45 protein-coding genes and 1 pseudogene are annotated in these 57,671 nt (G+C 69.3%); 18 read left to right on the forward strand and 28 right to left on the reverse strand.

Features of this window, described 5'->3' with window-relative positions; all coding sequences use genetic code 11:
* Window positions 1-53 precede the first annotated feature (53 nt).
* The 3 genes and pseudogenes from ABE487_RS05245 to ABE487_RS05255 all read right to left on the reverse strand — a co-directional run bounded on the left by ABE487_RS05245 (window position 54) and on the right by ABE487_RS05255 (window position 3,999).
* On the reverse strand, window positions 54-395 hold the full coding sequence (locus ABE487_RS05245) for a DUF1153 domain-containing protein (RefSeq protein WP_346452868.1): 342 nt from the start codon (window positions 393-395) through the stop codon (window positions 54-56).
* A 39-nt stretch (window positions 396-434) separates the two neighbouring features.
* Window positions 435-1,055 (reverse strand): annotated as a pseudogene (locus ABE487_RS05250) (glutathione binding-like protein); the annotation flags it as partial.
* A gap of 343 nt (window positions 1,056-1,398) precedes the next feature.
* On the reverse strand, window positions 1,399-3,999 hold the full coding sequence (locus tag ABE487_RS05255) for an exo 1,3/1,4-beta-D-glucan glucohydrolase (protein WP_346452160.1): 2,601 nt from the start codon (window positions 3,997-3,999) through the stop codon (window positions 1,399-1,401).
* Window positions 4,000-4,194: 195 nt separating this feature from the next.
* Here ABE487_RS05255 and ABE487_RS05260 point away from each other — a divergent pair, with 195 nt between their 5' ends.
* Together ABE487_RS05260 and ABE487_RS05265 are read left to right on the forward strand one after the other, a co-directional pair.
* Window positions 4,195-5,202 (forward strand): LacI family DNA-binding transcriptional regulator, encoded by a 1,008-nt coding sequence (locus tag ABE487_RS05260; RefSeq protein ID WP_346444224.1) that lies wholly within the window; start codon window positions 4,195-4,197, stop codon window positions 5,200-5,202.
* A 167-nt stretch (window positions 5,203-5,369) separates the two neighbouring features.
* Window positions 5,370-6,800, forward strand: coding sequence for a sugar porter family MFS transporter (locus ABE487_RS05265; RefSeq protein ID WP_346452161.1), 1,431 nt, complete (start codon window positions 5,370-5,372; stop codon window positions 6,798-6,800).
* A 131-nt stretch (window positions 6,801-6,931) separates the two neighbouring features.
* On the opposite strand, the gene ABE487_RS05270 is transcribed toward ABE487_RS05265, so the two are convergent.
* Window positions 6,932-7,930, reverse strand: a complete 999-nt coding sequence (locus ABE487_RS05270) for a cupin-like domain-containing protein (RefSeq protein WP_346452162.1) — start codon at window positions 7,928-7,930, stop codon at window positions 6,932-6,934.
* Window positions 7,931-8,057: 127 nt separating this feature from the next.
* Complete coding sequence (locus ABE487_RS05275) at window positions 8,058-11,090, reverse strand: TonB-dependent receptor (protein ID WP_346452197.1); 3,033 nt, start codon at window positions 11,088-11,090, stop codon at window positions 8,058-8,060.
* A gap of 222 nt (window positions 11,091-11,312) precedes the next feature.
* On the opposite strand from ABE487_RS05275, the gene ABE487_RS05280 reads away from it, so the two are divergent.
* Window positions 11,313-12,245, forward strand: coding sequence for an NAD(P)/FAD-dependent oxidoreductase (locus tag ABE487_RS05280; RefSeq protein WP_346452163.1), 933 nt, complete (start codon window positions 11,313-11,315; stop codon window positions 12,243-12,245).
* A gap of 27 nt (window positions 12,246-12,272) precedes the next feature.
* Here ABE487_RS05280 and ABE487_RS05285 read toward each other — a convergent pair whose 3' ends face one another.
* The 5 genes from ABE487_RS05285 to ABE487_RS05305 all read right to left on the reverse strand — a co-directional run bounded on the left by ABE487_RS05285 (window position 12,273) and on the right by ABE487_RS05305 (window position 18,892).
* Window positions 12,273-14,918: a TonB-dependent receptor gene (locus ABE487_RS05285; RefSeq protein WP_346452164.1), complete on the reverse strand. Its 2,646-nt coding sequence runs from the start codon at window positions 14,916-14,918 to the stop codon at window positions 12,273-12,275.
* 197 nt (window positions 14,919-15,115) lie between these two features.
* Entirely contained in the window at window positions 15,116-16,405 is a 1,290-nt protein-coding gene (locus ABE487_RS05290) for an AGE family epimerase/isomerase (protein WP_346452165.1), read from the reverse strand.
* Window positions 16,402-17,385 (reverse strand): carbohydrate kinase, encoded by a 984-nt coding sequence (locus ABE487_RS05295; RefSeq protein ID WP_346452166.1) that lies wholly within the window; start codon window positions 17,383-17,385, stop codon window positions 16,402-16,404. Before ABE487_RS05295 ends, ABE487_RS05290 begins: the two co-directional genes overlap by 4 nt.
* Complete coding sequence (locus ABE487_RS05300) at window positions 17,385-18,692, reverse strand: sugar MFS transporter (RefSeq protein ID WP_346452167.1); 1,308 nt, start codon at window positions 18,690-18,692, stop codon at window positions 17,385-17,387. Before ABE487_RS05300 ends, ABE487_RS05295 begins: the two co-directional genes overlap by 1 nt.
* Window positions 18,689-18,892: a hypothetical protein gene (locus ABE487_RS05305; protein ID WP_346444235.1), complete on the reverse strand. Its 204-nt coding sequence runs from the start codon at window positions 18,890-18,892 to the stop codon at window positions 18,689-18,691. The genes ABE487_RS05300 and ABE487_RS05305 overlap by 4 nt, the downstream gene beginning before the upstream one ends.
* 60 nt (window positions 18,893-18,952) lie before the next feature.
* On the opposite strand from ABE487_RS05305, the gene ABE487_RS05310 reads away from it, so the two are divergent.
* The 4 genes from ABE487_RS05310 (at window position 18,953) to ABE487_RS05325 (ending at window position 25,199) form a co-directional block, all read left to right on the forward strand.
* A complete protein-coding gene (locus ABE487_RS05310; RefSeq protein ID WP_346452168.1) occupies window positions 18,953-21,301 on the forward strand; it encodes a GH92 family glycosyl hydrolase in 2,349 nt (782 codons plus the stop codon).
* A gap of 380 nt (window positions 21,302-21,681) precedes the next feature.
* Window positions 21,682-22,332, forward strand: a complete 651-nt coding sequence (locus ABE487_RS05315; RefSeq protein WP_346444237.1) for a TIGR00645 family protein — start codon at window positions 21,682-21,684, stop codon at window positions 22,330-22,332.
* A 136-nt stretch (window positions 22,333-22,468) separates the two neighbouring features.
* Window positions 22,469-24,649, forward strand: coding sequence for a DNA helicase II (uvrD, locus tag ABE487_RS05320; RefSeq protein WP_346452169.1), 2,181 nt, complete (start codon window positions 22,469-22,471; stop codon window positions 24,647-24,649).
* A gap of 103 nt (window positions 24,650-24,752) precedes the next feature.
* Complete coding sequence (locus tag ABE487_RS05325; protein ID WP_346444239.1) at window positions 24,753-25,199, forward strand: universal stress protein; 447 nt, start codon at window positions 24,753-24,755, stop codon at window positions 25,197-25,199.
* Between the two features lie 44 nt (window positions 25,200-25,243).
* Here the strand turns inward: ABE487_RS05325 and ABE487_RS05330 are convergent, their stop codons facing one another.
* Window positions 25,244-25,489, reverse strand: coding sequence for a hypothetical protein (locus ABE487_RS05330; RefSeq protein WP_346444240.1), 246 nt, complete (start codon window positions 25,487-25,489; stop codon window positions 25,244-25,246).
* A gap of 184 nt (window positions 25,490-25,673) precedes the next feature.
* Between ABE487_RS05330 and ABE487_RS05335 the strand changes: the two genes are divergently transcribed.
* Window positions 25,674-27,743 carry a S46 family peptidase gene (locus tag ABE487_RS05335; protein WP_346452170.1) on the forward strand — a complete coding sequence of 690 codons (2,070 nt, stop codon included), beginning with the start codon at window positions 25,674-25,676 and terminating at the stop codon, window positions 27,741-27,743.
* A gap of 121 nt (window positions 27,744-27,864) precedes the next feature.
* On the opposite strand, the gene ABE487_RS05340 is transcribed toward ABE487_RS05335, so the two are convergent.
* The 4 genes from ABE487_RS05340 to ABE487_RS05355 all read right to left on the reverse strand — a co-directional run bounded on the left by ABE487_RS05340 (window position 27,865) and on the right by ABE487_RS05355 (window position 31,759).
* Entirely contained in the window at window positions 27,865-28,905 is a 1,041-nt protein-coding gene (locus ABE487_RS05340; RefSeq protein WP_346452171.1) for an oxidoreductase, read from the reverse strand.
* A gap of 7 nt (window positions 28,906-28,912) precedes the next feature.
* Complete coding sequence (locus tag ABE487_RS05345) at window positions 28,913-29,206, reverse strand: DUF2782 domain-containing protein (protein ID WP_346444243.1); 294 nt, start codon at window positions 29,204-29,206, stop codon at window positions 28,913-28,915.
* Window positions 29,207-29,276: 70 nt separating this feature from the next.
* Window positions 29,277-30,941 carry a TPM domain-containing protein gene (locus ABE487_RS05350; RefSeq protein ID WP_346452172.1) on the reverse strand — a complete coding sequence of 555 codons (1,665 nt, stop codon included), beginning with the start codon at window positions 30,939-30,941 and terminating at the stop codon, window positions 29,277-29,279.
* 32 nt (window positions 30,942-30,973) lie between these two features.
* Window positions 30,974-31,759, reverse strand: a complete 786-nt coding sequence (locus ABE487_RS05355) for a DUF3667 domain-containing protein (RefSeq protein ID WP_346447178.1) — start codon at window positions 31,757-31,759, stop codon at window positions 30,974-30,976.
* 223 nt (window positions 31,760-31,982) lie between these two features.
* Between ABE487_RS05355 and polA the strand changes: the two genes are divergently transcribed.
* Window positions 31,983-34,709, forward strand: coding sequence for a DNA polymerase I (gene polA / locus ABE487_RS05360; protein ID WP_346444246.1), 2,727 nt, complete (start codon window positions 31,983-31,985; stop codon window positions 34,707-34,709).
* 1,027 nt (window positions 34,710-35,736) lie between these two features.
* Here the strand turns inward: polA and ABE487_RS05365 are convergent.
* From ABE487_RS05365 to ABE487_RS05385, 5 genes are all read right to left on the reverse strand, one after another.
* Window positions 35,737-36,420: an RluA family pseudouridine synthase gene (locus ABE487_RS05365; RefSeq protein ID WP_346444247.1), complete on the reverse strand. Its 684-nt coding sequence runs from the start codon at window positions 36,418-36,420 to the stop codon at window positions 35,737-35,739.
* A gap of 4 nt (window positions 36,421-36,424) precedes the next feature.
* Window positions 36,425-37,339 carry an oxygen-dependent coproporphyrinogen oxidase gene (hemF, locus tag ABE487_RS05370; RefSeq protein WP_346444248.1) on the reverse strand — a complete coding sequence of 305 codons (915 nt, stop codon included), beginning with the start codon at window positions 37,337-37,339 and terminating at the stop codon, window positions 36,425-36,427.
* A gap of 44 nt (window positions 37,340-37,383) precedes the next feature.
* Complete coding sequence (locus tag ABE487_RS05375; protein WP_346452173.1) at window positions 37,384-37,872, reverse strand: PH domain-containing protein; 489 nt, start codon at window positions 37,870-37,872, stop codon at window positions 37,384-37,386.
* On the reverse strand, window positions 37,869-40,238 hold the full coding sequence (locus ABE487_RS05380) for a S9 family peptidase (RefSeq protein WP_346452174.1): 2,370 nt from the start codon (window positions 40,236-40,238) through the stop codon (window positions 37,869-37,871). The genes ABE487_RS05375 and ABE487_RS05380 overlap by 4 nt, the downstream gene beginning before the upstream one ends.
* Window positions 40,239-40,344: 106 nt before the next feature.
* Entirely contained in the window at window positions 40,345-40,590 is a 246-nt protein-coding gene (locus ABE487_RS05385; RefSeq protein WP_346452175.1) for a hypothetical protein, read from the reverse strand.
* Between the two features lie 212 nt (window positions 40,591-40,802).
* Here ABE487_RS05385 and ABE487_RS05390 point away from each other — a divergent pair, with 212 nt between their 5' ends.
* From ABE487_RS05390 to ABE487_RS05425, 8 genes are all read left to right on the forward strand, one after another.
* Entirely contained in the window at window positions 40,803-41,033 is a 231-nt protein-coding gene (locus tag ABE487_RS05390) for a hypothetical protein (protein WP_346452176.1), read from the forward strand.
* Window positions 41,034-41,385: 352 nt separating this feature from the next.
* Window positions 41,386-42,783, forward strand: coding sequence for a cytochrome ubiquinol oxidase subunit I (locus tag ABE487_RS05395; RefSeq protein WP_346452177.1), 1,398 nt, complete (start codon window positions 41,386-41,388; stop codon window positions 42,781-42,783).
* Window positions 42,783-43,796 (forward strand): cytochrome d ubiquinol oxidase subunit II, encoded by a 1,014-nt coding sequence (gene cydB / locus ABE487_RS05400; RefSeq protein WP_346444254.1) that lies wholly within the window; start codon window positions 42,783-42,785, stop codon window positions 43,794-43,796. The genes ABE487_RS05395 and cydB overlap by 1 nt, the downstream gene beginning before the upstream one ends.
* A gap of 76 nt (window positions 43,797-43,872) precedes the next feature.
* Window positions 43,873-44,145 carry a YcgL domain-containing protein gene (locus ABE487_RS05405; RefSeq protein WP_346452178.1) on the forward strand — a complete coding sequence of 91 codons (273 nt, stop codon included), beginning with the start codon at window positions 43,873-43,875 and terminating at the stop codon, window positions 44,143-44,145.
* Window positions 44,138-47,425, forward strand: a complete 3,288-nt coding sequence (locus ABE487_RS05410; RefSeq protein ID WP_346452179.1) for an ankyrin repeat domain-containing protein — start codon at window positions 44,138-44,140, stop codon at window positions 47,423-47,425. The genes ABE487_RS05405 and ABE487_RS05410 overlap by 8 nt, the downstream gene beginning before the upstream one ends.
* Before the next feature lie 78 nt (window positions 47,426-47,503).
* Complete coding sequence (locus ABE487_RS05415) at window positions 47,504-48,376, forward strand: TonB family protein (protein ID WP_346452869.1); 873 nt, start codon at window positions 47,504-47,506, stop codon at window positions 48,374-48,376.
* Between the two features lie 113 nt (window positions 48,377-48,489).
* Entirely contained in the window at window positions 48,490-48,891 is a 402-nt protein-coding gene (locus ABE487_RS05420; protein WP_346444258.1) for an MbcA/ParS/Xre antitoxin family protein, read from the forward strand.
* Between the two features lie 49 nt (window positions 48,892-48,940).
* Window positions 48,941-49,591, forward strand: a complete 651-nt coding sequence (locus tag ABE487_RS05425; RefSeq protein WP_346444259.1) for an RES family NAD+ phosphorylase — start codon at window positions 48,941-48,943, stop codon at window positions 49,589-49,591.
* An 89-nt stretch (window positions 49,592-49,680) separates the two neighbouring features.
* Here the strand turns inward: ABE487_RS05425 and ABE487_RS05430 are convergent, their stop codons facing one another.
* A complete protein-coding gene (locus tag ABE487_RS05430; RefSeq protein ID WP_346444260.1) occupies window positions 49,681-50,094 on the reverse strand; it encodes a hypothetical protein in 414 nt (137 codons plus the stop codon).
* Between the two features lie 101 nt (window positions 50,095-50,195).
* Between ABE487_RS05430 and ABE487_RS05435 the strand changes: the two genes are divergently transcribed.
* The gene (locus ABE487_RS05435; RefSeq protein ID WP_346444261.1) at window positions 50,196-50,738 is read left to right on the forward strand and encodes a DUF924 family protein; all 543 of its coding nucleotides are present in this window, start codon (window positions 50,196-50,198) and stop codon (window positions 50,736-50,738) included.
* Window positions 50,739-50,759: 21 nt separating this feature from the next.
* Here the strand turns inward: ABE487_RS05435 and cls are convergent, their stop codons facing one another.
* The 7 genes from cls to ABE487_RS05470 all read right to left on the reverse strand — a co-directional run bounded on the left by cls (window position 50,760) and on the right by ABE487_RS05470 (window position 57,480).
* Window positions 50,760-52,181 (reverse strand): cardiolipin synthase, encoded by a 1,422-nt coding sequence (gene cls, locus ABE487_RS05440; RefSeq protein ID WP_346444262.1) that lies wholly within the window; start codon window positions 52,179-52,181, stop codon window positions 50,760-50,762.
* Between the two features lie 243 nt (window positions 52,182-52,424).
* Window positions 52,425-52,589: a 50S ribosomal protein L33 gene (rpmG, locus tag ABE487_RS05445; RefSeq protein WP_183424779.1), complete on the reverse strand. Its 165-nt coding sequence runs from the start codon at window positions 52,587-52,589 to the stop codon at window positions 52,425-52,427.
* A 13-nt stretch (window positions 52,590-52,602) separates the two neighbouring features.
* Window positions 52,603-52,839, reverse strand: coding sequence for a 50S ribosomal protein L28 (gene rpmB, locus ABE487_RS05450; RefSeq protein WP_047137660.1), 237 nt, complete (start codon window positions 52,837-52,839; stop codon window positions 52,603-52,605).
* A 314-nt stretch (window positions 52,840-53,153) separates the two neighbouring features.
* Window positions 53,154-53,768 (reverse strand): DUF2894 domain-containing protein, encoded by a 615-nt coding sequence (locus ABE487_RS05455; protein WP_346444263.1) that lies wholly within the window; start codon window positions 53,766-53,768, stop codon window positions 53,154-53,156.
* Entirely contained in the window at window positions 53,758-54,396 is a 639-nt protein-coding gene (locus ABE487_RS05460) for an OmpA family protein (RefSeq protein WP_346444264.1), read from the reverse strand. The genes ABE487_RS05455 and ABE487_RS05460 overlap by 11 nt, the downstream gene beginning before the upstream one ends.
* Complete coding sequence (locus tag ABE487_RS05465; protein WP_346452181.1) at window positions 54,393-56,744, reverse strand: DUF802 domain-containing protein; 2,352 nt, start codon at window positions 56,742-56,744, stop codon at window positions 54,393-54,395. Before ABE487_RS05465 ends, ABE487_RS05460 begins: the two co-directional genes overlap by 4 nt.
* A 13-nt stretch (window positions 56,745-56,757) precedes the next feature.
* Window positions 56,758-57,480, reverse strand: a complete 723-nt coding sequence (locus ABE487_RS05470) for a DUF3348 domain-containing protein (RefSeq protein ID WP_346452182.1) — start codon at window positions 57,478-57,480, stop codon at window positions 56,758-56,760.
* Window positions 57,481-57,671 lie beyond the last annotated feature (191 nt).

The raw sequence follows: 57,671 nt of genomic DNA on the forward strand, positions 1-57,671 counted from the left end.
CAGCCTCTTGATCGTCTTCCGGTCGAACATCCCCTCACCCTTGCGCCCTGGAATCAGGCATCAAGCGTAACGGTGGCTGGCAAAGGACTCCCCGCTAATCTGCGAAGAACCAATTTTTTTCGTGCGCGCAGCTCCAGCATCGCCTCGCCATAGGCTTCCTGCAGGTCCTTGAGCTGCCGTTCGTACTGCTCGCGCACGTCCTCGGGCTTGGCACGAAGCGCGTTCTCCATGCCGCGCTTGGCGTCCTCCACCCAGCTCTCGATCTCCGAGGGCGTCAGGTCAAACTGCCGGCTGGCCTGCGCCACCGTCGTTTTGCCCTGGATGATCTCCAGCACCAGCGCCGACTTGCGCCGCGCCGTCCAACGTTTGATCTCTTCGTCCATCACTTGGCTCATCGTGCTCTCCTCAAAAGGTAGCACCTGAGCAGGAAATCACTGGGTCATTACATAGGCGCGCTGCGTCGCCGGGCGGGCCTGGATTGCGGCGTGCCAGCGGCGGATCTCGGGATAGGGCGTCATATCGATCGGGGCCTTGTCGTAGACGCCGATCCACGGGTAGGCGGCCATGTCGGCGATCGAATAGGCATCGCCGGCGATGAACTCGCGACCTGCCAGCCGGGTGTCGAGCACCTGCAGCAGCCGGTTGGCTTCATTGGTGTAGCGCTCGATCGCGTAGGGAATCTTCTCGGGCGCGTAGACGTTGAAGTGGCCGTACTGGCCGGTCATCGGGCCCAAGCCTGCCATCTGCCAGAACAGCCATTCGATCGCTTCGATGCGCGTGCGCGGTTCGGCGGAGAGGAAGCGGCCGGTCTTCTCGGCCAGATACAGCAGGATCGCGCCCGATTCGAACACCGTCTGCGGCGCGCCGCCGTCGGCCGGCGCGTGATCGACGATCGCGGGCATCTTGTTGTTCGGCGAAAACGCGAGGAACTCGGGCTTGAACTGGTCGCCCTTGCCGATGTTGACCGGGTGGATCGTGTAATCGAGTCCGGCTTCCTCGAGAAACAGCGTGACCTTGTGGCCGTTGGGGGTGGGCCAGTAATGCAGGTCGATCATGGCGACGCTCCAAAAGACAGGTGCGTCGAGTCTAGGGGTGCTGCCGTCACGCGGCGTGGTGACGCGGCGCACGCTGCGTTGCGGTGATGTGGCCTGGGAGCGCGGGGGCGAGCACGCAACCCTGTCCGGCGGCGGGAGACTTGGGTGGGGCCAACGCTGGGGCAAGCCGGCGCTGATTCGGGCGGGCTCTGGTCCGCAGACCGATTTTCTTGGCGGACGGCCGTTGGCCCCCGTCCCACCCTTCCCCCGCGAGCGGGGGAAGGGGCAATCCACGGCCCAGCCTTCCACCCGTGACGGGCGCAATGCCGGCAGGCGGGGGAAGGGGGCAAGCGACTGCGCGCGCTTACTGGGTCTTGCAGTCCAGGCGGTGTGCGGCGTCGGTGCCGACGCGGATATCGGCCACGCCCAGCGTCAGGCCAGCGGGTGCGCGCAGCGCGAACGGCGTGCTGACGCGGGTGGCGTCGAGGCCGGCGGCCGTGAGGCACTTGAGCGGCACGCCGATCGTCGTCCATTCACCGCGCGGCAGCGAGCCCAGCCATGGGCCGACCGGCAGCCGGGCCTCGCAGCCCTCGCCACAACCGGCGAACAGCGTGACGTCACCGGTAGCGGGCACGGCGTCCACGCGCACGGTGGCGAGCAGCAGCGAATCGCCGTTGGTTTCGCGGCTGAGGTCGAACGGCGAATGCGACAGCAGTTCGGCGGTCGCGTTGCCGGTCCAGGTCAGCAGGCGTGCGCCTTCCTGGGTTTGGTAGTCGACCGCGGCCAGTGTCAGCGTGCCGTCGGGCGTGGCGACGCGCGGGTGCAGCACGTCCGCGCCGCGACCGTCGGTTCCGGTCACCACCAGGCGCAGGCCGGGACCGGGGACGCCGCGGGCGAAGTAGCCCGCGTCCTTGCCGTCCTCAGCGCTGACGCCGGCATCTTCCGGCAGTGCGGCCAGGTTGCCGTCCTCGGCGTAGCTCAGGCCATGACCGAAGGCGAACAACGGGTCGTAGCCCTCCATGCCGACGTTGTTCGCGTACTGGTCGCCGCGTCGCGGCCACGAGAAGCTCAGCTTGCCCTTGAAGTCGTGCTGCACATTGCCGTCGGCGCCGCGCAGCAGCACGTCGGCGATGCCTGCGCCCTCCGAACCCGGCAACCACGCCGCGACGAAGGCGTTGGAGGCGTTGATCTCCCGGTTCATCCACAGCGGGCGGCCGCTCAGGAACACCGAGACGACCGGGATGCCTTCGGCGCGCAGGCGCTTGATCAGTTCGAGGTCGGCGTCGTTGCCGGGCTTGTAGAGCAGGTTCGGCAGGTCGCCGAGGAACTCGGCATACGGATCTTCGCCGAACACCACGATCGCCACGTCCGGCTTCTGCCGATACGTACCATCGACGGCGAGCTGCGCGCTGCCACCGGCCGCGGTGACCTGTGCGCGGATGCCGTCCCAGATGGTGTCGCCGTTGGGGTAGTCGGCACGCTTGGTGCCGGTGCCCTGCCAGTTGAGTGTCCAGCCACCGGACTGCTTGCCCATGTCGTCGGCGCCGTCGCCGGCGACCAGCACGCGCTGCTTCGGCGCGATCGGCAGCACGCCGTCGTTCTTGAGCAGCACCAACGATTCGCGCACCGCGCGGCGTGCGACCTCGCGGTGTTCCGGCGCACCGAGCAGTTCGAACTTCCCACCCAGCGCACGCGCCGACGGCTTGGGTGCATCGAACAGGCCCATGCGGAACTTGACGCGCAGAATGCGACGCACCGCATCGTCGAGCCGCGCCATCGGCAGCTCGCCCGACTGCGCGTGCTTGACCGTGCTTTCGTACAGTCCCCGCCAGCTGTCGGGCGCCATCGCCATGTCGAGACCGGCGTTGAAGGTCGACGCGCAATCGGTGGTCGTGCAGCCCGGAAGCTGGCCGTGGCCGTTCCAGTCGCCGACGACGAAACCGCCGAAGTTCATGCGGTCCTTGAGGACGTCGGTCAGCAAGGTCTTGTGCCCGTGCATGCGCTGGCCGTGCACGCTGTTGAACGAGGCCATGACCGCCTGCGCCCCCGCCGCGATCGCCGGCGGATAGCCTGCGCCGTGGATATCGCGCAACTGCGCTTCGGTCACAGCGGTCTCGCCCTGGTCCTTGCCGCCGGCGGTGCCGCCGTCGCCGAGGTAGTGCTTGACCGAGACCATCACATGGTGATCGTCGAGGAAGTCCGGCGCGCCGGGCTTGCCCTGCATGCCCTCGACCACCGCCGGTGCGAACGCGGCGACGATGTCGGGCGACTCGGAGTAGCCCTCGTAGGTGCGGCCCCAGCGGTCGTCTTGCGGCACGGCGACGGTCGGCGCGAACGCCCATTCCATGCCGGTGGCGCGGGTCTCGATCGCGGTGACGCGGCCGATCTCGCGCATCAGCTCCGGGTTGCGCGTTGCGCCCAGGCCGATGTTGTGCGGGAACAGGGTGGCGCCGACGATGTTGCTCTGGCCGTGCACGGCATCGATGCCGAAGATCACCGGGATCGCCTTGCCGCCGCCCGAGGTGTCCATCGAGGCTTCCCAGAAGGCATCCGCCAGCGCCAGCCATTCGGCGGGCGATGCATCGTAGCGGCCACCTGGATCGGAGTTGCCGCCGGCCAGGATCGAGCCAAGCCGATACTTGCGCAGGTCGTCGGGCGTGATGTCGGCGATGTCGCCCTGGACGATCTGGCCGACTTTTTCCTCGAGCGTCATCGTGGCCATCAGGTCGGTGATCTTCTGCTCCAGCGCCGCGTCCTCGGCGAGCGGCCAGCGCGTTTCGGGCCAGTTGGCTGGATCGATCGCACCGGCATCGGCAGTGTTCCCAGGCGTCGCGCTGGCTGCCGCCGCCGGTGCCGCCTGGTGGCCGCAGCCGGCCAGCGCGAGTGCGGCGGCGAGGGCCAGCAGGCGCTGGCCGGCCGGTCGAGTGGCGCCCCGGCGGGCCGCCGGTGTGGGCTGGATGGACATCGTCGGGTTCCCCTCCGCTACGTGGTCGTCAGCTTGGCTGACAGCGTTGTCATGAACGCCGCAGAATACCGCAAGCCGTCCGCGATGTTTGCTGCAGAGCGGCATAACCGCGACCGACCCCGCGCCGCCATCATGAAGTCGATGCCGGTCTGGCAGAATCTGTCGCGAAATCGCACCGACTCTGGATTCCACTACATGCGTGTCCGCATCGAGGACGTCGCCGCAGAGGCCGGCGTGTCCATGAAGACCGTCTCGCGGGTGCTCAACCGCGAGCCCAACGTCGCCGCGGCTACGCGCGCGCGGGTCGAGGCCGCGGTCGGCAAGCTGCGCTACACGCCGCATCCCTCGGCGCGCACGCTGGCCGGGCGCCGCTCATACCTGGTCGCGATGCTCTACGACAACCCGTCGAGCAACTATCTGATGGAGGTCGAGCTTGGCCTGCTCGACGCCTGCAAGGCGCACCACTACAACCTGATGCTCGCGCCGCTGGTCTACGACGCGCGCGACATCGTCGACACCGTCGAGGCGATGGTCGAGCAGTCGCGCCTGGATGGGGTGGTGCTGACGCCGCCGATCACCGACGATCCGGCGCTGCTGGCGCGGCTCGACGAGCTCGACGTGCCCTACGCGAGCATCTCGCCGATGGAAGCGCACCGACGGGTCGGCGTGACCGTGGACGAGGGCAGCGCGGTGCGCGAGATGATCGCGCACCTGGTCTCGTTGGGGCATCGCCGCATCGCGCACATCAAGGGGCACCCCGCACACGGTGCCACCGGCTGGCGCCTGGCCGGGTATCGGGCCGGACTGCGCGAGGCCGGTCTGGCCTTCGATCCTGCCCTGGTCGTGGATGGCGAGTTCTCGCACGAATCGGGATTCCGCGCTGCAACACGACTGCTGGCACTACCCGAGCCGCCGACCGCGATCTTCGCGGCCAACGACGACATGGCGGCCGGTGTGATCTGTGCGGTGTACGAGCTCGGGCTGCAGGTGCCGCGCGATGTCTCGGTCTGCGGCTTCGACGACACTCCGATCTCGCGCCATATCCACCCCGCGCTGACCACGGTGCGCCAGCCGACGCGCGAGATGGGCCAATTGGCCGGGCTGGAACTGCTCAAGGCGCTGCGCGATCGCGACGAGGCCGGCATGGTCGAGGTGCCGTATACGTTGCAGCTGCGCCGCTCCACCGGCCCGGCGCCGCGCTGATCGGCGCGCCGAAGGTGCGGCCGCGCGTCCATCCGGGGCGGCATGGCTGCGACACAGCGTGCGCTGGGGCACGCACAATGGGCCGTCGAGCCGGTATCTTCGGCATTCGAGCCTGACCGGCGCCGGCGCATCCGCCGCGTCGCACGTGCCACTCCGGGGACATGGATATGAGCAGCCCAAGCATTGCCGGCGACGCGTCCGCGCGCGCTGCCGAGAACACCCGCTTCATCGTCCTGATCAGTTGTGTCGCCACGATCGGCGGCTTCCTGTTCGGCTTCGACAGCGGCGTCATCAACGGAACGGTCGACGGCCTGCAGCAGGCCTTCGGTTCGAGCAAGGCCGCGCTGGGCTTCGAGGTCGCCTCGATGCTGCTGGGCTGCGCGATCGGCGCGTTCTTCGCCGGCCGGCTCGCCGATCGCTGGGGGCGACGCAGCGTGTTGATCATTTCCGCGGTGCTGTTCCTGTTGTCGGCGATCGGCTCGGGTGCGGCCACCAGCTCGTTGATGTTCATCGCCGCGCGCGTGCTCGGCGGCTTCGCGGTCGGCGCGGCCAGCGTGATGTCGCCGGCCTATATCGCCGAAGTGGCGCCGGCACGCTACCGGGGCCGGCTGGCGACGGTGCAGCAGATCGCGATCATTTCCGGCCTGTTTGCGGCCTTCCTGAGCAACTACCTGCTCGCCCGCAGCGCCGGCGCATCGACCGACGCGCTGTGGCTGGGCGCGCCGGCCTGGCGCTGGATGTTCTGGATGATGGCGTTCCCGTCGCTGCTGTTCCTGGCGCTGTTGATGCTGATTCCCGAGAGCCCGCGCTACCTGATGGTCAAGCGCCGCCACGGCGAGGCGCTCGCGGTGCTGTCGCGGCTGTACGGCCCGGCGCAGGCGCAGACGACGTTGGGCGAGATCGAACGCTCGCTGGCCGGCGATCAGCATCGTCCGCGGCTGTCGGACCTGGTCGACCGGGTGAGTGGCCGCATCCGGCCGATCGTCTGGGTCGGCATCGGTCTGGCGACGTTCCAGCAGCTGGTCGGCATCAACGTGGTGTTCTACTACGGCGCGGTGTTGTGGCAGGCGGTCGGCTTCTCGGAAAGCGATGCGCTGCTGATCAACGTGCTCTCCGGTGCGCTGAGCATCGGCGCCTGCTTGGTCACCGTGGTCTTGATCGACCGCATCGGCCGCAAGCCGCTGCTGTGGATCGGCTCGCTCGGCATGGCGGTCTCGCTGGCGGTGCTGACCTGGGTGTTTGCCAGCGGCGCGCTGGTCGATGGACACCTGCAGTTGCCGGACGGCATGGGCACGGTGGCGCTGATCGCGGCCAATGCCTACGTGGTGTTCTTCAATATGTCCTGGGGCCCGGTGATGTGGGTCATGCTCGGCGAGATGTTCCCCAACCAGATCCGCGGCTCGGGCCTGGCGGTCGCCGGCGCCGCGCAATGGACCTCGAACTTCGCGATCACCATGAGCTTCCCGGTCCTGCTGGCCGGCATTGGCCTGGCCTCGACCTACGCGATCTACATGGTCGCCGCGTTCGTCTCGGTGGGCTTCGTGCTCAGGTACGTCCGTGAGACCAAGGGCCGCGCGCTGGAGCAGATGGAAGGCTGAGGCGGGGTCGAGGGGCGCGTCGCCCGTTCCGCAATGCATGCGTATCAAAGTCCGGGTGCGGTAGCTGCGCTTCCCTCAAGCGGATCGAGCGTCGCCCTGGCTCGGACGACGCCGCCAAGCTGCAGTGCGGCTCAACGAGCCAGACGCTCGGCTAGGCGCGCTCGGATCGTCGCCGCTCGGGCGTCGTCGAGCGGCGCGAGGATGCCACGCGCTGCGTCAGGGATGTGGTCGGTGGTCAGGGGGCCTGGCTCGAACACATAGTGACGGAAGATCTCCTGCCAAGTCGCGCGCTGCTCGGCCGGTAGGTCCCGGATCGACAGCAGCGCGTGCATCAGCGCGTTCATGGGGGTTTCCATCCATTCCGGTGTACGTCGCCACCAGTAGTTGATCAAGACATTGAAGCCGTCCAGGGCTTCCATGTGGTGCCACCACATACTCGGAATGAAAACAGCGTCGCCTGGCTCCAGAATTGCAGTGCGCGCGTGCCGCATCGCCTCGCCGAAGCGGGGGAAGCGCGTGATGTCGGGGGCGGCGAAGTCCACCAGGCTGATCGGCTGCCCGGCCGGGGTGACGTCCAACGGACCGACATACAGATTGGCCAGCTGGTCAGGCGGCAGCAGCGTCACTCGCCGTCGGCCGGCGCATACACAGGCGAGATTCTCCGGCAGATCCTGATGGGCAGGGACGCGGGTGCGATTGCCGATCCAGATGCTTGCCAGTGGATCGTCGATGCCGAGTTCGATCGGATGCTGCGCGCGCAGGCCCGGCAGGAATGTGTCGAGCGTCGTCGCGCCAAGATAGATCATCGGCGGCTCCGGCGCATCGAGATATTGGATGAGCGTATTGAGCGCGACCGTCAGCGATACCTGCTCGTTCCGGAAGTTGAATCCGCGAAGCTCTGGCCCGTAGCCGATACGGCCTTTCTCTGAGGCCGGCGCCGTCATCGCGGTGACGGGAACAGCGTCGTTGGCGAACCGTCGCAGGTAAGCGGCGGCGTTGCGGCTGGATTGGCGCGCCGCCTGGACCAGCGGCCAGTCGGAAAACCGACCGCGCAGCACCAGCGGCGCATCTCCACGCGCGGCCTGCGCGAGTGACAGGTCCGCAGCGGCCTCGGGGATCTCTTCGGCCATGGCAGATGTATCAGGCATCGATCGTCGTCCGGAGCCAGCATTCCCCAGGATAGTCGAGGCCATCGTACATTCGCGGGCTCTGTATCTCCCGCCTTCGCACCGAGGGCCGAAGGCGGGAGACGTTGCGTCAGAACTTATAGCGGAACCCGAACATGTAGCGCGGTCCGGTCTGAGTCGCGTAGAACACCTGACGCTCGTTTCGGCCGTGCGAACGCATGGTTTCGTCGGTCAGGTTGATCGCTTCGGCGTGGATCGTGAAGTTGTCGTTGACCTGATAGCTGATGTTGAGATCCAGCTGGCCGTAGTCCTCGACGTACACTGGGTTCGGACGCCAGCTGTCGTAGGTGCTGGACAGGAACTTGTCGCGCCAGTTGTAGGCGGCCCTGACCTGCCATGGGCCCTTGTCATAGAACGCGACGAAATTGGCCGAGTCGCTCAACCCCAACATTGCGAACTGGTCGCCGAGGTTGTAGTTGTCGTAGGTCAGGTCGGAGTCGACGATGGTGTAATTCGCCGCCAAGCCGAAGCCGCTCTCGCCGAACAGGTGCTGGACATTGAGCTCCCAGCCATCGAGCTGCGACGAATCACGATTGACTGGCACCGAGACGCGGAACACCGCTGCGGGATCGCCGGGCAGGCCTGCAATGGTGCCCGTGGGCTGGCCATTGACGTCAGTGCCTGTGATGTTGACGCCAGGATCGCCAGCATGGTTGGCGAAGATGTACTGCCGCACGCAGTTGCGGAAGTCGGTGCCACCTACCGCGCAGCCATTTGCCACCGCCTCATTGAAGTACGCGCCTCCCACGGGTGTGGTCAGGTCGAACGGCGTGGTCTCGATGACCGATGTGCCGATGTAGTTGTCGATATCCTTGCGGAACCAGCCGATCGACACGTAGCTGCCCTCCGCGTAGTACCACTCGAACGACAGATCGATGTTCTTCGATTCCAGCGGCCTGAGGTTCGGGTCGCCCTGTGAACCGGTGCCGCCCTCGTAGGCCGCAAAGGATTCGAGTGTCTGGCCGCCCTGGATGTAGTTCCACTGGGGACGACCAATGCTGTGGCCATAGCTGGCACGCAGCACCATGTCTTCAGTGATCTTCAGGCTGGTGTCGATACTGGGCAGCCAGTAATCGTACTTGCCGCGCAGCGTGGTGAAGTCAGGCTCTCCGAACTGCACCGCGAACTCGTTTGAACCCGTCCAGGTCAGTCCGGTCGCGATCGGCACCAATGCACTCGAGGTGATGTCGGTCTCCTCGTAGCGCATGCCGATCGCCACGCTCAGCGGCATCGACAGATCCCAGGTGTTGCTCCACTGCACATAAGCGCTCTTCGACTTCTCCGTGGCCCGACGATCGATGTCGAAGCTCTGCGGAGCGAGATACGCATCCACATCGCCGCCGCGCGCCGCGATCGCGGCGTCGCGCAACTTGTTGAAGTCGAACAGGTAGAACTGGCCGAAGGCGTTGGCGCTACCAGGGAACTGGTCGAAGTAGCGGCTGATGTCGTCGGCGATCCAAAGGCTGTCATCGTAGTCGGCCGCGCCGTTGCCGAATCCGCCCCAGTCGTCGCGTTGCGTGAATGCGTACGCGGTGCGATTCTTGACCTCGGTATAGGCGACGCCGAAATCGAGCTGTGAGTAATCGGCGAAGCGGAAGGTACCCCGCACCTGGCCCTGGTCGACTTCGGACTTCATGTAGCTGTTCCGGAACGACGAGCCCGTTGCCATCATCTGGCTCGGCGAGACGGCCGTTTGTCCTGGAGGCAAAAGCACGGACAGCACCGGGAAGTCGCCACTGAAGTCGACATTGGTCACGCCACGGGCGAACGCCGCGGTGCCAATCACATTGTTCGATCCGTAAGGGCTATCGGCACCGGATTCCGCACTGGAACGGTGGAAGTCGAATTCGAGATCGAGCGAATCCGTTGCAGCCCATTCGACGTTGAAGCCGACCGACTTGTTCTGGTTGCGGGTTGCGAACTGTGCGCCGGCCATTGCCAGGTCTCCCGGGCGCAACTCGAAGCCAGGCGGACAGATGTTGTTCGGGTCGCTGGCTGCCCACTCTTCGGTTGCGGGATTAAAGCAGCCCCCGAACTCGGTATAGCTGATGGGCGCAGCGACAGGACCATCCGTCCACGACGTTTGCGACGCGGCCTGGTTGAACCACGTTGACAACTCGTGGCGTCGCTGCTGGATGCGATTCTCGGCATAGGTGTAGTCGAGCGTCGCGGTGATAGTGTCGGTGGGCGCCCACTGCACCGTGGCCTGTCCATTCGTGCGCTGTCGGCTGACGCCATTGACTGCGTAGATCAGGTTCTGAGGAATCGAGTAGATATCACCAGGCCCTGGCGCATTGATCGCATTGGCGGCCGGTTCCGGATTTGCCAGCGGGCCCTCGCCGTACGGGAATGCATACCAGCCGCCGCCAACCGCAGCTTCGTTGTAGCCGAAGTCGCGTTCCTGGTAGCTGCCGCTCAGCGCGATACCGAAACGGCCATCATCGGTCTTGGTGCTGAAGATGCCCGACATCTCGCCGGTCCATTTGTCGCCCTGCATTGGCTTGGGCAGGTTGTCCACAGAGCTGTCGTGGACGGCCTTCACGCCGACGTTGGCCAGTGTCTCGTTGTCCAGCGGTCGCGCGGTCTTGATGTTGATGGTTGCGCCGATGCCGCCGGTGGCAGTGGAGGCGCGCGAGGTCTTGAACACCTCGACGCCTGAGATCGATTCGGACGCGAGGTTGGCGAAGTCGAATGCGCGTGAGTTGGAGGCATTCGTTGCCTCGATGCTGGAGGCGGGCATCTGCCGACCGTTGAGCAGCACCAAGTTGAAGTCGGGACCGACACCGCGGACGGTGACCTTGGACCCTTCCCCCATCGAACGGTCAATCGACACGCCCGAGATGCGCTGCAGCGACTCGGCCAGGTTGGTATCGGGGAACTTGCCGATGTCCTCGGCGACGATGCCGTCGACGATGCCCTGCGAGTCGCGCTTGAGGTTCATCGACGAGGTCAGGCTGCCGCGGATGCCGGTCACGACGACGGCGTCGAGTTCGGTGGCATCGGGCGACGGATCGGCGACCTGGGCAAGCGTCGGCGAGGCGATGGCGAGTAACAGGGCGGACGTCAGCAACCGCGGCTTGGGCGCGGCACGGAATGGCTTCATGGATCTTCCCCTCCCAAGGGATCTCACGAAAGTCGATCGAATTGTGGGCAGCGCACCGCGCGCGGAACACGCCGTGGGCCAGAGCGCATTAGGAAGGGAGACTGACAGCGTTGTCAACGGGGTGCTGCGCGCTCTGCAGGGGGCCGCCCGCAGGGGCGGCGGCGCTCACCGGCGGTGCACGCCGCCCTCGTCAGTCTCGACTGCCCGTCCGGGAGCCTGCAGATGATCCAAGACATCGATGTCGCGGTGGTGGGCGGCGGGCCGGCGGGCCTGACTGCGGCGACCTATCTGCGCCGCTTTCTGCGCAGCGTGGTCGTCATCGATGGCGGGCGCAGCCGGGCGCGCTACATCCCCGAAAGCCACAATTGCCCGGGATTCCCACAAGGCGTGTCCGGCACCGGGCTGTTGCGTCGCATGCGCGAACAGGCCGAGGCGTTCGCGGTCGAGATCACCACCGGATGCGTGGACACGATCGCGCGGGAGGGCGAGGCATTCGTCGTCGCCGCGGCCGGCAGGCGCTGGCGCGCCCGCAAGGTCATCCTCGCCACCGGGCTGGCCGACCGATTGCCCGAGGTCCCTTGGGCCGAAGCGGCGATCGCCTGCGGCGCGCTGCGCCTGTGCGCGATCTGCGATGCCTACGAGGCCTGCGACCAAGCGATCGCGATCTACGGTCCAGGGGCCGTGATCGGCGGGCATGCTGCCTTCCTGCGCAGCTATTCTGCGCGCATTGCGCTGCTGCCCACCGACGATGACGTCGCGCACGAGGCCATCGCGCAGGCGAAGGGGCTCGGCGCCCTCGTATTGCCGCCCGGCGGGACGCTTGAGTTCGATGGCCGGCACTGCCGCTACCGCACGCCGGAAGGCGAGGTGCACCGCTTCGACACCGCTTATCCGTACCTGGGCTACGAGGGCGGCCCGTCGCTGCCGACCGGGCTGCGCCTGGAGAGCGACGACACCGGCGCGTTGGAGGTCGATGCGCACCAGCAGACCCGGGTGCCCGGGCTGTATGCGGTCGGCGATGTGGTCAGCGGCCTCAACCAGATCTCGGTCGCGGTCGGTCACGCGGCGATTGCCGCCACGCATGCGCACAACGCGCTGCCGTTCGTGCCGCGCGCGCCTGCGCCCGATAACCCGGGCGCAGGGCGCGACTCCTGATGTGGCCGGCGATGCCGCCGGCCCGGCTCAGAACTGGTAACGCACGCGCAGGCCGTAGGCGCGCGCATCATTGAGGAAGCGGATGTTGAGCCGCGATCCGACGAGCGCCTTCTGCGACACATCGTTGTTGAGCAGGTTGCTGCCGTAGAGCTCGTAACGCCAGCGCCCGTCGAGCGAGGTGAGCCCGATGCCGGCATTGAGCGTGACCTCGCCGCGCTGGCGATCGGGGAAGCCGGCCTCGGCCGCAGTTTCCTGCCGCACGAAGTTCCCGGCCTGATCCACGTACGTCACGTCGCGGTTGTTGTACTGGGTCAGGTAGTAGGCCGAGCGGTAGGACGCCAGCAACTGCCAGTCGAGCGAGCCGAACGACAGCTCGGTCATCTGCTGCAGGCGGATGTTGCCGGTGAAGCGCGAGGCGAGCGGTAGCTCGTTGCCGGTCAGGTCGATCAGCGATGTGACGCCGCCTTCGGCGTAGTTCTGGCTGCGGGCGTCGCCGACAGTGCCTTCCTTGATTTCGCTGTCGAGCGCCAGCGCGTTGATGTGCAGCATGAAGCCGGCGCCGAAACGCGTCACGCTTTCGGCCTCGATGCCGTAGATGGCCGAGCGGCCGATGTTGCGGTTGACCAGCGAGTAACCGGCCGGTTCACCCTCGGGGTTGAGCGAAATCACGGCCAGGTCCTGGAACACCTGATCGGTGTAGTCGTAATAGAACGCGCTGACGTTGAAGTTGCCCGGACGCCCGAACCAGCGGTGGCTCATCTTGCTGCCGATCTCGTAGGCCTTGATCGACTCGGGACTGAAGGTTTCCGGGATCACGTTGACGTCGAAGGTGTCGTTGAAGCCGCCGGACTTGTGGCCGGTGGACACCGTGGCGTAGAGCATGTGGTCGTCGGTCAGGTCGAACTCCACGCCGGCGCGCCAGTCGTTGAACTGGAAACGGCTTTCGCCGAACTGCTGGGAGGGGATCGAACTGACCGTCGCGACGCTGTAGCGGCAGTCCGGGGTGGAGGTGTCGCAGCCGAAAGCGCCGCCGTTGGCTACGCCGCCGATCTGGTTGGCAATGTTGTCGCGTTGTCCATGCCGCAGGATGCCCTGCAGCAGGAAACGGGCCATGTCCGCCTGCGAGGTCAAGCCGGTCACGTCGAAGTTCGGGCGCTTCATGAAAGCTGGCGCGAAACCTTCCGTCCCCAACCGCGTCGGTACGCTGTTGCCGTCAGCATCGATCAGTCCAATTGCCCAGTTGCCACCGATGCCGTAACGCGACTTGGCCTCGCGGGTGCGGCGCACACCGGCCTTGAGGCGGGTGCGGTCGTTGACTTCGAAGGTGCCGTCGGCGAACAGCGCGGTGGAGCGCCCGTTGACGCGCGGCATCGTGAACTCGGTGCCCGAGAACCAGGTGCCCTTGTCGGTCAGCGACAGGTAGCCGACCTGCTGGTCTTCGTTGAAGTGGAACGCGCCGCCGGTCCACTGGAAGCGGCCATCGCCCGACGAAGACAGACGCAGTTCGTGGGTCGTCGACTGCGACAGCGTCTCCCAGTACTGGGTCGAGAAGTTGTCGTAGTCGAAGCCGTCCGGATTGTTCGGTCCGCGCGGGCTGACGTCGCGGCCCGGCCACAGAATGCCTTCACTGGCCGCATTGGTCTGGCGGTAGTCGACGTCGCGGTAGCTGGTGTTGTACTCGGCGACGATCGGGCCGAAGTCGTAGCTCACGTTGGCCATCGCGCCCCAGTTGGTGCTGTCGAGCTTGCCCTGCGGGCCGCGATAGACCACGTTGCGCAGGTCGAGATCGTCGGGCGACAGGCCGGGGCTGTTGGGGCAGGTGTCGGGGTCGGCGCTGCCGCAGGCTGCGGTCCAGATGTTCGCGCCCGGATAGCCGGTGCCGCCTTCCTTGCCCATGTCGGCCATCGCGAAGACGCTGAGCTTGTCGTCGGGCTGGTAGAGGAACGACACGCGGCCGCCCTTCTCGTTCTGGATGCCGGCCGGATCGAGGCGCGGGTCGCCCGCATTGCGGAACGAGCTGTCCTTCTCGACCTTGTAGCCGGCAAAGCGCAGCGCCGCCCAGCCGCCGAGCGGCAGGTTGAGCGCGAATTCGCCGGCCTGGTGGTCGCGGTTGCCGGCCTCGAGCTGCACATAGCCGCCGAACGCCTCGAGATCCGGGCGCTTGGTGACGATGTTGAGCGAGCCGGCGAGCGCGTTGCGCCCGCGCAGCGTGCCCTGCGGGCCCTTGTTGATCTCGACGCGCTCGACGTCGTAGAACATGCCGCCCAGGCCGCGCGGACGCGCGATGTAGGCGCCGTTGATATGCGGCGCCGCGCCCGGATCGCCCAGTTCGGTGTTGTTGGCCGAACCCACGCCGCGGATGAAGATCTCCAGGTTGCCTTCCTGGTTGGCCATGCTCAGGCCGGGCACGACCGTTTGGATATTGCGCAGTTCGTTGTTGATGCCGAGGGCGCGGGCATCGTCACCGGAGATCGCCTGCGCGGTACCGGCGTACTTCTGCAGGTCCTGCTCGCGGCGCTCGACGGTGACGATCACAGAGTCGAGCGTCTTCGCCTCGTCCCTGTCGGCGGCGGTCGACGGCGCCGTGGTCTGGGCGGCGGCCGGCAGGGCGCCGAAGGCCAGCGCGGTGGCGATGGCGCAGCACAGGGCGCGCCGCGGGTGCGGTGTGTACATCGGATCCCCTCCCAAGGGCGTAGTGGCGCGTCGCGTATCGGGACGCGCTCGAGGGGCGCATTTAGCTTGGCTTTGACAGCGCTGTCAACTCGTTCGCGACGCGGCGTGATGCGCCCGCTTGGCGGCTGCGCAGGCAGGCGGGTTCGTGGCCGTGCGTGGTGTGCACTGCAGCATGGACTTGCGCAGCTGAAACGGCGTCAGCGTCGGCGCGTGTGCCCGCGCATCACTGCCAGCACGTCGTGGCAGGCGCCCATCGTGTGATAGTCGGTCTTGCCCGCGGGGCTCTTGAGATCGTCGTACTTGCCGTTACGACGGTCGAGGATGCGGTACCAGGCACCATGCGCGTGATCGACGAAATGGTCCCAGGCGTAGGCCCACAGGCGCAGGTAGTCGTCGCGGTAGCGCACCTCGCCCGTGGCCTCGTACAGCCGCCAGGCCGCCGCGATGGCCTCGGCCTGGACCCAGAAATACTTGTCGTCGTCGCACCAGAACATCGGGGCGGCCGCCAGGTCCGGCGGCGGCGCGTCGGGGTAGGGCGAGCTGTCGCGCAGCGCCTGCGGCGCGAAGCCGTAGACGATGCCGCCGTGCGTGGCGTCCCAGCCATGGGCCAGGGCCGTGTCGTAAAGATGGCGTGCGGTCGGCAGCAGCCAGTCGGGCGCATCGGGCCCCAGGTGCGCGCGCAGCGACAGCAACAGCTTGGCCCATTCGACCTGGTGGCCGGGCTGGAAGCCCCAGGGCCGGAACAGGTGCTTGGGGTCGTCGCGGTGATAGTCCCAGTCGACCGACCAGTCCGCGTGCCAATGCTCCCAGACCAGGCCGCCCGACAAGGCGGCCTGGCGCCGGGTCATGTGGTCGGCCAGGACCAGGGCGCGCGACAGATAGCGATCGTCGCCGCCGGCCTCGTGCGCGGCGATCAGTGCCTCGCACAGATGCATGTTGGCGTTCTGGCCGCGATAGGGCGCGTAGCGCCACTGTGCGTCGGCCTCGTCGCGGTACAGCCCCTGCACCGGGTCCCAGGCGTGCTGCTCGAGCAGGTCCCAGGTCTCGTCCATCGCGGCCGCGGTGTCGAGGCCGGCCTTGCGTGCGCTCGCCTGCGCCAGCAGCACGAACGCCAGCCCGTAGCTGTGATGGGTGCGGTCTTCGGCCGCGCCGTCGCGCAGGGTCCAGGCGTAGCCGCCGCTCGCCGGGTCGCGATGGACCTCGTGCAGGAAGCGCAGGCCGTGCAGGGCCGAGGCGCGGTCGCGGTCGGCATCGGGCCCATCCGCGAACTCGACGGCGGCCATCGCGAAGTCGTAGACGAAGCGGGTGCTGCTGACCAGGTGACGGTGGCTGCGGTCGTAGACCGTGCCGTCGTCGCGGAAGTAATGGAAGAAGCCGCCCGCCGGGTCGAGCGCACGCGGACGGTAGAACGCCATCGTGTCGGCGATGTGCGCGCGCAGCGTCTGGGGTGAGGTGAAGTCGGGAACAGGCGTTGCAGGCAACATCATTCAGCGGTCTCGAGCAGGCGGTCGACGGCCTCGCGCGCGGGCATCGCGTCGAAGGCGCCGTGTCGGGTGGTGGCCAGCGCGCCGGCGGCCGCGGCGTGCGCCAGCAGATCGGCGCGCAGCGCGGGAGTGTCGAAGGCGGCGGCCAGGCTGCCGGCATCGACCGCGCGGTCGGCCAGTCGCCACAGCAGCCCGGCGACGAAGGCATCGCCGGCAGCGGTCGTGTCCACGGCGCAGACCGCAAACGTCGGCGCCGTCCCGGCGCTCGTGCGCGTCCACCAGCGGATCGGCGCGGCGCCGTCGGTGACGACGAGCACATCGGCCGTTTCCAGAATGCGCCCCACGGTCGCGGCGGGGTCGCCGTCGCCCGCAAGGAACGTCAGTTCCTCGGCGCTGAGCTTGACCAGGTGGGCGTGTGTGAGCGCGCGCCACAGCGTCGGCGTCGGATCGGTTCCGGCCGACCACAGCGCCGGACGCCAATTGAGATCGAAGCTCACCAGTGCGCCCTCGCGTGCGGCGCGTGCCATGCCGTGCAAAGTGGCCTGGGCGATGGCGGGCTCGGTCAGGCTGTTGGAGCAGGCGTGCAGCACGGTCACGTCGGCGAAGGCATCGTCGGCGAAGTCGCGTTCGGTGAACAACAGGTCCGCGGCCGGCGGGCGGTAGAAGCTGAAGCTGCGCTCGCCGTCGTCGGCGAGCGAGACGAAGGCCAGCGCCGTCGGCGCGGCGTCCGTGCGTCGAACCTGCGACGTGTCGACGCCGTGCCGCTGCAGCGCCGCCGCCAGGGTGTCGCCGAACATGTCCTGCGCCAGCATGCCGACGAAGCGCGCCGCACCGCCAAGCGCGGCGACGCCGACGGCGACGTTCGCCGGTGCGCCGCCGGGCTGCTCGACGAATCGCCGCGCCTGGCCGGCGGTCGCCGGCTCGGCACGGAAATCGATCAGCGCCTCTCCGAAGCAGGCGATGGTGCGTCGCGTCCGATCCATCAGTGCATCGCACTCGGGCGCGGCGTCGGCGTGCCGGCAGGCGCGAGCGCATCGCCCCGCACCCGCGAGCCACGCAGCCCGTACCAGATGATGTAGACGTAGCAGACCAGCGGAATGACGAACGACAGCTGGATGCCAACGCGGTCGGCCAGCGCACCCTGCGCCAGCGGAATCAACGCGCCGCCGACGATCGCCATCACCAGCAGGCTCGAGGCCTTGCTGGTCAGCGTGCCCAGGCGCTCGATCGCGGTGGTGAAGATGGTCGGGAACATGATCGAGTTGAACAGGCCCACCGCCAACGCGCTCCACATCGCGATGCTGCCGCTGTTGGTCATCGTCACCGTCAGCAGCACGCACACCATGACCGCGGCGAACGCGAGCAGTTTGCGAGCGTCGATCTTGGTCATCAAGGCCGCACCGATGAAACGGCCGACCATCGCGCCGCCCCAGTAGAACGCAAGGAAGCGCGAGGCCGCTGCTTCGCTCAGCCCGCCGATCGCGGGCTCGGCCATGTAGTTGATCAGGAAGCTGCCGATCGCGACTTCAGCGCCGACGTACATGAAGATGCCGAGCACGCCCCAGCGCAGGTGCGGGTGGGCCAGTGCTTCGCGGAAGGTATGCGGGTCACGGGTCGATGCGCCTTCGGCGCGCAGCGAGGGAATCCGCATCGTCACCACGAATACCGCCAGCAACAGCAGGCCGCCGGCCAGCATCAGGTAGGGCATCTCGACCGAGCGTGCCTCCGAGGCGCGGTAGGCGATCTGGTCGGCCATCGGCATCGCGGCGATCTGGTCCGCCCCCAGCACCGTGCCGGCCAGGATCAGCGGCCCGATGAAGTACGGGAACGCGGTTGTGCCGAACGAGTTGAGCGCCTGAGCGAAGGTGAGCCGGCTGTGCGAGGACTCGGGCGGGCCCAGCAACGCGATGTAGGGATTGGCGGAGACCTGCAGCAGCGTGATGCCCGAGGCCAGCACGAACAGCGCGGTCAGGAACAGGCCGTACGAGGGCAGCCGGGCGGCCGGGAAGAACAGCGCCGCCCCGGCCGCGGCCACCAGCAAGCCGACGACGATGCTGGCCTTGTAGCCAATGCGCGAGACGATCGTGCCGGCAGGAATCGACATCAGGAAGTACGCGCCGAAGAATGTGAACTGGATCAGCAGCGTCTGCACGTAGTTCATCGAGAACACGGCTTTGAGATGCGGGATCAGCACGTCGTTGAGGCTGGTCAGGCCGCCCCAGGTCAGAAAGATCAGGCTGACCACCGCGATTGCGGCGGAATTGGACATCGTGGAACGGGATGTGCTCATGCGTCGGCTCCGGTGGCCTGCGTCGGGACGTTGGAAAAGGAACGGCGGGCGCGCACGCGCCATGTCGTGCGGGCGATGGGGTAGGCGGTGGTTGCGGGCGGCATCGTGCGCCGCCGTCCCGACAGGATCGTCTCTTGAACCGATTGAAGGTCGGACATGGTGACGCTGCCGAAGTCGGGCGGCATCTTGCAATGCAGCATGCGAAAAGCGGGATCGGGTGCTAGGGTCGAACGAATTGAATCGATACAAACGAGGGCGCGATGGCCAGGCTGGGGGCAGCGATGACGGTGGCGATGGGCGCGTTGTTGGGCGCAGGGGTGGCGCTGGCCGATCCGGGCACGGTGGGCGACAAGGCCTACCGCGCGGTCGATCCGTTCATCGGCACCGGCGGCGAGGGCCATACCTACCCCGGCGCGACGGTGCCCTTCGGCATGGTCCAGCTCAGCCCCGACACCCGCATCCAGCCACGCGAGAAGGGCTACGACTGGGCTGCGGGCTACCGCTACGACGACACCAGCATCGTCGGTTTTTCGCACACGCATTTTTCGGGCACCGGCCACTCCGACCTCGGCGATGTGCTGCTGATGCCCACGACCGGACCCGAGCGGCTCGAACGCGGCGACCCCGGTCGCCCCGGCAGCGGCTACGCCTCGCGTTTCCGCCACGACGACGAGGTGGCGCAGCCGGGCTACTACGCCGTCACGCTCGACGATTACCGCGTGCGCGCCGAACTGACCGCCAGCGCCCGCGCCGGTGTGCATCGCTACACCTTCCCTGCGGGCGAGGACGCGCGCGTGCTGCTGGACCTGCGCACGTCGATGTACGACTACCCGGGCAAGATCCTGTGGTCGCGACTGCGGCGCATGCCCGACGGCACGATCACCGGCTTTCGCCAGACCCGTGGCTGGGCGCCGGGCCGGCAGTTGTACTTCGCGATGCGCTTCTCGCGTCCGCTGCAGGGCCACGCCTTCCACAACACCGAGACCGAGATTCTCTACAAAGGCTTCGCTCCGCCAGCCGACCGCACCCCGGGCGAACGCGCGCAGATCGAGGGCCGGCAATTGGTCGGCACCCTCGATTTCGGCAAGCTCGACGCGCCGCTCGTGGTCAAGGTGGCGATCTCGTCGGTCGACGAGGCCGGCGCGATCGCCAACCTCGACGCCGAAGTGCCGGATTTCGACTTCGACCGCGTGCACGCGCAGGCGAAGGCCCAGTGGACCCAGGCGCTGTCGGTGCTCGACATCGACGCGCCCGAACACGACCGCCGCAGCGCCTACACCGCGCTCTACCACACGCTGCTGGGCCCGACGCTGTTCATGGACGTCGATGGGCGCTATCGCGGACCGGACCAGGCGATCCATACCGCCGACGGCTTCGCCCACTACTCGACGTTCTCGCTGTGGGACACCTATCGCGCGCTGCATCCGCTGCTGACCCTGGTGCAGCCGGAAAAGCGCAACGCCGACTTCGTCGACTCGCTGCTCGCGCACCGCCGCCACAGCCCGTACGGGATCCTGCCGGTGTGGTCGTTCCACGGCCAGGAGACCTGGACGATGATCGGCTACCACGCGGTGCCGGTGATCGCCGACGCGTATCTGAAGGGCATCCGCGGCTTCGACGCCGACGCCGCGCTCGAGGCGATGACCGCCAGTGCGTCCTACGGCCCCTACGACGGGCTGCGCCAGTACATGGAACTGGGCTGGGTGCCGATCGATGAAGAAGGCGAGGCCGCCTCCAAGACCCTCGAATACGCCTACGGCGACTGGACGATCGCGCGCATGGCCCAGGCGATGGGGCGCGACGCGGTCGCGCGCGATTTCGCGCGGCGCGCGGCGAACTGGCGCAACGCCTTCGATCCTGAGACCGGCTTCATGCGCGCCCGCAACCGCGACGGCAGCTTCCGGGTGCCGTTCGACCCGACCGCCAGCGGCTACGGCACCGACTACACCGAGGGCAATGCCTGGCAGTACTCCTGGTACGTGCCGCATGACGTCGCCGGTCTGGCGGCCGCCCACGGCGGGGCCGACGCGCTGCTCGACAAGCTCGACGCGGTGTTCGAGGCCGATGTCGACCCGGCGATCTTCGAGCACATGGAGGACATCACCGGCTTGATCGGCTGGTATGCCCACGGCAACGAGCCCAGCCACCATGTGGCCTATCTCTATGCGCATGCCGGCCAGCCCTGGCGCACCCAGGCGCGCCTGGGGACGATCATGGCGAGCCAGTACGCCGACCGGCCCGACGGCCTGGCGGGCAACGACGACCTGGGCCAGATGTCGGCCTGGTACCTGTTCACCGCGCTGGGCTTCTACCCGGTCGCGCCGGGCAGCGGCGAGTACGTGATCGGCCGGCCGTTCCTGCCGCGCGCCACGCTCGACCTGCCCAACGGCAAGCGCTTCACCATCGTCGCCGACGGGCTGTCGCAAGGACACGGTTATATCGGCGCGGCGACGCTCAACGGCAAGCCGCTGCGACGCGCATTCCTGCGTCACGACGAGATCCTGGCCGGCGGCGAGCTGCGCTTCACCATGCAGGCCGCCCCCAACCGCGATTGGCCGGGCGTGGACGCCGAAGCGCCGTACTCGATGAGCACCGCGCCGGTGCGCTGAGCCGATCCCGGTCTTCCCGTGCAGCCGCGTCGCACCCGCGCGGCCGCGCGCTGTCGCGGCACGTCGGCGACGGCCGTCTCGCTCGGCATCCTCGATCCTCCCAGATCCGGAACGCGGCGCCCGAGCGCGCCGCCCGGTCCTTGTACGAGGGCATGACAACGCTGTCAATGCGTCTGGGTCCTCAGTGACGCGACCCGATCGCCGGATGAGCGTTGCGAAAAGGGCGCTGGGCGCCGCGACCGATGCCCCCGTGCCCGCGCGATCGTCCCGGTTCGACGCCCCGGCGCCCAGGTGACGCGTGCCCAGCCATCAGCACGGTCCACGATTGGCAAAGTCACAGGCCCTCGCTACGCTCCGCGCACCTCCCGCAGGCTCCCCCCATGTCGACCCCGCTGTCCGCGCCGCCCCGCCTCAACCCCCTGTCCTACGTCATCTTCGGTTCGCGCTGGCTGCAGCTGCCGCTGTACCTGGGCCTGATCGTCGCCCAGGGCGTCTACGTGTTCCTGTTCGTCAAGGAGCTCTGGCACCTGGTCCACGGCGCGACCACGCTGACCGAGCAGGGGATCATGCTGCTGGTGCTGGGCCTGATCGACGTGGTGATGATCTCCAACCTGCTGGTGATGGTGATCGTCGGCGGCTACGAGACCTTCGTCTCGCGCCTGGGCCTGCAGGGCCATCCCGACCAGCCCGAGTGGCTGAGCCACGTCAATGCCAGCGTGCTCAAGGTCAAGTTGGCGATGGCGATCATCGGCATCTCGTCGATCCATTTGCTCAAGACCTTCATCGCCGCCGGCGAGGTCGGCCTGCCGGTCTGCGGCACCGCCGACGCGATCGCCGCGGCCGCCGCGCATGCCCAGGCGATCGCCGGCGGGCTGTCGCTCGCCGCGCCGGCCTGCACCAAGGTCACCACCGCCGGCGTCATGTGGCAGACGATCATCCACGGCGGCTTCATTCTCTCGGCGATCGGCATCGCCTACACCGACAAGCTGATGACCGGCAGCAGCGCCCGCCGCGAGCACGCCGCGCACTGACCATAACCGGGGTCAGAGTCGATTTTCCGTGCCCGATATCGACGCTGGCCCCGAGCTCTGAGCGCCGCCACGCCTTCGGCCGCGTCGTCGAAAAATCGACTCTGACCCCGGTTTGGGAGGGGCGTAGAATGCGGGGATGGATGTCTCGCACCTGCTCGATGGGCTGAACGCAGCCCAGCGCCAAGCTGTTTCGGCGCCCGATTCGCACTATCTCGTCCTGGCCGGCGCCGGCAGCGGCAAGACCCGCGTGCTGACGCACCGGATCGCCTGGCTCAACGAAGTTGTCGGGGTGCCGGCGTACGGCGTGTTCGCCGTGACCTTCACCAACAAGGCCGCGGCCGAGATGCGCCACCGCGTGGACGCGCAGTTGCGCAATGGCGCGCGCGGCATGTGGATCGGCACGTTCCACGGCCTGGCGCACCGCCTGCTGCGCCTGCACTGGCAGGATGCGAAGCTGCCCGAGGGCTTCCAGATCCTCGACAGCGACGACCAACTGCGGCTGGTCAAGCGTGTGGTCCAGCAGCTCGAGCTCGACGACGCGCGCTTTCCGCCGCGGCAGATCGCCTGGTGGATCAACGCGCAGAAGGACGAAGGCAAGCGGCCGCAGCACATCCAGGATGGCGGCGACGAGTGGTCGGGCGTGATGCTCAAGGCCTACGCGCTCTACCAGGAGCGCTGCGACCGTGCCGGCCTGGTCGACTTTGCCGAGATCCTGTTGCGCGCGCACGAGCTGCTGCGCGATACGCCGGCATTGCTCGCGCACTACCGCCAGCGCTTCGGCCATCTGCTGGTCGACGAGTTCCAGGACACCAACGCGATCCAATACGCATTCGTGCGCGTGCTCGCGGGCGACACCGGCAAGGTGTTCATCGTCGGCGACGACGACCAGGCGATCTATGGCTGGCGCGGCGCGAAGGTCGAGAACGTGCAGCGCTTCCTGCGCGATTACCCGGGCGCGCAGACGATCCGGCTCGAACAGAACTACCGCTCCAGCGCCAACATCCTGGGCGCGGCCAACGCGGTCATCGCGCACAACCCCGACCGGCTCGGCAAGCAGCTGTGGACCGACAGCGGCGAGGGCGATCCGATCGACCTCTACGCGGCCTACAACGAGATCGACGAGGCGCGCTACGTGGTCGAGCGCGCGTTGCAGTGGGTCCGCGACGGTGGCAGCCACGGCGACATCGCCGTGCTCTACCGCAGCAATGCGCAGTCGCGCGCGATGGAAGAGCAACTGGTCGCCGAGCAGGTGCCCTATCGCGTCTACGGCGGCGTGCGCTTCTTCGAACGCGCCGAGATCAAGGACACGCTGGCCTACCTGCGCCTGATCGCCAATCGCGACGACGACGCCGCGTTCGAGCGTGCGGTCAACACGCCGCCGCGCGGCATCGGCGAGCGCACGCTCGACGAGGTGCGCCGGCAGGCACGCGAACATGCGATCCCGTTGTGGGAATCGGCGCTGCGCTGCGCCCAGGGCGGCGGTCTGGCGGGCCGCGCCCGCAATGCGCTGGCCGGCTTCGCCCAGCTGATCGACGCGCTGGCCGGCGAGGTCGCCGAGTTGTCGCTCAAGGACAAGATCGATCACGTGCTCGCGCGCTCCAACCTGCGCGTGCATTACGCCAACGAGTCGAAGGGCAGTGCCGATTCGCGGGTCGAGAACCTCGACGAACTGGTCTCGGTCGCCTCGCGCTTCGTGCGCGGAGACGACGAAGAGAGCGCCCAGCTCACCGAACTCGTTGCGTTTCTGGCCTATGCCGCGCTTGAAGCTGGGGAAGGCCAGGCGCAGGCCGGCGAGGATGGCGTGCAGCTGATGACGTTGCACAGTGCCAAGGGTCTGGAGTTCCCGCTGGTGTTCCTGGTCGGCCTGGAGGAAGGGCTGTTTCCCAGCGCCCGCACCGCCGAGGAGAGCGGCCGGCTGGAGGAGGAGCGCCGGCTGGCGTACGTGGGCATCACCCGCGCGCGGCAGAAGCTGGTGCTGACCTACGCCGAGGCGCGCCGCCTGCACGGCCAGGACATGTTCGGCGTGCCGTCGCGCTTCCTGCGCGAGATCCCGCCGGCGCTGCTGCACGAAGTGCGGCCGAAGGTGCAGGCGACGCGCGCGACGTTCCCGCAGCGGCAGCGCCCCGACTACGGCCACGCCAGCCTGGCGCCGTCGGTCGGCGTGCGCCTGGGCCAGAACGTGACGCATGCGAAGTTTGGTGCCGGTACCGTGACCGATATCGAGGGCGACGGCGCGCATGCGCGCGTGCAGGTCAACTTCGACGAGGTCGGCAGCAAGTGGCTGGTGATGGCTTACGCGAATCTGCAGCCGGCGTAGCGCACCGCCTCAGGGAGCACGGGTTGCGACGTTCGGCCGCGTCGGCCCGGTCGGGCGCGGGGGGTATAGTCGAGACGACCCTCGTCATTCCCGGGAGCAGGCCATGTACCGCAACATCCTTGTCGCCACCGATGGATCGGAACTCGCCGCGCGCGGTGTCGAGCACGCGGCCACGCTCGCCGCAGGCCTCGGTGCGTCGCTGACCATCGTCACCGTCTCCGAGCCATGGAACACCGCGCTGACCGATCCCAGCGGGCTGGTCGGCTTCGATGAGTTCCTCAAGGACTACCGCGCCGCGGCCCAGGCCCGTGCCGACGACGTGCTCGCCGCCGCGAAGCAGGCCGCATCGCGGCATGGGGTCGAGGCCACGACGCTGTTCGTGGCCGAGCAGCCGCCGGCCGATGCGATCCTCGAAACCGCGCAGGCGCGCGGCATCGACGTGGTGGTCATGGCCTCCCACGGACGCCGGGGGCTGGGCCGGCTGTTGCTCGGCAGCCAGACCCAGGCGGTTGTGGCGCGCAGCGAGCTGCCGGTGCTGATCGTGCGATGACCTGAGCCGCTGTGCCTGCGCGGGCGGTGCCGACGCACGGGCTGCTACTCGCGCAGCGCGAACCCCGGCGACTCGTTGAGCTGCCCGTCGCCTTCGACCACCAGCCAGCGCCCCCCGGCCTTCTCGAACACGACCGGGACCGGTTCCCGGAACAAGGGCCGGCGCACGAAGCGCAGTTCCCAGCCCAGCGCCTCGAGGGTCGCGATCGCAGCGGCCTGCTCGGGCGTCAGATCCTGGCGCAGGGTGGCCGGATCAGGCGGGGCCGGGCGGCGACGTTCGGATCGGCTCATGCGGACTCTCGCTCGGGACGCGACGGATGCAGCGCGGCATCCGCTCGCCGCATCGTACGTGAAGGTGCCGGACCCGCAAACTTCCGCGCCCGGCCATGACCTCCGGGTCTCGCGCCGCAGACACGGCGGGCTCTAGGCTGTACGGGCCCGGCCCGCGAGGCCACCTCAACCCGGAGAGTCGCCCATGGCGCCCCAGACCCCATCGTCGCCGCGGCTGCTGTCGCGGACGCGTGCCGCCGTTCTCGTTGCACTGGCCTTGCCGGTGGCCGGCCAGGCCGCAGAAGGCATGTGGACGCTCGACAATCTGCCGCGCGATGCGCTCAAGGCGCAGTACGGTTTCTCGCCCGACCAGGCCTGGGTCGACCACGCGATGCAATCGTCCGTACGCCTGGCCGGCGGTTGTTCGGGTTCGTTCGTCTCGCCCGACGGCCTGGTACTGACCAACGCCCATTGCGTGGTCGGCTGTGTGCAGGGCCTGTCGTCGCCGCAGCGCGATCTGCAGAACGCGGGCTTCGTCGCCAACGCCCGCGGCGACGAGCTGCAATGCCCGGCCGAGGAGCTCAACGTGCTGCGCGCGATCACCGACGTCAGCGCGCGCGTGGCCACGGCCGCCGAGGGCAAGCAGGGCCAGGCCTATGTCGACGCGCGCAACGCCGAGAAGGCACGGATCGAATCGGAATGCGTCGGCGACGCCGCCGATACCACGCGCTGCGATGTCGTGGAGCTCTACAACGGCGGCCAGCAGCACCTCTACCGCTACCACCGCTATTCGGATGTGCGGTTGGCGTTCTCGCCCGAGTACGCGGTCGGGTTCTTCGGCGGTGACCCGGACAACTTCAATTTCCCGCGCTACAACCTCGACGCTGCGCTGCTGCGCGCTTACGAGGATGGCAAGCCGGCGACGGTCGAGCATCACTTCACGCTCAAGCCCGAAGGCGCGCAAGCTGGCGAACTGGTGATGGTCACCGGCCATCCGGGCCGCACCCAGCGCCAGCTCACCGTTGCCCAGTTGGAGACGGTGCGCGATGTCAGCCTGATCAACACCCTGCTTTGGTTGGCCGAGCGCCGCGCGATGCTCGGCGAGTATGGCCGGCTCGACGAAGAAGCCGCGCGCCAGGCGCAGTCGGATCTGACCTTCACCGACAACAGCTACAAGGTTTACCGGGGGCAGTTGCAGGCGCTGCTCGACCCGCAGGTGTTCGCCGCCAAGCGCGCTGAGGAAGCGCGCCTGCGCGAAGGCGTCGATGATGCGCCCTGGCGCGAGGTCGAGGCCGCGCAGGCCACCGCGCGCCAGATCGCCGTGCCCTACATGCTGCTCGAACAGGGACGAGGGTTCGATTCGCGGCTGTTCTCGATCGCACGCACGCTAGTGCGTGGCGCCGACGAGCGCGCCAAGCCCAACGACGCGCGGCTGCCGGAGTTCCAGGACGCCGGCCAGGGACGCCTGCGCCAGACGCTGCTGAGCGCGGCGCCGGTCTACCCGGCGTTCGAGACCGCCAAACTCACTTGGTCGCTGACCAAGCTGCGCGAACTGCTCGGCACCGACGACCCGCTGGTCAAGTCGGTACTCGGGAGCCGTTCGCCGGCGCAGGTGGCCCAAGCCCTGGTCGAAGGCTCGACGCTGGCCGATGTCGCCGAACGTGAGCGGTTGTGGACGGGCGGCGCCGCGGCGATCGCGGCGTCCGACGATCCCTTCATCCGGCTCGCACGCGCAGTCGATGCGCCGGCGCGCGCGGTGCGCCAGCGCCAGGAAGCGGAGGTGGGTGCGATCGAGTCGCGTGCGGCCACGCAGATCGCCAAGGTGCGCTTCGACAAGCTCGGTACCACTGTCTATCCGGATGCGACGTTCACGCTGCGGCTGTCGTACGGCGATATCGCCGGTTGGGAAGAGAACGGCAAGGCGATCACGCCGTTCACGACGATGGCCGGTGTGTTCGCCCGCAACACCGGGGCGGCGCCGTACGCGTTGCCGCAGCGCTGGCTGGACGCGCAGGCCCGGATCGCCGGCGACACGCGCTTCAACTTCGTCAGCACCAACGACATCATCGGCGGCAACTCCGGCAGCCCGATCATCAACCGCGATGCGCAGGTCGTCGGCCTGGCGTTCGACGGCAATATCCACTCGCTCGGCGGCAGCTTCTGGTACGACCCGACGCGCAACCGCACGGTGTCGGTCCACAGCGGCGCGATCGTCGAGGCGCTGAAGTCGGTGTACGGCGCCGATCCGCTGGTGGACGAACTGCTGCACAAGTAACCGGCCGCTGCTGCACGCACGACGCCTCGCAGACCGGGGCGCCGTGCGCATGTTCAGCCGTAGATACGATCACCCCGTGCACGACGACTCGCGGCCTCGCGCCGCAGCCAGCGCGCCGTCGCTACAGCGCCACGACCTGCCCGCGCGCGGCGCTGTCGATGCCGGCCTGCAGCACCCGCATGACATCGAGCGCCTCGTCCGGTGCAACCGGCGGGGGGGCGCCGTCTGCGATCGCCGCACGCAGGCCGGCGTAGTAATGGCGATAGTCGCCGGCCGGCGTGGGCGAGGGCGCTTCGTGGACGGCGCCGTCTTCGCCGACGCGCAGCAGGCGGCCGGGCGTGGGGTCGATGCCCCAGTCCGGCCCGCCCGGACACTGGCCGGCACGTAACGCGGCTTCCTGCGGGTCCAGCCCGTGCTTGAACCAACTGCCGCCGGTGCCGTGCACCGCGAAGCGCAGGCCGGCGCCCGGCACCAGCGCGCCGGCGTGCAGCACGACGCGCATCTGACCGTAGCGCAGCACGACATGGAACCAGTCGTCGACCTGCGCATCGGTGCGCTGCAGCGCGATATCGGCCTGCACCGCGTCGGGCAGGCCGAACAGCTGCAGGGCCTGGTCGATCAGATGGGGCCCCAGATCGAGCCAAAGCCCCGCGCCTGGCCCGGCACGGTCGCGCCAGCGGTCGGGCACGTCGGGCCGGAAGCGGTCGAAATGCGAATGGACCTCGGCGATGCGACCGAGCGTGCCCGCCGCGACGAGTGCGCGCAGCGCGAGGAAGTCGGCATCCCAGCGTCGGTTGTGGAACACGCTGAGCACACGACCGGACGCGCGTGCCGCCTCGGCGACGGTCCGCGCCTCGGCCAGATCGACCGCCATCGGTTTGTCGATCACGACGTGACGGCCGGCGGCGAGCGCGGCGATCGCCAAGGGGGCATGCGTGACGTTGGGCGAGGCCAGCACGACCAGGTCGATCGCCGGGTCGGCGAATGCCTCGTGCGGATCGGTGCACACGCGCGCATCGGGATGGTCGGCGTGCACGCGCGCCGGGTCGCGCGAGACCACGGTGTGCAACCGCAGGCCGGATGTGGCGGCGATCAGCGGCGCGTGGAACACCTGGCCGGCAAGGCCGTACCCGACCAGCGCGACCTGCAGCGCATCGCCCATCGCAGGCTTACCAGCCGAACAGCTTGAAGTAGGTCTGCGGGACGTCGTCGCGGTCGCTGTCGATGCTGCCGTCACCGTCGCGGTCGTAGAGGAAGTACGCCGGGCCGCGCGAGGGCACCACCTGCACCGCGCGCAACTGACCGGCGACGCGGAACTCGGTGATGCGGTCGCCGTTGGATTCGGTCCGGGTCACCTGCTCGGCATCGGCCGGGATGCCGTCGGGCAGCGATGCGCCCGGACTGACACAGGCGGACAACCCCAGCAACGCGATCGCGAGCACAGCAGTACGAGAGGCGGACATGGCGGATCTCCAGCGGGCGGACCGCCATTATGCGCGCACGGCGTGCAACCGCCGTGCGCGCACCAGCGGGCTACTGCAAGGGGTCGTAGCTGAAGAGCCACAGCTGCGTATTGCCCTGCTGCACGCCCGCGCCGCTGTGGAATTGGCCGGGCGTGGTCAGTTCGCCGACGAAGGTGTAACGCCGTCCGGCCTCCAGCCGGCCACCGGGCATCAGCTGCTCGGTCTGCGGCTGCATGTACAGCGTGACCTCGTTGCCTTCTTCGGTTTCCACTACCAGGGCGCGCCAGCGGCCATCCTTGAGGATCGCCTCGTTGACCTTGAACTGCGCCGGTGCCGGCTGCAGTTCCTTGACCGTTGCGCTGAAGCGCACCAGTGCGCCGATGGTCTGGTCGCGGTCGTCGTCCCACGGCCGTCCGGCCGCGCGCTCGGCCTGACGCTCGGCGGTGTAGTCGACGATCTCCTGGATGTCGTTGAAGCGGATCCGGAAGGTCCGGCCGCTGCTGGTCAGCACCCGGACCTGGGATTCGACGATGTTGAGCAGGCTCCGGGTCGAGATGCCGCAGCCGTCGTCGTCCAGGCAGTAACGCTGCCAGGTCTCGGCCGTCCAACTGTCGAACTGCTTGGGCGGATTGCCGAACTCGAGTTGCTTGGCCACGCCGGGCGCGTAGGCGACCGCCGAGGTGCCCTGGTTGGGCGCAACCACGAACACGCCGCCATTGCCCAGGTCCAGCTTGCCGATGCGCAGCTGGCGCAGCATCGTCCAGGCGTAGTCCTGCGCACTCATGCCGTGCAGGTCGTCGACGACCAGCAGCGCCAGCTCGATGCCCTGCTTCTGTGCCAGGTCGTAAAGCGTGGCCTCCAGGCCCTTGAGCAGCCCGGGGTCGAGCCGCCCGGTCTCGTCGACGACGAAACGGCCGTACTTGAGCGGGATTGTTGTCGCCGATGGCGCAGGCAGGTGGACGGTGGCGCTGCGGGCCGGGGGTGGCGCCTGCGGCGGCGCAGTGCCGGTCCCCGCACCGGCCTGGCAGCCGGTCTGCCCGGCCTGGGTGCAGGCCTCCATCCAGCCGTCCTGGATCGCCGCCAGCCGGCCGTTGCGGGCCGGATGGGTCGCGGTCACGTGATCGGCGCCGAGCGACTGCATCGCGCTCTTGGCATCGGCGAGGCTGGCGCCCATGCGCTGCAGCACGAAGCCGCTGAACTTGTCGGCCTCCAGTTCGATCGGCGGCTGGCTGCCGGTGCCGGTGATCGTGTGCCCGGACAGGTGGTGGCCGATCTCGTGCGCCATGATGCTCACCGGCGCCCAGGGGTTGCCGTTGGTCGCTGCACGGACCTCGCCGAGAAAATCGCGGTTGAAGGCGATCACCCGCTGCGGGACCCGCTGTTCGTCGAGCAGGATCACCGCCGCGGCGTTGGCGACCGGGCCTTCGGTGACCACGAAGTTCTGCGGCAGGCCGGTATAGCCCATGACGCGTTCGACCATGCTGCGGCAATCGGCCGGCGGCGTGCCGGTCAGCGTCGTCGGGTCCAGACGTTCGGGGCGGCCGCCGTAGGAGCAGGCCTGCAGCGTCGAGGCGAGCTGTTCGACGAGTTCGGCGCGGCTGGGCGCTGCTGTGCCGGACGCGGCGGTGGGTGCGGCGGGCGCCGCAGCGCGCTCGCCGCAGGCGGCGAGCAGCAAGGCCAGCGGCAAGGCGGCCGGCAACGGGCGGACCAGGCGGTGCAGGGGGCGTCGGGACATGGGCCTTTCCTCTGGCAGTCGGTCGGGGAAGATCAGGCGGCGCGCGCGTACAGCAGCGCGACGATGGCGTGGACGTAGGCGCGGCGCAGTAGCCAGTCGACGGCGACGAACACCGCCAGCGCCAGGGCCAGGCGCCAGGCATCGCGGCGCAGATCGAGCTCGAAGAACTGGTGGAATGCGAGCGCCAGCACGACGACCTTGACCGCGTACATGTACCACTTGGCGGCCTCGCGCCAGGGCAGCACCAGCGCCGGGTCGCGGATGACCAGCAGCGGCAGTTGGTTGACCAGATTCAGGCCGATGATCACCGCGTACGCATAGGCTGCCAGCACCAGATGTTCGACGGCGTTGTAGCGGCGACGCCCGAACACCAGCAGCGAGCTGGCGACGACGGCGAAGATGCCCAGGGTGAACGTCCAGTTGGCGTAGTGCTGCATCATCGCCATCGCGCCCAGGTAGGTCTGGTCGCCCGCGCGCAGGAAGCCCGTGGTGTCGAGCACCAGCAGCAACAGTGCCACGCTCACCAGCAGCAGCTTGAGTGGATGCACGTGGCGGCTGCGTGCGCCCTCGACGTATTCGCGGGCGACGGTGCCCGGACGCAGCAGCAGGCGCCCGGCGGTGCGTGCGACCGACCACTCGAACAGGCGCCACTTCTGCCAGGTCTCCTGGCGCAGGTCGCCCAGGCCCAGGCGATGGGCGGCCTTCTGGCCGCACTGGCCGCAATACGGCGCGCCACCGCGGGCCGCGCCGCAGTTGCGGCAGGCGTCGCGGGCGGGCCAGTCCGCCGTCGGCGGTCCCTCGCGATCGGACGTGCTCACCGCGCGGCCTCCGGCCGCGGCGCACGTTGGGCGAGCGGCCGCCCCGCAGGCCGGCCATGGCAGGCGATGGACATCCAGACCCCCTTGGCAGGGGGCGATTATCGCGACACAGCGTTCGGATTCCGTCATGTCGGTGCACCCGGCGGGGTCTGGAGGGTGAACGCCCCGGCCCGGCGGATGGGGTCGAACGCGGCGCCCACGGTCGACGCCGTAGAATCTGCGGATGACGAAACGGCTGATTCTGATCGACGGGTCCTCGTACCTGTACCGCGCCTTCCACGCGCTCCCGCCGCTGTCCAATGCCGATGGCGAGCCGACCGGCGCGCTGTTTGGCGTGGTCAACATGCTGCGCGCCACGCTCAAGGAGGCGCCCGACTACGCGGCCTTCGTGGTCGATGCGCCGGGGCGCACCTTCCGCGACGATCTCTATGCCGCCTACAAGGCCAACCGCCCACCGATGCCCGATGACCTGCGCGCGCAGGTCGATCCGATGTGCGACATCGTCGAGGCGCTGGGCTTCCCGATCCTGCGCGTGCCCGGCGTCGAAGCGGACGATGTGATCGGCACACTCGCCGTGCAGGCCGCCGAGGCCGGCATCGCGACCACGATTTCGACCGGCGACAAGGACTTCGCGCAGCTGGTGCGCCCGGGCATCACGCTGGTCAACACCATGAGCGGCAGCCGCATGGACAGCGAGGCGGCGGTGCATGACAAGTTCGGCGTCCGCCCCGACCAGATCGTCGACATGCTCGCGCTGATGGGCGACAGCATCGACAACATCCCCGGCGTGCCCAAGTGCGGGCCGAAGACCGCGGCCAAATGGCTGGCCGAGTACGAGTCGCTCGACGGCGTGATCGCGGCCGCGGGCAACATCAAGGGCAAGATCGGCGAGAACCTGCGCGAGGTGCTGGACCAGTTGCCGCTCAGTCGCACGCTGGCGACGATCCGCACCGACGTGCCGCTCGACGGTGGTCCCCAGACCCTCGTGTTGCGCCAACCCGCCGCCGATGCGCTGCGTGGGCTCTATGCTCGCTACGGCTTCACCCAGGCGCTGCGCGAGCTCGAAGGCGGCGGTCCGGCCGCAGCCGCCGCGACGACCGCGCCGGCGCCTCCAGTCGAGGTCGACCCGGCACTGTCGGCGCCGGGCGAGTACGAGACCGTGCTCACGACCGAGCGTCTCGAGGCCTGGATCGCCCAGTTGCGCGTTGCCGAGGAGTTCGCGTTCGACACCGAGACCGACGCGCTCGATGCGATGCGCTCCAACCTGGTGGGCTTGAGCGTGGCGGTCGAGCCGGGTCGGGCGGCCTACATTCCGCTCGGGCACGACTATCCGGGCGCGCCCGCCCAGCTCGATCGCAGCCAGGTGCTCGAGGCATTGCGGCCCGTGCTCGAGGACCCGACGCGGCGCAAGCTGGGCCAGCACGGCAAATACGACCTGCATGTGCTGCGCCGGCACGGGGTCGCGCTGCGCGGCTACGCGGACGACACCCTGCTCGAGAGCTTTGTGCTCGATGCCGGCATTGCCCGGCACGACATGGACTCGCTGGCCAAGCGGCATCTGGGCATGGATACGATCCGCTTCGAGGACGTCGCCGGCAAGGGCGCCAAGCAGATCTCGTTCTCGCAGGTCGCCATCGACGATGCGACCCGCTACGCCGCCGAGGATGCCGACATCACGCTGCGTCTGCATCGGGTGCTCAAGCCGCGGGTCGAGGCCGAGCCGGGCCTGGCGCGGGTGTATCGCGAGATCGAGATGCCGCTGGTGCCGGTGCTGGCCCGGATCGAGGCCAACGGCGTGTGCATCGACGTCGACGAACTGCGCCAGCAGAGCGCGGACCTGTCCAAGCGCATGCTCGCCGCGCAGCAGAAGGCGACCGAACTGGCCGGGCGCACGTTCAATCTCGACTCGCCCAAACAGGTCTGCGCGCTGCTGTTCGAGGAACTGGGGTTGCCGGCCGTCGTCAAGACGCCCAAGGGCCAGCCCAGCGCCAACGAAGAGGCCCTGGCGGCGATCGCCGATCAGCACGAGCTGCCGCGGGTGATCCTCGAGTACCGCAGCCTGGCCAAGTTGCGCGGCACCTATGTCGACAAGTTGCCGGAGATGATCAATCCCGACACCGGCCGTGTGCACACCAGCTACCACCAGGCCGGTGCGGCGACCGGACGGTTGTCGTCCTCCGATCCCAACCTGCAGAACATTCCGATCCGGACCGACGACGGCCGCCGCATCCGCCGTGCTTTCGTCGCACCGGCGGGTCGCCGGCTGGTCGCGTGCGACTACTCGCAGATCGAGCTGCGGATCATGGCGCACCTGTCCGAGGATCCGGGCCTGATCGGCGCGTTCGAGACCGGGGTCGACGTGCACCGCGCGACCGCGGCCGAGGTCTTCGGCCGGCCGCTCGACCAGGTCACCGCGAACGAGCGCCGCGCCGCCAAGGCGATCAACTTCGGGCTGATGTACGGCATGAGCGCGTTCGGCCTGGCGCGCAATCTCGGCGTCGGCCGCGGCGAGGCCCAGGACTACATCGCGCTGTACTTCTCGCGCTATCCGGGCGTGCGCGACTTCATGGAGCGAACCCGCCAGCAGGCGCGCGAGACCGGCTTCGTCGAGACGGTGTTCGGGCGCCGCCTGACGCTGGACTTCATCCAGCGCGGTAACGCCTCGCAGCGCGCGGGCGCCGAGCGCGCCGCGATCAACGCGCCGATGCAGGGCACCGCGGCCGACATCATCAAGCGCGCGATGGTCGCCGTCGACGACTGGCTGGCGGGCCATGCCGCGCAGGCCAAGATGATTTTGCAGGTGCACGACGAACTGGTGTTCGAGGCCGATGCGGACTTCGTCGAGTCCTTGCTGGCCGGCGTGGTGCCGAGGATGACCGGGGCCGCCGAACTGCGGGTGCCGCTGGTGGTGGATTGCGGGGTCGGCGACAACTGGGACCAGGCGCACTGACGTCGCGGCAGGTCGGGCGGGCGCTGTGGTGAGGGTCTGCCCGCGCGCGCCGCGATACCCCCGCGAACTGCGCGATTGGGCGGGGTAAATGCAGCCTGAATTTGCCCGAAAATTGAATGTCGCCTTCACGAACCATCAATGCGTCGGGTGGTCTCATACTCGCGACAGATGCAAGGTCTGTCGCAGATCTCTCCCTTCCCCTGGAGTGATCGACCGGAACCAACAGGCTTCTCCCCGAGCCCGGTTCCCGAGCCCCGTAGGCCCCCCCTGCCTACGGGGCTTTTTTATGTCCGTCTGCCGTGTTCGACCGCTTTACTCCGGATGGGCAGCGGCCTGCCAGCCGGAAGCCGCTCTTCCCTCGGTCAAGGCCGCTTCGCGGTCCGGCCACGCGAAGCACGCGTGGCGTTCACCTGGATGCGCGGCAATGCCGCGCACGCCATCCATGCTCACCCTGCCTTGACTCGGGCGCGCGCGCTCCGCTGCGCGGATCGGTCCGGCCCGGCGCAGCGCGCCGGGCGTTCGCCCGCTCGCGCGGCATGCCGCGCAGGCAGAGCGGGCTCACACATGGCGCGCTCGGCGCGGCCACCGGCTGGCAGGCCGCTGCTGCGGACGATTGCAACTGGACTTCGGTAGGCGCGGTGTCGCCCGCTGGAAGAAGTCGAGCACTGTCAGCCTCAGTGCGTCGTGCGGGTCGGGGATTGCGATAGCGGGCCATGGATGGTCCGCGGCGGCGAGTCAGCCATGGGTGAGAGTGGGCTGCTTGCGCGGCACGCCGCGCAGCCCGCACGAACGACCGGCGTGCTTCGCCGGGCCGGACCGCGGAGCGGGCTGACCGAGCCGGGGAGCAGTCCCCGGCCTGCGCGACGCGCGCTCCGGAGAGAACTGCAGATCGCGCGATTAGAAGAAGATATTCCTGATTTTGGCGAAGACCCCCGTTCATGTCCGTCGCTCGCGGAGATAGCGGTTCGCAATGCGCTGGACGCAGCGGTCTTTCAATCCGGTGCAATCCTCGATCACCCCTGTTCTTCTAGAACGGCGTCGGGCAATGCAGGCGCAGCGGTGCGCCGGTGGCGGGGTGGGGCAGTTCGAGCGATTCGGCGTGCAGCAGCAGACGCGGGGCGCGGCGCTGTGCAGGCTCGGGCGCGTACAGCGGATCGCCCAGGATCGGATGGCCGATCGCCTGCAGATGAACGCGCAACTGGTGGCTGCGGCCGGTCACCGGCATCAGCGCCACGCGGGCGACCGGCGCGCCGTCGGCGGCGGTTTCGCGGCGCAGCACCCGCCAGCGCGTCAGCGCAGGCTTGCCGTCGACCGGATCGATCTTCTGCCTGGGCCGCTCCGGCCAGTCGACCAGCAGCGGCAGGTCGATCTCGCCGGCCTCCTCGGCCGGCCAGCCGTCGACGACCGCGATGTAGCGCTTTTCGACCCGCCGTCGCTCGAACGCCGCGCCCAGCGCGCGCTGGGCGTCTGCGCCGCGGGCCAGCAGCATCAGGCCGGAGGTCGCCATGTCCAGCCGGTGCACGACCCGGGCGTCGGGCCATTGCGCGCGGGCGCGGGTGGCCATGCTGTCCTGCTTGTCCGGCCCACGGCCGGGCACCGACAGCAGCCCGGCGGGCTTGTCGAAGGCCAGGACGCTGTCGTCGCCGTAGAGCTGGCGCAGGCAATCGGGCACCACGTCGGGATGGGCGATGTCGAGGGCTGCAGCCGCCATGGGATCAGGCCAGTTCGGCAAGCCAGTCGCGCGGGCGCAGGTAGTCGGCCAGCCGCGCCTCCGCGCTGTCGGCCTCGGGCGTGTAGCCGTACTCCCAGCGCACGCGCGGCGGCAGGCTCATCAGGATCGATTCGGCGCGTCCGCCCGACTGCAGCCCGAACAGCGTGCCGCGATCGTAGACCAGGTTGAACTCGACGTAGCGGCCGCGGCGATAGAGCTGGAACTCCCGCTCGCGCTCGCCGTACGGGGTGTCGCGGCGTCGCGCGACGATCGGCAGATACGCATCGAGAAAGCCGTCGCCGACGGCCCGCATATAGGCGAACTCGTGCTCGAAATCGCCGTGCTGGTCGTCGAAGAACAGCCCGCCCACGCCACGCGTCTCGGCGCGGTGCCCGAGAAAGAAGTACTGGTCGCACCAGCGCTTGTGGGCCTCGTAGCGCGCCTGTCCGCCGAACGGCTCGCACAGCGCCCGCGCAGTCCGGTGCCAGTGCGCGATGTCCTCGTCGACCGGGTAGAACGGGGTCAGGTCGAACCCGCCACCGAACCACCAGGCCACCACTTCGCCGTCGCGCATCGCGCGGAAGTGGCGCACGTTGGCGTGGGTCGTGGGCAGGTGCGGATTACGCGGGTGGAACACCAGCGACACGCCGGTGGCACGCCACGACGCGCCGGCCAGTTCCGGCCGGTGGGTGCTGGCCGAGGGCGGCAGCCGGGTGCCGCTGACGTCCGAGAAGCCGATGCCCGCCTGCTCGAACACCGCGCCATCGCGCAGCACGCGGGTCCTGCCGCCACCGCCTTCGGCGCGTTGCCACAGGTCCTCGGCGAACCGGGCCTGGCCGTCGGCCTGCTCGATCGCGGCGCAGATGCGGTCCTGCAGCCCGGTGAGGTAGTCCCGGACCGTTTCGAAAGTGTCGTTCATCCGGAACATTGTAGGTGCGTCGCCCCGGTCGGCATTGATCCGGGTCAATCCCCACCGGCCGGCAAGTAGGCCCGGTGCCACTGCTGCAGCCGGGCCGCGAGCGCCTCGGCGCCCAGGCCATAGGTATCGGGCAGGGCGCCATGGAAGCCGCTCAGGCCGCGGTTGACCCGCCGCAGCCGCGCGCCGCGATCGACGTGCGCGGCGAAGTCCAGCCCGACGACCGGGTGCAGGCCGACCCGTGTGGTGCCGAATCGGGCGATGTCGGTCCAGGCCAGGCGCGTGGTCCTGAACAGCGCACGCACTTCGAGCCCGTCGCGGTCGAGCCGCAGATGGTGGGCGCCGGGCAGCAGGCCGGCCAGCGCCAGCAACGCGCAGGCCCCGAACACCCCGCCCAGGGCCCAGGCGACCGCGGGCTGGCGGCCGCCCACCGCGACCGCCAGCCCGACCAGCGCCAGCGACACGGCCAGCAGTGCCAGCCGTTTCCACGGCGCCGGTCGCAGCAGTTCGACCGCCGGCAGCGGCGCGGATGTCACTTGAGCGTGCGTTCGAACAGCTCGTAGATGCGGCGGTACTGGTCGTACCACGAGGCCGGGTGCTGGTAGGCGTGCCGCTCGAGCGGGTAGCTCGCCAGTTCCCACTTGTCCTTGCGCAGCTCGATCAGGCGCTGGGCCATCATCACCGAGTCCTTGTAGAACACGTTGTCGTCGATCATGCCGTGGGCGATCAGCAGATGGTCCTGCAGGCGGTCGGCGTACTCGATCGGCGAGGACTTGAGGTACGCCTCCGGATCGATCTCGGGCGTGTTGAGGATGTTGGCGGTGTAGTCATGGTTGTACTGCGACCAGTCGGCGACCGGGCGCAGCGCCGCGCCGGCCTTGAAGCGGCCCGGTTCGCGCATCAGCGCCATGAATGTCATGAAGCCGCCGTAGCTGCCGCCGTAGATGCCCACGCGATCGCGGTCGGCCTGGCGGTGCTCGACCAGCCAGTCGATGCCGTCGAGATAGTCCTCCAGCTCCGGGTGGCCCATCTGCCGGTAGATCGCGGTGCGCCAGTCGCGGCCGTAGCCGGCCGAAGCGCGGAAGTCGAGGTCGAGGACCAGGTAGCCCTGCTGCACGAGCATGTTGTGGAACATCTGCTCGCGGAAGTAGTTCGGGTAGCGGTCGCTGACGTTCTGCAGGTAGCCGGCCCCGTGCACGAACAGCACCACCGGATACTTGCGGCCCGGATCGTAGTCCTTCGGACCGTAGAACTTGCCCCAGACCGTGCCGGCGCCGTGCTTGGACGGGACCTGCACGTACTGCGGCTGCAGCCAGTCATGGGCCTTGAACTCGGCGGTGCGGGTGTCGGTGAGCACCTGCACCGCGCCGTCGTTGACGTCGGCGACCGCCAGTTGCGGCGGCAGGTAGCTCGACGAGGTGCGCAGCAGCAGGCGGGTCTCGTCGGGCGAGAGCACGAAGTCCTCGATACCGCCGGTGGCGGTGATCTCGCGCACGCCGCCGTCGCCGGACATGCAGACCTCGTAACGGCCCGGCCACTGCTGGTTGCACAGGAAGTAGAAGCGGCTGCCGTCATGCGACATCACCGGCGAGGAGACCTCCCAGCGGCCGGAGGTCAGCGCACGCTGGCGCGTGCCGTCGTGCAGGTAGAGATGCGAGTAGCCCGATTCCTCGGACAGGAACCACAGCGTGCGGTGGTCGGGCAGCCAGCCGAACTCGTTGAAATCCCAGTTGATCCACGCCGGGTCGGTCAGCCGGTGGCGGCTGCGCAGCGTCGCGTTCTCCAGGTCGACGGTCGCCAGCCAGCGGTCCTTGTTGTCGACCGAATGGATCGACAGCGCGACGTTGCGGCCGTCGTCGCTCCAGCGGATCGCGCCGCCGCCGCCGCCGCGGCCATCGATTTCCAGGCGCACCGGGCGGTTGCCCTGCAGCGGGTCCTTGCCGGCGGCCCGGCGCAGATCGGCGAGCGGATCGGTGCCGATGCCCGGCAGCGTGCCGGTCTCGAGCTCGCGCACGCGCCCGGTGGCCAGTTCCACCAGCCACAGCCGGTGCGGCAGCGGGTCGTTGCGACCCACGCGGGTGCGCACGTCCTCGAATTCCTCGTAGCCCGATTCGGTGACGTACTTGGGCATCTTGCCGTCGCGGCCTTCGTCGCCGTCCTTGGGCGCGGTGACCACGATCAGTCGATCGCCGGTCGGGGACAGCGCACTGCCGGCGATGCTGACGTCCTTGCCCAGATACACCGGGCCGGGCGCGCGCGTGGCATCGGCCTGGCGCCAGCGCTCGTTCTGTGCGCGCAGGCCGTCGCGGCGCTCGCGCTCGGTGCGCAGGGTCTCGATCATGCGCAACTGCCGCTCGCGCAAGGCGTCGGCCGGCGGCGGCTTGGCCGGGTCGGCCTCGGCCTTGAGGCTGGTCAGCTGCGCGGTGCCGCGTTGCGGGTCCCAGCCGTACCAGTCGTCGCCCGACCGCCACACGAGGCCGCCGCCGGTGGTCCACTGCGCCTGCGTCTCGGTCGCTTCGGTGCGGGTGATCTGGCTCAGCTGGCCGGTGCGCAGGTCGCGCACGAACAGATCGCCATTGCGGACGAAGGCCATGCGCGTGCGGGTCGCATCGAGGAGCGGATCGCGCCCGTCGATGTCGGCACGCGTCGCATCGTCCACCGGCACCGAGGCGCCGCCGGCAAGCGGCTGCACCCAGGTGTCGCGCACGTTGCTGCCTTCGCGCTTGGCGGTGTAGTAGGCGCGGCTGCCGTCCCAGCTCCACCAGGCCGATTCGACCGGCGCGCCGATCCAGTCCGGATCGGCCATGATCCGGTCCAGGGTCAGCGGCTGCGCGGGTTGCGCGGCAGCGAGCGGGGTGGCGAAGGCGCAGGCGAGCACCCAGTACAGCGGCAGACGACGCATCGGCAGCGATCCGTGGAGCGGAAAGGAGGCCGCAGTGTACCGGCGCGCGCCCCATGACCGCTCTGGCGAAGGTCATGGTGCCTGTGCGCGGGCGCGCAGCGCCGGATCAGGCCGCGTCCTTGGCGCGCTTCATGTCTTCCTTATGCTTGTCGGCGTCGAGATACGAGATATAGGTGGTGGGCTGCCGGTTGTCCTCCCAGCGACTGCGGAACTCACCGAACTCGGATCGGCGATGCTCGAAGATGCTCACGTCCTCCGGGCTCTTGCGGCCTCCCCACTTCGCGTCCCGGAGGTCCCAGTAGTTCCCGACGGTCTCTTTGGCATCCTTGAAATCGGCCAGCGTGGTGCGCACCCAGTCGTACTTGACCGCCCAGTCGCCCTTCGCGACGCCATCGTTGGCCAGTTGGTGGAACCAGTCGTACTGCTCGCGATTGATCGCCTTGCTCTTCGCCCGCGACGTGAAGATGTTCGCTCGTCGATGCGTTCGCTGCCCGATGCCAGATTCAGGTCGTGGTGCTCGGCCACCGCGTATGCGCCCGGCGCCTTCGCTTCGGGTATCGCGTAGTGATCGCCCTGCTGGGTGGTGACCTGCAGCCAGCCGTCACCGCCGGCGCCGGGGTGCGCGCTGGACTCGATGTCGTCCACCGACAGGTCCTGATCCTTATCCAACCTCTTGAACTTGCCGCCGTCGGTGATGACGTCCATCGTCCTGCGCTGCGCGTTCGCACCATCGGCGATCCGGATGAGGTCGCCGACCTCCTCGGGCACCGCCCCACGGTGGCAGCGAGGCGATGATCTCGGCCTTGTCGGCGTCCCAGTCTTGGGAGGATGCCGCCGGATCGAGACCCGGAGCGGAGGCATTGACGGACAGGTCGGACACGGGCGTTCTCTCCTGCGGGGCGAACGCAGCGTGGTCGTGCGTCGGCCCGCTCGCCGCGGCCAGCCTGGCCCGATTGCGCCGGTCGCTCAATCTGGGCGGCAACCCAATGTCGGCCTGGGCATGGCGCCGAACAGCGAACGCGCGCGAAGCGTGGGCAGGCGCCGGACGAAGCTGCATGCCCGTCGCTCGGGGCGACGATCGGCCGCATCCCGGTTTCACGGCAGGTCGCGCACACTCATGGACCGACCGTTGCAAGGAGCGTCGGCGTTGGACACGCTGCTGCTGTCTCGGATCCAGTTCGGATTCGTGATCTCCTTCCATGTGCTGTTTCCCGCCTTCACGATCGGCCTGTCGAGCTGGCTGGCGTTCCTGGAGTGGCGCTGGCTGCGCACGCGCGAGGCGGTATGGCGGGATCTGTATTTCTTCTGGCTGCGGATCTTCGCAGTGTCGTTCGGCATGGGGGTGGTGTCGGGCATCGTCATGAGCTTCCAGTTCGGCACCAACTGGTCGGCGCTGAGCATCGCGGCCGGCAGCATCCTCGGGCCACTGCTCAGCTACGAGGTGCTGACTGCGTTCTTCCTGGAAGCGAGCTTCCTGGGCGTGATGCTGTTCGGCTGGGGGCGGGTCTCGGAGCGGCTGCATTTCCTGGCGACCTGCCTGGTGGCCGTGGGCACGCTGATCTCGACGTTCTGGATCCTGTCGGCCAACAGTTGGCTGCATACGCCGGCCGGCTACGACCTCGTCGACGGGGTCTTCCATCCCGCCGACTGGATGGCGGTCATCTTCAATCCCTCGTTCCCGTACCGCCTGGCGCACATGGTGCTGGCGGCCTTCATCACCACCTGCTTCGTCGTCGGCGGCGTCGCGGCGTGGTATCTGCGCCGCGGCGAGCATGTCGAGGCGGGCACGCGGATGTTGAAGCTCTCGATCGTGTTCGCTGCGATCACCGTGCCGCTGCAGATCGTGGCCGGCGACCTGCATGGCCTGAAGACGGGCGAGGTCCAGCCGGTGAAGCTCGCGGCGATGGAGGCGCATTGGCATGAGGGCGCGTCCGGGGCGGGCGTGCCGCTGGTGCTGTTCGCGGTGCCCAACGTCGACGAAGAGCGCAACGACTACGAGATCGCCATCCCGCGCCTGGGCAGCGTGATCCTGACCCACAGCTGGGATGGGACCATCGCGCCGCTGACCGCCGTGCCGCCCGAAGACCGGCCGCCGGTAGCGCCGGTGTTCTATGCCTTCCGGGTCATGGTGGGCATCGGCATGGCGATGCTGGCGCTGACGGCGGTGTCGCTGTGGGCATGGCGTCGGCGCACCCTGCGGCGCTCGCGCTGGCTGCTCGATGCCTGGCGATTGATGGCGCCCAGCGGTTTCGTCGCGGTGCTGGCGGGCTGGTTCGTGGTCGAGATCGGCCGCCAGCCGTGGGTGATCCAGGGGTTGATGCGTACCAGTGAGGCGGTCAGCGACATCGATCGTGCCAGCGTCATCGTGTCGCTGTCGGCGTTCGCGATTGCCTACGCAGTGGTGTTCGGCGCGGGCGGCGGCTACATCCTGAAGATGATCCGCAAGGGGCCGCAGCCGTTCGACGACGGGCCGGATCGCGATGCCGGCGAGCGCACGCCGATGCGGCCGATCTCGGCGGCGGACGGCCCGGTGGGGGAGGACTGATGGAGCTTGCGACCGTGCTGCCGGTGGTCTGGTTCGGCGTGATCGGCTTCGGCGTGTTGATGTATGTGCTGCTCGATGGCTTCGTGTTGGGGCTGGGGGTACTGGCGCCGTTCGCCGAGGACGAGGCGCAGCTCGACCACATGATGAGCACCGCCGCCCCGATCTGGGACGGCAACGAGACCTGGCTGGTGCTGGGCGGCGCGGGGCTGCTGGCGGCGTTCCCGCGTGCCTACGCGATCGTGCTCTCGGCGCTGTACCTGCCGGTGCTGCTGATGCTGATCGCCCTGGTGTTCCGCGGGGTGGCGTTCGAGTTCCGCTTCAAGGCCCGGCGCGGCAAGCGGTTCTGGGGGGCGGCGTTCGCACTCGGCTCGCTGCTGGCTGCGTTTGCGCAAGGGGTGATCCTCGGCGCGCTGGTCGAGGGCATGCCGCTGGAGGCCGGCAAGTACGCCGGCGGCGCGCTCGACTGGTTCAGCCCGTTCTCGATGCTGACCGGCGTGGCGGTGGTGTTTGGCTACGCATTGCTGGGCAGCAGTTGGCTGATCCTCAAGACAGAGGGCCGGCTGCAGTCGATCGCGCGCACGCTGACCCGGCCCTTGGTGCTGGTTGTGGCCGCCTTCATGGGGCTGGTCAGCGCCTGGCTGCCGTTCCTCGATTCACGGATCATGGCGCGCTGGTTCGAGGGCGGGAACTTCTGGTGGCTCTCGCCGGTGCCGCTGTTGGCGCTGCTCAACGTGCTCTGGCTTTGGCGGGCGGCGATGCGCGAGGGTCGCGATGCGCGCCCGTTCCTGCTGACGCTGGCGTTCTTCGTGCTGGGATTCGCGGGCCTTGTGCTGGGCATCTGGCCGAACATCGTGCCGCCGTCGCTGAGCATCTGGGAAGCGGCATCGCCGCCGTCGTCGCAGATGTTCGTGCTGGGCGGGCTGGTGGTCCTGCTGCCGCTGATCCTGGGCTACACCGCGTGGTCGTACCGGGTGTTCCGCGGCAAGGTGCAGGCCGACGCGGGTTATCACTGAACGCGACGCAGCCCACGCGATACCCAAGGCGGTCCTTTTGCCGCACAATTCGGCGCATATCGCCGATTCTGCGCACATGCACGCCTACGTTTACAAAAGTCAGCGCAAGGCGGACACCTACGTGTACCTCGCCACCAGGGACGCGTTCGACGTCCTGCCCGATTCGCTGCGCGCCGAGCTCGGCGCGCTGGTGTTCGTACTCGAGGTGGCGCTGACCTCCGAGCGTCGGCTTGCCCGCGAAAACCCGGCGCAGGTGCGCGGCAACCTGCAGTCGCAGGGCTTTCACCTGCAGATGCCGCCACGCTCGGTGGCCGATCCGCTGACCGATGACTGGAGCGGAGATGCCTGAGCACTTGCGTCGCCACGCGCCAACGGCCCCGCCGCGACGGTTTTTGATCGCGCTGGCCGTGGCGCTCGGACTGGCCGCGTGCACGCTGCTGGGTGGCGTGCCGGCGGCGATTGCCGGCGTGCTGGCGCAGCCGGGCTTCGCGCTGGCCGTGCGCGCGCGCGCGCGTGGCGGCACCGATGGTTCGCTCTGGCCGGATGTCCGTGCGCTGGCGATCGTCTGGGCGAGCGCGGCCGCGGCCGGCGCGCTGCTCGCGGCCTGGCCGTTGGCCGCGCTGCGCCGCGGCGGCGATCTGGGGGGTGCGCTCGGGCTGAGCGTCGCGGTCGGCCTGGTGATGGTCGGCGTCTGGCGGACCTGGCCGTTGTGGCACGCGATCGAACGCGACGGCGGCGACCTGCGCGCGCACTGGCGGGCGCTGGCCGACCAGGACATCGGCGCCGCGCGTGGGATCGCGGTCGCCGCTGCGGTGACTGCGGCGCTCGCGATCGCACTTGCACCGGCCTGGCTGCCGACGCTGGCGCCGGGTGTGCGGGTCGGCCTGGCCGTGGCGGCCGCGCTGGCGTGGTGGCTGTTGCACGTTGGCCTGCAGCGGCTCGCTCCGCCGCAGGCGCTGCCGATGCCGGTGGTGGACATGCCCGGCGACCCGGCCGCCGCGCTGTTCGACGAGCCGGTCGACGCCGATCCCGAAGTGGCGCTGTATGCCGCGGCGCGCGCCGGCCGGGTCGAACGTGCGCTGGCGCTGATCGAGGCTGGCGCCGACGTGCGCGCGTTACCTTCGCCCGAGACGCGGGACCAGCGCAGCCTTGCCGTGCTGGCGGCGGTGTTGCCGGATCTGCGGCTGCTGCGCGAGCTCATCGCGCGCGGCGTCGACGTCAACGCCGCGCATGCCGGCATGACCCCGTTGCTGGCGGCCACGCGCGACAGCTGGCATGGCCGACCCGATGCGGTGATGACCCTGCTCGCCAATGGCGCCGATCCACGCGTGACCGACCATGAGGGCAATACGCCGCTGCACCTGGCCGCGCGCAGTTCCGACCCGGGCGTGGTCGCCCTGTTGCGCGATGCGTCAGCCGAGCTCGACGTCACCAACCACGAGGCGCTGACCCCGCTCGGCGTGGCCTGCGCCGCGGGCAACTGGCGGTTGGCGAAATTCCTGCTCGAGCACGGCGCCCGGCCCGAAGTCGAAGGCGCCACGCCGGCACTGCTGGCAGCGTCGGGCGGGGACGAGGACGATGCGGCCGGCGTGCAGTTGCTGATCCGCCACAAGGGCCGGGTCGATGCGCGCGATCGCCAACGTCGCAGCGCGCTGCACGTGGCTGCCTCGCACGGCCACGTCGAGATCCTGGCGGCCCTGCTGGCGGCCGGCGCCGACGTGCGTGCGCGCGACAACGATGGCCGCACGCCGCTGCTCGATGCCGCACGCGGTGGCAGCCTGGCCGCGCTCGACGCGCTGCTTGCCGCGGACGCGGACGTTGCGGCGGTCGACATCGCTGGGCGCAACGCGATCATGCTCGCCTGCGCGGCCGAGCCTGCGTCGCCGGCGCTGGTCCAGCGCCTGCTCGCGCTGGGCGTCCCGGCCGATGTGGTCGACGGCGACGGCAAGCGCGCCGTCGACCGTGCAGCCGAGGCCGGGCGCTGGTCGCTGGTCCGTCTGCTCGATTCCAGCTATCCGCTGCCGGTCAATCTCGACATGGACGGCGACGACACCGCCGGCGACCGTGCGCCGCTGTTGCTGTTGCGCGCCGGGCTGAGCGAAGGCCGGCAGGCGCAACTGGGCGACCTGTTGCGGCTGGTCGGCCCCGCCGAACTGGGCAGTCTGCTGGCCGACCCGGCGTCGCCGCCGTCGCTCGAGCAGGTGGAGTGGCTGCTTGCCCATGGCGCCGACCCCAACGTGCGCGATGCGGATGGCCGGACACCTCTGACCGCGCTGCTCGCCCGCGCGCCGGACGCACTGCCGGTGCTGCAGGCATTGCTGCGCCATGGCGCGTCGCCTGCCGGTGCGGGTGGCCTGGCGGCCTATCTGGCCGCCTGCGTCGAGGGCGACCATGCGGCGCGCGCGTTCGAAGGATTGTCGCTGGAGCTGCTGGCGCGTGGCGCCGATCCGTTCGCCGCGTCGCCGCAGGGCGATCCGCCGCTGGCGCTGGCCGTCCGGCTGGGATGGCCGCGGCTGGTCGAGCGCCTGGCCGGATTGGGTGTCGATCCCGATGCGCGCGATTCTCGCGGCATGACCGCCTTGCATCTGGCGGCCGCGCTCGGCCGCGAGGGCGCGCTCAAGGCGCTGGTGCGGCATGGCGCATCGCCGTCGGCGCGGGCCGCCGATGGACAGACGCCGCTGGGCGTCGCGCTGTCGGCCGGCCGGCGCGACCTCGCCGATTGGCTGGACTGGCAGGGCTGGGCACTCCCGCGTCGCGCGCTCGCGGCCACCGATCTACCGCAGGCGGCCTCGGCCGGCGACGCCGAGGCCGTCCGCCGGCTGCTCGATCTTGGCTTCGATATCGACACGCCCGACGCGCAGGCCTGCACCGCGCTGCTGCGCGCGGCCGGGGGCGGGCATCTGGCGGTCGTCGACCTGTTGCTCGCGCGCGGTGCCGACACGACCTGCGCGGCAAGCTCAGGTGCGACGGCGCTGTCGGCGGCGGTCAGCATGCGCCATGCCGCGGTCGTCGATCGTCTGCTCGCCGCCGGGGCGCCGCTCGACCAGCGCCTGCCCGGCGAGGTCAGCGTGCTGATGCTGGCCGCCGCGCTCGGCCTGCCGGACCTGGCCGCGCGCCTGCTCACGGCCGGCGCCGACATCCACGCCACCGATGCCCAGGGATTGACGCCGCTGCATTGCGGGGCGCTGTATGGCTTCACCTCGCGCGATCGCACGCGCCTGCTGGCGCTGTTCGACACGCTGCTGCTGGCCGGTGCCCAGATCGACGCGCCGGCCGCCGGTGGGGTGACGCCGTTGTTGCTGCTGCTCGGTGCGCGCGCCGAACCCGGCACCGCGTGCGACGAGGATGTCGTGCTGGCGGCGATGGAACACCTGCTCGACGAGGGCGTGTCGCTTGACGCGCAAGACCCGCGCGGTTTCGGGCCGCTGCACCTGACCGGCCTGCACGGGCAACTGCGCCTGGCCCGGCGCCTGCTGCGCGCCGGGGCCGATCCGGACCTGCGCGACACGCTCAATCGCACGCCGCGGGAGATCGCGGTGATGCGTGGCTTCGTCGATGTCGCGGCGGAGTTCACGTCGGTGCCTGCGCAGGACGGCGTGTCGATGGCGCGATTCCTGCGCGAGCGCTGAGCCGCGTTCGAAGGTATCTGCGTTGCGCCCGCCTGTTCAGGGGGGCATGATGGCCGCCCATCAATGCAGGACGCAATCATGGTTCGCAGGCGTGTCGTTGTGCTGCTCGCGCTGTTGGCGCTGTGTCTGCCGCCGGTGTTCGCGCAGAACGCGCGCCAGATCCGCAGCGAGGTCGAGGCCAGCATGCTGGTGACCGGGACCGTCGACATCGAACGCGATGGTCGGGTGTCGGCCCATGCGATCGATCAGGAGGACAAGCTGCCCGCGCACGTTGTGAACTTGCTGCGGCGTTTCGTGCCTGAGATGCGGTTCGAACCGGTGCTCGTCGATGGCGTGCCCGTGCCGGCGCGCGCGAAGATGGGGCTGCGCGTGGTCGCGACCCCTGCGGGCGAGGACCATATGACGATCGCGATTCGCAGTGCGCACTTCGGCGATGAGGCGTCGGCCGACAACCCCGACTCCGCCAGGGTCCGATCGGTCGAAATGCGGCCCCCTCGCTATCCCCGACAAAGCGTGATGATGGGCGGCCAAGGCACGGTCTACCTGCTTGTGCAGGTGGTACCGAGCGGCGGTGTAGGCGAAGTTGCGGCCGAGCAGGTCAACCTGACCGCGCTGGGCACTGTACGTCAGATGGCGACTGTCCGCGAAGCATTGACCAAGGCGGCGCTCGCGGCCGCAAAGGACTGGCGCTTTTTGCCGCCGGATGACGGCAAAGTGCCCGAAAGCGGTTACTGGATCGTTCGCGTGCCGGTCGATTTTGCGCTCACCATGGGGAATCAGCCGCCGGCAGTGCCGGCCTACGGCCAGTGGAGCGCCTACCATCCCGGCCCACGCAGCAGCCCGGCCTGGGCGTTGCCCGATCCGCCGGGCTTCAGCCCGGATACGCTCGTTGCGGGCACCGCCCATTCCACAGAGTCGCGCTTCCGGCTGCTGACGCCGCTGGAGGGCTGACCGAGGGCGCCACCGTGAACCGCGCGGGCGCCGGCGTCGGCACGCGGTTGCATCGAGTCCCATTCGGGACTATAACAGGCATCAAGTCCCATTCATGGACTTGGAGGCCTGCCATGCACGTCAACGAAGCGCCGCTGATCCCGTCGACCCGTCGCGATCTCGCCGGTCCGGCCCTCAAGGCGTTCTTCAACATCGCCGAGCGCTGGGGGCTGAGCGCCGATCAGGAACGGCGGCTGCTCGGCAACCCCGGGCGGTCGACCTATTTCCGCTGGAAGCGCGACCGCGCAGGCGCCGTCTCGGGCGACGTGCTGGAGCGGATCAGCTATCTGCTCGGCATCTACAAGGCGCTGCACATCCTGTTCCCCGACGACGCGCAGGCCGATGCTTGGGTGCATCGGGCCAACACCGCGCCGCCGTTCGGCGGCACGTCGGCGCTGGAGCGGATGCTTGGCGGCCACGTCGCTGACCTGTACGTGGTCCGCGAGTATCTCGATGCCCAGCGCGGCTGGAACTGAGGCGACGCCTCCGGTCCGCCCGATCGCGTGGCGGCCGAGCCATCGCATCGTGTCCAGCCGGTTTCCGCCGGTCGGCGTCTTCGACGCGATCGCCGACCCCCAGGACCTCGAGGCGCTGTTCGAGCTCGAGGGCATGACCAATCCGAGGCTGCGCCAGGAACTGGGCAGGATCCAGCTGGTGCCGCCAGGGCGTCGGATCGCCGGCCCCGGGACCACCGCGATCATGGCCGCCTTCACCCATCCCAACCGCGACGGCTCGCGCTTCGCGGACGGAACGTTCGGCGTCTACTACGCCGCCCGCGACCGCGATACCGCGATCGCCGAGACCGTCTATCACCGCAGCCGCTTCCTGCGGCACACGCGCGAGCCGCCCTGTGTGCTGCAGTTGCGCAGCTATCTGGCGGATGTGGCCGGCGACTTCCACGACATCCGCGGTGGCTGGCCGGCCCTGCACGATCCCGATCACTACGGCGCCAGCCAGCGTGCGGCCGTCGCGCTGCGCGCGGCCGGCAGTGAGGGCATCGTCTACGACAGCGTGCGGCGGCCGGGTGGCCAGTGCATCGCCGCGTTCCATCCCGACCTGGTCTCGCCGGCGCGCCAGGGCCCGCATCTGCACTATCACTGGGACGGCGTGGCGATCACCCACGTCGCGATCGGCACCGAACTGCTCGCGCTCGGGCCTGCCCGACCGGGTCGCTAGGCAGAGACGTGCCGACGGCCGTTGGTCGGCAGCGACGCACAAAAAAGCCCGGCACACGCCGGGCTTCTTCGTCTCGCATGGCGCGTGGCTCACTCGGCGGCGGGCCGGCGCACGACGTAGATCAGGTCGTCCTTGTACGCCTTGGCTAGGTCGGCCTTGGAGATCGAGATGCGCTCGCTGTCGTCGAACACGACGGTCGACGGGTCCTTGATGTCCGAGCGGGCGCGGTCGCGGGTGCCCAGGGCGGCGTTCTCGGTCACCACGACCACGCCGTCGTCCTCGACCGCCACCACTTTCATCAGGCCGTAGGCCGGGTCGATCGCAGTCTGCTTGTCGTCGGTGAACTCGTAGTCGGAGAAGGCGCTGAGCTCGGCGGCGTACAGATCGCCAACGGCCGGCGCCTGCAGCAGGGCCTGATCGGCCTCGCCGCGCTGGCAGGCCGACAGCAGGAAGGCCGCGGACAAGACGAGAAGCGCGGGCAACAGGCGGAACATGCGACGCATGGCGGTATCCATCAATGAGAGAGGGCGAAAGTATAGGTCGGGGCCCGTGATGTTGGCAGCGTTTTGCGCCTTTTCGCGCCCGGCCGCGTTAGGCTCGCCCCATGGATACGATGACTCCCGAGATAGTGACCGCGTTCTGGCGCGAGGCTGGTATGGCGAAGTGGTTCGGTGGTGGCGAGGCCTTCGACCGCGACTGCGAGCGCCGCTTCCGCGACGCCCATTTTGCCGCTGCCCGCCGCGAGCTCGACCACTGGGCCAAGACCGCCGAGGGCGGGCTGGCGCTGCTGATCCTGCTCGACCAGATTCCCCGCAACATCTTCCGCGGCAGCGCGCACGCCTTCGCGACCGACGCCCTGGCCCGCCACCACGCGCAGGCGATGGTGGACGCCGGCCTCGATCGCGAACATGACGATGCGCTGCGTGGCTTCGTGTACTTGCCGTTCGAACACGCCGAGGATCTCGCCGACCAGCAGCGCTCGGTGGAGTTGTTCGCCGATGTCGGGATCGCGACCTACCGCGAGTATGCGCAGGCGCATCTGGACGTCATCGCGCGCTTCGGCCGCTTCCCGCACCGCAACCACGTCCTGGGCCGTACCAATACGCCCGAGGAGCAGGCTTGGCTCGATGCCGGCGGCGGGTTCTAGGGCGCACGCGCCGCGCAGTCGTTACAGGAACGAGTCGGCCAGTCGGGCGATCCCTTCCAGGCTGCGACGCCAGGCCGGGCGCCGTTGCCAGTCCTCCAGCGTCACCGGGGTGGCGTCGGCCAGGTAGCCGGCCTCGATCGCGCGCATGCGCGTCACCACGTCGCGGTCGTAGACCAGCAGGCCGATCTCGGCGTTGAGCGCGAACGAGCGGATGTCGAGATTGATCGAGCCGACCAGTGCCATCTCGTCGTCGATACTCATGTGCTTGGCGTGCAGGAAGTGCGGCCGGTACAGCGCGATCCGGATGCCGCTTTCGAGCAGTTCGCCGTAGTACGAGGCCTGCGCCCAGGCAGTCAGCCGCTGGTTGTTGCTGGCCGAGAGGATCAGTTGTACCTCCACGCCCGACAGTGCAGCGATACGCAGAGCGCTGAGCGTGGCATCGTCGGGCACGAAGTAGGGCGTGGTCAGCACCAGCCGGCGTCGGGCCAGGTGGATCAGCGCGTTGACGGTATCGCGCGCGTTCTCGAATGGATAGGCCGGCCCGCTGGGCAGCAGCTGCGCGGCGACATCGGCATCGGGCAGTGCGGTGGTCGGGGCGACCGCGAGCCGCTCACCGGTCTCGATGAACCAGTCGCTGGCGAAGACCGCCTCCAGGTGCGCCAGCGCCGGGCCCTGCACGCGCGCGACCAGTTCGCGGTTGGGGGCACTGACGATGAAGTCCGCATCGGCCAGGTTCTGCGAGCCGACATAGGCCGCGGTGTCGTCGATCACCGCGACCTTGCGGTGATTGCGCAGGTCCATGCGTCCGCTGCGGCGCCACTGCAGCCCGCCGGGCAGCATCGCGTGGACCTGCACCCCGGCCGCGAGCAGCCGGCGCGCATAGCGGCGCAGGCCACGCTTGGCGCCGACCGCATCGAGCAGCAGCCGGCAGGTCACCCCGCGTGCGGCCGCGCGTTCGAGCGCTTCGGTCACCGCCTCGCCGGTGCCGTCGTCGAACATCAGGTAATAGAGCAGATGGACGCGGGTGCGCGCGCCGTCGATATCGGCCAGCAAGGCTTGCAGGGCACCGTCGTAGTCGTCGATCAGTTGCACCGCATTGCCATGTGTGGGCATGAAATCGCCCAGCCGTTCGAGCAGCGGCGCCATCTCGGCCGAGGCGCCGGCATCGGGCGGTGTCCAGCGCAGGTCGGCCAGCGGCAGTTGCTCTTCGCGGATCACCTGCGAGGCCTGGCGCTGTCGCGCGATGCGGTCGCGCGAGAGCCAGGGATGGCCGAACAGCAGGTACAGCGGCAGGCCGGCCAGCGGGACGAAGCCGATCAACAGCAGCCAGCTGCGCGCCGCCGCCGGACGGGTGCGCGAGGGAATCCACAGCAGGGCGACGATCCGGATCGTCCAGTCGGCGATCAGAATCGCCAGTCCGAGGTTCAGGGCATGCCAGTCCATCGGACGATTGTGCAGGGCGCGGCGTGCTCACGGCGCAGATCTGGGCTCGGATGCACGCCAAGGTCGGGCGCATGGAGGCGTTGAACGGATCGGCTTGGACGGACCGAGCGCTTGTACGCCCTGGGCCACCGCCATCGGGCATGCACCCCGTAACGCAGAAAGCCCGCCTTGCGGCAGGCTTTCCAGGCCCCGCGGATGCGGGGGTGACACGACGGCGTTCGCGTAGGCGAACGCGCGGTCAGGTCACTTGATCTTGCCTTCCTTGTAGACCACGTGCTTGCGGACGACGGGATCGTACTTCTTGATCTCCATCTTGCCGGGGGTGTTCTTCTTGTTCTTGTCCGTCGTGTAGAAGTGGCCGGTGTTGGCCGAGGAAATCAGACGGATCTTGTCGCGCTTGCCTGCCATGTTGCGTTACTCCTCAGATCTTCTCGCCGCGGGCACGGAGCTCGGCGAGGACGGCGTCGATACCGTTCTTGTCGATGGTGCGCAGGGCCTTGGTGGACACACGCAGCTTCACCCAGCGGTTTTCGCTGGCGACCCAGAACCGGCGCTCGTGCAGGTTCGGGAGGAAACGGCGGCGGGTACGGTTGAGCGCGTGCGAGACGTTGTTGCCGGTCGTCGTGCGCTTGCCGGTGACTTGGCAGACTCGGGACATGGTGCACCTCGATAATGGGAAGTCCGACGGTGAGTCGGGCTCCTGCGGAAAGGATGTTCCGCGAACGGTATCGCCCTTGGCCAGGGAGATGGCGGCCCCGACGGCAAGGCCATCGCGCGGTACGGGAGTCGAAACCTCTCGTGGCACCGCCGCCGGGAAGACCGCGCTTCCCCGGGCGGGTCGGGACCATGTCGCCATGATCCGGACGCAACGAGCCGGCCATATTGCCGCAACCGACCCTGCGATGCAAGGCAGGTGAAGACGAGCGTAATGCGGAAGGCGCCGCCTGGCGTGCGGGCGCGTGAGGGCGTGCTTCAGCCGCCTTCGCCCTGCCGCCGGCGCGACTTCGACCGGGCGCGCGGCTTGCCCGCCGGTGTCGGCGCCGCTGTCTGGCCCGGCAGGGCACCGGCCTCCTGCAACTGCGCCAGGCCCGACAGCGTGTCCACGTAGGCCAGGAAATGCTGCAGGTAGTCGGGCGAGACCTGACGCATCAGGGTCAGCGAGCGGTGCACCAGACGGGCCGAGTTCAGCGGGCCGGCGTCGTCGGACGTCTTCGCCAGCGAACGCCGCACCTGGCTGCCGATGCGCACCGCCGACCACAGCCGCCGGAACGTATCGAGCGCGGGCAGCTCGGGGTAGCGCGTGGCATCGGGTCCGGCGCACATCGCGCGCGTCAGCGCGTCCAGCGGACCGGGCGCCGTCGGCTCGGGCGCGGCGGCCTTGGGCGCTGGATCCACGCGCTCGGCCCATGCGCCCGCCCGCCGCAGCAGCGCCTCGCGCGGCGCCCCGTGCAGGCGCGAGGCGCGTTGCAGCAGCGCCGCCACCGTCTGTACACGCAGCGGTTGGTGCCGGTCCAGACCCTGCGCGCGCCAGGCGTCGAGCCGGGCGTGCAGCGCCGCGGGATCGGGCAGGGGGGGCTCAGCGGCCATCGCGCGCGGCCGGGTTGCGCGGTACCGGGGCCATCTCGACCCGGCGGTTGCGTGCGCGGCCCTCGGCGTCGGCGTTGGAGGCGACCGGCTGTTGCGCGCCGAAGGCGGCGGCGAACACCGAATCGGCCGGCACGCCGTCGCCGACCAGCGCGCGGGTCACGGTCAGCGCGCGCTGCGCCGACAGATCCCAGTTGTCGGCGAAGTGCACGCGGTCGCGCAGTGCACGGTCGTCGGTGAAGCCGCTGACCATCAGGATCTCGTCGCGTGAGGCCAGGTACTCCGCCAGCGGGCCGGCCAGGCTGCGCAGCAGGTCGCGGCCCTCGGGCTGCAACTGGTCGGAAGCATCTGCGAACAGCACGCTGCCACGGATGCCGATGCGGCCGTCGACCAGCGTGATGCGCCCTGCCGCAAGCGGTGCGGCCAGGGCCTGCTCCAGCGTTTGCAGGCGCTGCTGCTCGGCCTGGCGTTGCGCGATCTCGGCGTCGAGCTTCATCTCCAACTGCAACTGCACGCCGATCACGCCGACCAGGATCAGCACGAACGCGCCGAGCAGCACCGACATCAGGTCGCCGAATGCGGCCCAGACGGGGGCTGCGCTCGATTCGTCGCCGTCGAGCTCCAGGCTCATGCCGCGCCGGCCTGGCGGCCGCCCAGTTGTTGCAGCTCCTCGACGATCTGCCGCTGCGCCAGCACGCTCAGGTCCACGACCTCACGTGCCTGGGCGACGTAGTAGGCCAACTGCTCGTCGCTGCGCGCCAGGGCCTTCTCCAGCGTGTCCTCGATCCGCGCCAGGCGCTCGGCCAGTTGCGCGTTGGCCTCGCCGAACACCTGCGCGGCGGCGCCGAAGGCCTCACCCAGGCTGGCGACTTCGGCCGCGCCGACGGTCACCTGGTCGGCGACCGCGCCGAGCTTGCCGGTTTCGGCCTCGACGTGGTCGGTGAAGCGGGTGCCCACGCGCTCGAGCAGGTCGGCCGAGGTCGACACCAGTGCGTCGATCGCCGCCCGCTGCTCGGTCGAGGCATGGTTGACCGCGCCCAACAGCGTATCGAGCGTGGACAGCATCTGGGTGCGTTCTTCCAGCATCGCGGTGTCGCGGGCCATGCTGTCGGACAGCGACTGGCGCAGTTCGGCGATCACTTCGGCCGCGGCACGTGGGGCCTGCGAGGCGGTGTCGATCAGGCGCGAGATCTCGGCGATCGTCTGGCCGGCTTGCTCACGGGTCTGCGCGGTGATGGTGTCGGCGGTGGCCGCCAGCGTGTCGCAGATCGTTTGCTGCTGGCGGGCGGTCTCGGCGCCCGCCTGCGCCCAGTCCTCACGCAGCGCGCCGGCCAGTGCGGCCAGGCTGTCGGTCCAGGCGGCCAGCCGTGCGCGGTCCTGCTCGGCAAGCGCGGACTGCAACGCGCCGTGCGACGTATCGACGCGCTCAAGCAAGGCGGCCGAATGGCGCTCGAACGCCACCGCGGCCGTGGTCAGGGCCTGCTCGTGGCGGTCGGCCTGCGCATCGTGTGCGTCGGTCTGCTGCGCCAATGCCTGGCGCCACCCGTCGGCGATCTGGCCGGTGGTTGCCTCCAGTCGCGTCGCGACGCCGTCCACGAGCGTCGTCGTGCGCTGCTCGAAGGTCTCGCCGACACCTGCCAGCGTCTCGCGCAGATCGTTCACCAGCGCGGCCTGGGCGGCCTGTTGGCCGGCGAGCGCCTGCTGCCAGCGCTCGGTGACCTCGGCTGTCGAGGCCGCCAGACCGGCGGTGACCGCCTGCAACTGGCGATCCACGCCGTCAGCGACGGTGCCGTGCAGCGTGGCGGCCTGCGCGGCGGTGGCATCGAGGCGCGCGACGACCGCGTCGAGCAGCCCGCTGGCGCGTTGCTCGAAGCTGGCGTTGAACCCCGCCAGTGCTGCCTGCAACTCGCCGGTCAGGGCTGCACTGGCCGCCTGCTGGCCGTCGAGCGCCTGGTCCCAGCGTGCGGCCACGGCGTGCGTCGAGGCCTCGAAGCCCTGCGTCAACGCCTGCAACTGGCGGTCCACGGCTTCGGCCACTCGCGCCTGCAGCGCCGTGGTTTCGCGGGCCAGCGCCGCCATCGTGGTCTCGAACACCGGCTGCAGCGCCGCGGTGGCGGCCTGCGCGCTCTGCGCCACGCTGGTCTGCAGCGAGCGCTCCACCGAGGCGGCGAGCTGGGTGTACACGGTCTCGGTGCGGGCGTGGAACGCGGCCTGCTGCGCCGCCTGGCGTTCGTCCGTCGCGCCGGCCTGCTGCTCGATCGTCGCCATCATCGCCTGCAGCCGGTCGACCAGCGCCGGCATCGTGTCGACCTGGCGCTGCAGCAGGCGCAGGGTTTCCTCGTGCCGGTAGGCGTGGGAATGCGGGCGCAGCGTCGTCGCGATCGCGGCGTCGAGTCCGTGCACGATCGTGGACCGCTCGCGGCGAACCAGGGCCGATGCCAGGCCCAGCATCGCCGAACTCGCGATTCCCGCGATCGATGTGCCGAACGCAAAGCCCAGCCCCTTGACCGGCGCGGCCAGCGAATCGCGGATCGCCTGCAGGTCGGTTGCGGTCTCCAGCGCCAGCCCGGTGCCGCGCAGCATCGCCATCATGCCCAGCAAGGTGCCGAGCATGCCCAGCAGCACCAGCATGCCGACCAGATATGGGGTGAGCGCAGGGGTCGGCAGCGCAGTCCGCGCGCCTTCGACCCGCAGGCGCACGGCCGCGCGCAGCGACGGGTCCAGCCGGTCGAGCCAGTCGCCCAGCGACGGCGGCGTGGTCGACAGCCCAGCGACGGCGTCGGCCAGCGTCCCTGTCGCGCGGCGGTAACGCCACAGCTCGAGCGCGCCGGCCGCGTAGCACACGCCAATCAGCAGCGTCACCGCGAGCGCCAAAGGGTTGGTGCCGATGTAGCCCAGCGCGATCCAGGCGATCGCGGCCAGGCCCAGCGCGAACGCCAAGGCGGGAAGAAGGGACAGCGCGCGAGAACGTGAGGACATGGACATGACTGCGTCAGGGGGCACGAAGCGCGGCGAGCAGCGCTTCCACCGGTTGGAAACGGACATCCAGTTCGGCGCTCAGTACGCCTTGCATGTCCCTGCGAAAACCATCGAGCCAGGGGCCGTGCGCCGTGGCCTGGGAGTCGGCCGCGGCCGCGCGCAGCCGCTCGAAATGCGCTTCGAGCAGCATCGGCACCGCGCCCAGCAACGCGGATTCGCGCGGGGCCAGCGCGCCTTCCATGACCGCATCCACCTCGGCCAACCGCGCCGCCTGCGCCGAGCGCTGGGCCAGCGCTTCGCGCAGTTCCCCGCGCAGTCGCCCGGTGGCGGCCTGCATCGCGCGCTGTAGCGTCAGGCAGCGCTGGCGCAGCGGTGCGAAATCGGGTGCAGCGTCGCTGGCGGTGTCGCCCGGATCGGCATGGTCTGATGGCGTGACGGACTGCGGCGTCGCCAGTTCGGGCGCACTGGCGATGGCCTGCGCCAGCGTCGCGCGGACCCGCGCGCAGGCGGCGGTCGGGTCGTGCGCGCTGGGCGTGGCCGGCGTGGCCGGCGTGTCCGCCGCCGCCGGCCGTGCGTCGAGCACCTTCGACAGCGCCACCGCCCGCGTCCAGTCGATCCACTCGCTCAGCCGATCGGCCGGCACCAACGCCGCCCGCGCCGCCTCGGCGTCGGTCAGGCGGGCCAGCAGCCGGACGAACGTCGGACCCTGGAGGGCGGGGCGGGGCGAGGAATCCACGGAGAGGCGCGCAAAAGACGGCGATTTTACAGGCCCCGGCGGCGCAGGGGTCGGCTCGACGGCGCCCGCCCGCCCCGTCGAAAGCCCCGGTTGTGCTTCGGCGGGCGGTTGGGCCTCGCGGTGTGCAGTCGGGTGGGCAGCGCTTCGGGCTGGCAGACTGGAAGGGCGTGCCGGGCGATGTCCGGAGCGAA

It is taken from the genome of Luteimonas sp. TWI596 (assembly GCF_039674105.1).
In the GTDB taxonomy this organism is placed as follows: domain Bacteria; phylum Pseudomonadota; class Gammaproteobacteria; order Xanthomonadales; family Xanthomonadaceae; genus Luteimonas.

Excerpts from the sequence above, each read along its gene's own strand:
- ABE487_RS05335 (WP_346452170.1), top strand. The coding sequence starts at position 25,674 with ATGGCGCCCCAGACCCCATCGTCGCCGCGGCTGCTGTCGCGGACGCGT.
- ABE487_RS05455 (WP_346444263.1), bottom strand. The coding sequence starts at position 53,768 with ATGGCCGCTGAGCCCCCCCTGCCCGATCCCGCGGCGCTGCACGCCCGG.
- ABE487_RS05410 (WP_346452179.1), top strand. The coding sequence starts at position 44,138 with ATGCCTGAGCACTTGCGTCGCCACGCGCCAACGGCCCCGCCGCGACGG.
- ABE487_RS05285 (WP_346452164.1), bottom strand. The coding sequence starts at position 14,918 with ATGTACACACCGCACCCGCGGCGCGCCCTGTGCTGCGCCATCGCCACC.
- rpmG (WP_183424779.1), bottom strand. The coding sequence starts at position 52,589 with ATGGCAGGCAAGCGCGACAAGATCCGTCTGATTTCCTCGGCCAACACC.
- ABE487_RS05340 (WP_346452171.1), bottom strand. The coding sequence starts at position 28,905 with ATGGGCGATGCGCTGCAGGTCGCGCTGGTCGGGTACGGCCTTGCCGGC.
- cls (WP_346444262.1), bottom strand. The coding sequence starts at position 52,181 with ATGGACTGGCATGCCCTGAACCTCGGACTGGCGATTCTGATCGCCGAC.
- ABE487_RS05415 (WP_346452869.1), top strand. The coding sequence starts at position 47,504 with ATGGTTCGCAGGCGTGTCGTTGTGCTGCTCGCGCTGTTGGCGCTGTGT.
- ABE487_RS05460 (WP_346444264.1), bottom strand. The coding sequence starts at position 54,396 with ATGAGCCTGGAGCTCGACGGCGACGAATCGAGCGCAGCCCCCGTCTGG.
- hemF (WP_346444248.1), bottom strand. The coding sequence starts at position 37,339 with ATGAACGACACTTTCGAAACGGTCCGGGACTACCTCACCGGGCTGCAG.
- ABE487_RS05265 (WP_346452161.1), top strand. The coding sequence starts at position 5,370 with ATGAGCAGCCCAAGCATTGCCGGCGACGCGTCCGCGCGCGCTGCCGAG.
- ABE487_RS05295 (WP_346452166.1), bottom strand. The coding sequence starts at position 17,385 with ATGGATCGGACGCGACGCACCATCGCCTGCTTCGGAGAGGCGCTGATC.
- ABE487_RS05260 (WP_346444224.1), top strand. The coding sequence starts at position 4,195 with ATGCGTGTCCGCATCGAGGACGTCGCCGCAGAGGCCGGCGTGTCCATG.
- ABE487_RS05365 (WP_346444247.1), bottom strand. The coding sequence starts at position 36,420 with ATGGCGGCTGCAGCCCTCGACATCGCCCATCCCGACGTGGTGCCCGAT.
- ABE487_RS05300 (WP_346452167.1), bottom strand. The coding sequence starts at position 18,692 with ATGAGCACATCCCGTTCCACGATGTCCAATTCCGCCGCAATCGCGGTG.
- ABE487_RS05315 (WP_346444237.1), top strand. The coding sequence starts at position 21,682 with ATGTCGACCCCGCTGTCCGCGCCGCCCCGCCTCAACCCCCTGTCCTAC.
- ABE487_RS05380 (WP_346452174.1), bottom strand. The coding sequence starts at position 40,238 with ATGCGTCGTCTGCCGCTGTACTGGGTGCTCGCCTGCGCCTTCGCCACC.
- ABE487_RS05275 (WP_346452197.1), bottom strand. The coding sequence starts at position 11,090 with ATGAAGCCATTCCGTGCCGCGCCCAAGCCGCGGTTGCTGACGTCCGCC.
- ABE487_RS05330 (WP_346444240.1), bottom strand. The coding sequence starts at position 25,489 with ATGAGCCGATCCGAACGTCGCCGCCCGGCCCCGCCTGATCCGGCCACC.
- ABE487_RS05305 (WP_346444235.1), bottom strand. The coding sequence starts at position 18,892 with ATGCTGCATTGCAAGATGCCGCCCGACTTCGGCAGCGTCACCATGTCC.
- ABE487_RS05325 (WP_346444239.1), top strand. The coding sequence starts at position 24,753 with ATGTACCGCAACATCCTTGTCGCCACCGATGGATCGGAACTCGCCGCG.
- ABE487_RS05420 (WP_346444258.1), top strand. The coding sequence starts at position 48,490 with ATGCACGTCAACGAAGCGCCGCTGATCCCGTCGACCCGTCGCGATCTC.
- polA (WP_346444246.1), top strand. The coding sequence starts at position 31,983 with ATGACGAAACGGCTGATTCTGATCGACGGGTCCTCGTACCTGTACCGC.
- ABE487_RS05350 (WP_346452172.1), bottom strand. The coding sequence starts at position 30,941 with ATGTCCCGACGCCCCCTGCACCGCCTGGTCCGCCCGTTGCCGGCCGCC.
- ABE487_RS05290 (WP_346452165.1), bottom strand. The coding sequence starts at position 16,405 with ATGATGTTGCCTGCAACGCCTGTTCCCGACTTCACCTCACCCCAGACG.
- rpmB (WP_047137660.1), bottom strand. The coding sequence starts at position 52,839 with ATGTCCCGAGTCTGCCAAGTCACCGGCAAGCGCACGACGACCGGCAAC.
- ABE487_RS05245 (WP_346452868.1), bottom strand. The coding sequence starts at position 395 with ATGAGCCAAGTGATGGACGAAGAGATCAAACGTTGGACGGCGCGGCGC.
- ABE487_RS05255 (WP_346452160.1), bottom strand. The coding sequence starts at position 3,999 with ATGTCCATCCAGCCCACACCGGCGGCCCGCCGGGGCGCCACTCGACCG.
- ABE487_RS05430 (WP_346444260.1), bottom strand. The coding sequence starts at position 50,094 with ATGCGTCGCATGTTCCGCCTGTTGCCCGCGCTTCTCGTCTTGTCCGCG.
- ABE487_RS05345 (WP_346444243.1), bottom strand. The coding sequence starts at position 29,206 with ATGTCCGCCTCTCGTACTGCTGTGCTCGCGATCGCGTTGCTGGGGTTG.
- ABE487_RS05465 (WP_346452181.1), bottom strand. The coding sequence starts at position 56,744 with ATGTCCTCACGTTCTCGCGCGCTGTCCCTTCTTCCCGCCTTGGCGTTC.
- uvrD (WP_346452169.1), top strand. The coding sequence starts at position 22,469 with ATGGATGTCTCGCACCTGCTCGATGGGCTGAACGCAGCCCAGCGCCAA.
- ABE487_RS05280 (WP_346452163.1), top strand. The coding sequence starts at position 11,313 with ATGATCCAAGACATCGATGTCGCGGTGGTGGGCGGCGGGCCGGCGGGC.
- ABE487_RS05405 (WP_346452178.1), top strand. The coding sequence starts at position 43,873 with ATGCACGCCTACGTTTACAAAAGTCAGCGCAAGGCGGACACCTACGTG.
- ABE487_RS05435 (WP_346444261.1), top strand. The coding sequence starts at position 50,196 with ATGGATACGATGACTCCCGAGATAGTGACCGCGTTCTGGCGCGAGGCT.
- ABE487_RS05310 (WP_346452168.1), top strand. The coding sequence starts at position 18,953 with ATGGCCAGGCTGGGGGCAGCGATGACGGTGGCGATGGGCGCGTTGTTG.
- cydB (WP_346444254.1), top strand. The coding sequence starts at position 42,783 with ATGGAGCTTGCGACCGTGCTGCCGGTGGTCTGGTTCGGCGTGATCGGC.
- ABE487_RS05270 (WP_346452162.1), bottom strand. The coding sequence starts at position 7,930 with ATGGCCGAAGAGATCCCCGAGGCCGCTGCGGACCTGTCACTCGCGCAG.